We start from the raw sequence: 57,671 nt of genomic DNA on the forward strand, positions 1-57,671 counted from the left end.
GATTTTATACTCCGAGTTCAGGTTAACGCCGATAAACTGCGGATCGCTGAAATCGGATTCCCAACGTGTATCCTGTTTCCCGTCGACCGCGTAGGAGCCTGGGTTTTTCGCTTTATCCGATGTAAAGGTCGGTTTGTTCAGCGCTAGATTTACCGTTGAGTTCGTGATGATGACCTGCTGTACGCTCGTATCCGGGTATCCGGCGGATTGAACGGTAATGGTGTAGCTGCCTTCTACCGGGAATACAGAGCTGTTCAAGGTAATTTTGCCGCCTTGCACACGATATTGATTGGCATCAATGGCTGCTCCATTGACAAGAACGGAGCTGATGGACTCGCGCCATTTCAGATGGTCGGCAAACGTAATGTCGATTGGTTGTCCAATCGTGGTTTGCGTAGTATCTGCCGCAAGCTGCGGAGGTGTGTTGCCATCCAAATCCGTCACTTTCATCGGATCTACTTTCACAAGTGATTTCGGTCCAACTTTTGCGGAACCAGTCACGCCGGCCGCATTGTGGAATGTCACCGTAACCGCTTCGTTCTTCGGATTCCAGATCATTGCGGAGTAAACCGAATCTTTCTTGTAGACGGTAGCTCCTGTCCAGCCGGTTGCCCAAATGTCTTTGGTGCGCGTTCCGAGAGTTGCCATGCTGTGAACGAACCAGTACGTGTTGAAAATCTCATTTTTTTGCGTATTCTCGGTCGTAAATTTATTAATTACCGTTTGCGGCTCGCTTAAGGATTCAATAGGCCAAACGATGTGCTGCCATGCGTTCTCAGGTCCTTTGTTATCCTTTACAAGACCATTATACAGGTCTGCAGCTTTCTTAGGATCGAACCCATAGCTTGTCAGGTATTCGCCAGTCGGTAACCAGTGAATCCCGTAAATGTTGACAGGGTCGCCGCTGAAGAACGTACCAAAGTTGTACGCGCTGCCGTACACTTGACCAACGGATTTGTGCGCAAACCCAGGCAGCCAGTTGTCGTTGTCATAGTTGAACCAATATTGTTCTACAGCTTTCAATTCTGTCGTGAAGCCGTAGATGGAGATATCACGGAACTTTTTGTCACCGGACATCAGGCTCCACATGTATTCGCCAACCCAGCCGAACAATGACTCGCCCGCTGCTTCCTGATTGTTCCCGTTGTTGTTATCCCCGTAACCGCCAGCCCATGAATGGCCCTCATACGGATCGAAGTTGCGCAGGAACGGATACATCGGATCGCTTTTCGACGGATTCGCGTAGTCACGGATCAGGTGCTCAACCATCTCGCCGTAATTGTTTTTGAAGTCTTGATCATACGTGGCAAGTACAGCAGAAGCGAAGACATAATAACCATAGGTAAAATGATGGTCAGTAAGGCCTGTATTAGCGCCGAATTCGCTGTTTTTGTAATACATAGTACCCCAAGTTGGGTCGTAGTACATGAAGTAATCCGGCTCCCCCTTGGTGTAGGTGTACCAGTCTGTCAAGATCGTTCTGAGGCGCTCCAAGAACACATTTTTGTACGCTTGGTCTCCGATCTGATCGGCGATCAAGACGCCCATTGCCAGCGGATGAAGCACTTTGCCTTGCCAATAAGCATCACCTGACATGATGTTCTTCGATGTTGATTCGTCCAGATAGCTTAGCTGTTTAAGCAGCGTTTCCCGTGAGTAAGTAGGATCTCCCGGCTCTGTAAATTGAGGCACGATGCCGTTAAAACGGTCAACCGTCGTAAACGAATTGCCCTCATGAAGCTTCAATGTGCCGCGAATGGACTCATAAGAAAGCGAAGTCAGCGGAGAAGACGTTTGCTTCCATTGATGCGGGAGCAGGGCTATCAACGTCGTTGGCTCCATGTCCGTACGCTTCTGATCGATCTCGACGTCGAAGCGGGTTGTGACTTCGGAGGTGTTCTCGTCGAAGCCCGGAGTTACGGTCGTATTTTTAATGAAGGCATAGCCGTGTTTATAAAAATAGTTCAAATCGCTGGCAGCCGGCATAGAGGCTAGAGACAGGTAGTTCTGTCCGCTGCCGAGTCGAACTTTGATCTTGTTGCCGACTTTCATAAAGACGGAGCCTTGCGGTGCGAACAAGCCGTAGTGGCGAGTCACGGGTTTGGATTGCGGTGAGCCATCCACGTTGTTAACGGTAAAACCGATGTGGTCTGCCGTCAACGTAGCGCCTTCGCCCAGGAGAACCGAATTGCCGTTGTCGTCATAGAAGCTTGTGGAAACCGGGAAGTTCAACTCCGGTGTCGTTGGATCGCTGAATTCCGAATACAGGTACGGCGAGCCTTTGACGAACGTCGTTTTCATTTTCTCCGTGTCGTTGTCGCTTAGCTGAACGGTCGCAGACCAGTCGCCATAGCCGTCAACTTTGTTCTTGATGTGCGATGGCGAGATATTGCCTGCGTTCAGGTAGAAGTCAGGTGCGCCATCGGCTGCTTGCGAGTTGCCTGTGTCATTCACCCAACCCGCACCCGGGTTCAGGATACCGAGACCCATCGTCGTGTATTTGGATTTGAGCGGAAGCGTGATAAGGCTGTCACTCAAATTTTTAATAAGAACGGACTGCCACCAATCATTAGAAGGAATCGGACCCTTCACGTCATCTGTTTTATTAACAGGAGGACGGGGCTGCGGCATATTGATATCGCTGCTCAAATAGCTGCCTTTACCTACTTCAACGGTCGATGCGGTAGGAAGGGAAGGAATGGTATAAGCCGGTTTCGGATCGCCATCCACATAATCGTACACGCTGAAATTGAACAAAGAGTAGCCGTAGCTCGTCGTGCGGGAGATCCCCTTCATACGAACATAACGTCCACTGGCATAAACCTGCGTATCCATCCAACCGTCTTGACCATTAATTTCACGGTAAATCGTTGTCCAGTTCTGGGCATCGTCCGATACTTGCAAATCATAGATACGACCGGCGGCATTTTCCCAGTTCAAGCGGATGCGGCCGATGTCATGTTTGCTGCCAAGATCAACATAAATCCACTCGTCGCTCGTGTTCGCAGAGGACCATCGTGTTGTCGCATTGCCATCCACAGCATATTCAGGCAATAAAAGAGGCTTATCTTTGTCAGGTGCAGCTGTTGAAGAAGCCGTTACCGGTTTATTCAATGCAACATCTTCGCCAAGTACGACAGGGAGCGGATTGCTGCCGCCTGTACCGTATACTTCAAATTCATAGAGGGAAACGCCGTAGCCTCCGCTGCGCTCAAGCGACAGCATGCGGACGTAACGTCCTTCGCCAGATAAGGCGATGGTGTCAACGTCACCGTCTCCTTTGGTATCTGTGTAGATGTCTTTCCAGTTCGTTTCGTCGTCAGATACTTGGATCTTGTACGACTTCGAATAGGCATTTTCCCAGCGGAGGACGGCTTTGTCGATCTTGGCTTTGGAGCCAAGGTCTACATAGATCCACTGCTCGCCGGCGCTGAACGCACTTCCCCAACGGGAGTCGGTATTGCCGTCAAACGCTTTGTCCGGCGTCAGGCCACCTTCGGTTGACGAGGCGTAGGCTGCACCCTCATAAGTCAGAAGGTGGGACGTTTCGCCTGCATTCGCAGCCGATGCTGGTGCAGGCATACCGCTCCAGGACCCAAGAAGCACAGAAAGAGCAAGCGCTGATGATGCTGTTTGGGTCAATTTCTTGCGTATTCTTTTCTTGGGTGAACTCATTCCTTCATATTCCTCCTTTTTTCGCCCGATAGGGCTTGCTAACTTGAATGTTGTGAACTGACAAAAAGAAACAACATTCTTCATTATTTTGGAAATTTTATTTCCAACGCGATTATATATTCTGTCGAATCCTGTTTACAATAAGCGGAAATTCCTAGTCATTTTTTGGAATTAGGCCTGTATGCCTACATGAAAAAAATGAATCCAGGTCATTTTTTGTCCGCCGGTCGAATAAATTATGGTTCGTCTATCATGATGTCAGGTTTAGACTCAATTAGGAAGCGCTCATGTAAGTTTATTCATTTAAAAATTTAATTGGTCATCGGGACCTAAGCGTATATGACAAACGTAATAGGTCTTAAATTGCTGTCTTAATAAAATATTTACAATTGATCCTGGGTTAAAAAAGAATTTTGTTTACTCCATTAGAATTAGGCAGCAGGAAGGAACGCAAGGCTATACATATTTACATATTATTCAAAGTGAGATAACACTTACTTGATTTTGTCTTGTTACGATGACCATATAAATAAGTCAAATTATTTTACTAATTACTAGCTTCGCTAATAAATGAGAGGAGGAACCACCGCATTGTCACTAAAATCATGGAAAACCAATGTTGCCGGTTATTTGCTTCTGGCGCCATCCCTGCTGGTTATTGCTATTTTCGTCCTTATTCCTGTCCTCTATAGCGCAGGTTTGAGTTTGTACTCATGGGACATGCTGCGCCCGACGCCAACCTTTGTTGGCGTAGATAATTACCAGAGGTTGTTTACCAACGAAGAGTTTTATCATTCTTTGAAGATCACCTTTCTTTTTGCAGCTATGACGGTACCGTTATCGATGTTGATCGCATTGATTTTTGCGCTGCTGCTTGATCAGGGTTCCAAAAAGCTGATGATCACGTACCGATCGATGTTTTTCGCTCCCATGGTTACTTCCACCGTCGCAATCTCGGTCGTTTGGATGTTCATTTTCCATCCGGATTATGGCCTGGCGAACGCGATAATAGAAAGTTTCGGTTTCAAACCGCTCCGTTGGCTCAATGATACGAACACATCCCTGATGTCACTAGCGATCATGTCGATTTGGAAGACGCTGGGTTACAATGTCATTATTTTGTTAGCCGGTTTGCAGAACACGGATTCCAGCGTGCTGGAGGCAGCGAAAGTAGATGGCGCAAATAAGTGGCAAGTAGTTACGAGAATCCGCATACCACTGTTGACTCCATCGCTCTTTTTGCTATTAATTCTGCTAACGATCGAGCAATTCCAGACATTTACTCAAGTCAACGTCATGACAAAAGGCGGTCCTGCCAAGAGTACGGAGTTAGTGGTGGTGCAGCTTTATCACTATGCCTTTGAGCTGTTCCAGATGGGGTACGCTTCGGCGATTTCGATGGTCATTTTTGCGATTGTTTTGCTGCTTGTTGTCCTGCAAATGATCGTGGTCGGCCGAAAGGTACACTATCAATAAAATCCGTCATTTTAGAAAGGTATGAGGCAAGATGCGTATATCCAAGCCGGTTACAGTCGGACAGAAAGCAACACTGAAACCCGTTGGTGGGGAAATGAGGACGGCAAAACGCGCTGAAAGATTCCGTTCGCTAAGCAAACTGCCGATGGACCTATGGTTGAAGCATGCAGTACTGCTGGCAGGTGGATTATTTATGATGCTGCCCTTCATCTGGATGTTTCTATCTTCTGTCAAATCAACGGAAGAAATTTTCTCGGGGAGTTTATTCGCTTTGCCGAAGATATGGCACTGGGAGCATTATGGGCAAGCCTGGAAAAAGGCTCCGTTCGACCGGTTTTTTATGAACAGTTTGGTGATGTCTGCCGGCATTGTAGTGGGTCAACTGATGACCAGCGCGATGGCAGCTTATGTCTTCTCCTGGGTTCCAATCCGCGGAAGAAAACTGTTGTTTCTTCTGGTTGTCTCTTCAACGATCGTCCCGTTCGAATCTACGATGATTCCATCCTATTTGGTCATTAAAGAACTGGGTTGGATCAATAGCTATGCCGGACTCATCGTCCCAAGCACAGCAAGCGTGTTCGGGATATTTTTACTAAGGCAGTTTTTTCTGACCATTCCCAAAGATTTGATGGATGCTTCACGGATCGACGGGTGCGGGCACTTTCGAACCTTGATACAGATCGTTATTCCGATGTCCAAAACGGTGCTGGCAACACTCAGTCTCTTTGCTTTTCTGCATGCTTGGAACAGTTATCTGTGGCCTTTACTCATCACGAATACGGCGAATATGCGAACCGTTCAAGTAGGGCTGCGTTATATGATCGATGCGGAACAGGGAACGGATTGGCCTAGTCTGATGGCGGCATCGACGTTTATCATCCTGCCAGTGCTGCTATTCTTCCTGGTTAGCCAAAAATATTTTGTCAGGGGGGTGATGAACGCCGGTGTGAAATAAAAATAAGCCTTGCAAGAGGATGACGATAAACCAAATTTATATAAAAAAACAAGATAGGTGGAGGAACCACTTTATGAAAAAAACGATGATTGTCTTGCTTTCGTTATCTATGTTGGGGTTGACGGCGTGTGGAGCAGCTAACCAACCAGTTGAGAATGCTGACGCAGGGAAAACAGCGGATAAACCAAGTCAAACGACCCAAGCCGAACAAAAACCGGTTACACTGAGTGTATGGACAACGAATAAAGACTTGCTTGCCGATCAGGTCAAATCTTTTGAAGCGAAGTATCCTGCGATTAAAATTAAAGCTGAATTCATGGGCGGATATGATGAAATGGCTCAAAAAGTCATGGCTGCTGTTGTATCCAACACCCTGCCCAATGTGGTTCAGCTTGGCCAACGGCATGGTATTCCGCAAATGGCTGACAGCGGGAAGCTGATTCCGATTGAACAGTTCATGAGCGAGCAGGAGAAAACGGACGTATATCCCGCTTTTTGGGATCGATTCCGATATAAGGACAAGCTTTGGACCATCCCGTACAACAGCAGTACACCCATGCTCTACTACAACAAAACGCTGTTCGACCAAGCCGGTCTGAAGGCGCCAAATACATGGGATGAGCTGGTAAAAGCAGCGCAAACGCTGACCAAAGACACAAACGGTGACGGCAAAGTTGATGTATGGGGCTTTAATACGGCGGCTGATTCGCCTTGGTATGTTCAACCGATGACGTGGAATCGCGGTGGAAGTATCGTGGATAAGGCAGGAAAAGTTACGGTAAACAGCAAGGAAGCGGTGGAGGCCTTGAAATCGTTCCAGGACTTGGTTCATGTGCAAAAAGCAATGGCGCCGAACCAGCATAACACGGCAGAGCAGGATTTCAGTTCTGGTAAATTAGCTATGATTTATAAATCCGGTTCTGCCTTGGCGGGCACACAAAAAGAAGTGGGTCAAAAGTTTGAAATCGGTGTAGCTTACCTTCCGATGATCAAAGACCGTAACGTGCCGATTGGCGGAAACAGTTTGGGGATTTTCAAGTCAGATCCAGATATGGAAAAAGCGTCCTGGACGTTCGTTTCCTATTTGACGAATACGGAGAATGCGGCAGCGACCAGCATCTCGACGGGTTATGCACCGATTAAAAAATCGGCCACAGAAACAGATGCATTCAAGAAAAAAATGAGCGAAGATCCGAACTTTAAAATCATCATGGATCAAAATCAATTCCTGCGGGGGCAAGGCATCCATCCGGCGGATTCCCTGATTTGGTCGGGATTGGTTACAGCGCTTGAAACCGTTGAAGGAGATGCCAAGGCTGATCCGCAAAAAGTGCTCGACAAGCTGCAAGCCGACGTAGACAGCTTTATGAAAAGCTATAAATAATAAAGGAGTGTTCACAATGTTCATGAATTTAGCCCACCGAGGTGCTTCGGAATATGCGCCTGAAAATACACTAGCTGCTTTCTATAAGGGGCTTGAGCAAGGTGCGAACGGGATTGAGACCGATTTGAAGCTATCGAAAGACGGCGTCGTTATTTTATTTCACGATAATGAGTTGGACCGTACGACGAACGGTCATGGTCTTCCGTCGTCCTATACGTGGAAGGAGCTTCAGGAGTTGGATGCCGGCTCTTGGTTCTCCCCGGCTTACGCGGGAGAGAGGCTCGTCTCTTTTGAGCAATTTCTTCATTATTTTGGTAGAAAAGAGGCTTTGTTTGCCTTAGAATTAAAGGATCCTAACATCGAGCTGCCAGTTCTGGAGCTGATTAGAAAGTACGATGTGCAGCTTCAATCGACGATTACCTCTTTTCGATATGAGAATTTGCAAGCCGCAAGAGCTGTAGACCCATCGATCCGACTCGGACATTTAATCCGAAAAATTGATGAGGAGGCTATTGCACGTTTAAAAGAAATTGGCGCTGTGCAAATTTGCCCTTGCGCGGATGGACTTGAGCAAGAGGATGTGCGGCTTGCGAAGTCAAATGGTTTTGAAGTCAGAGCGTGGGGTGCTTTTACCCCTGAGTTGATGAAACATGCTCTACAATGCGGCGTTGACGGCATGACCATCAACTTCCCGGACAAGTTAACAGCAGCAATCTGCAGCGCATCGCCCAACAATTAGAGCAGCATGGAGGAATCGGCTTGAAAGAAGATTACAACAGTTTTCGTTGGATGAAACTTCAAAATAAGAAGAAGGTGCTTGAGCTCCTCCATCAGGAGAGGCTGATTTCACGCATTGACATTGCGCGAAGGGCTAATCTGCAGAAGATGACCGTTACGAATATTGTGAATGAACTGCTTGCCGAGGAACTTGTCATAGAAGAAGATGTTTTAGCTATTTCCGGGGTCGGGCGCAAGCCCGTCCTTCTTCGTTTAAATCGAGAAAATCTTTATGCTGTCGGTATTGAGGTGACGAAGAGTTATATCATTGGTTTGGTGATGAGCTATAACCGGGAGATCGTTTATCAAGAGAAGGTATATCTCGTGGGCACATCGACCAGTGATGTTACTCCTTGCCAAGGGGAAGCCTTAACGAAACGTCTTGAGAAGCTGATTGACGGACTGCTGGAGCGGGTCCCGGCTTCTGTTCGCAATCTGGGAATTTGTGTGGGTATACAGGGCATCATTGATTCGCAAAAAGGGGAGGTCATTCATTCCCCTTATCTTGGTTGGTTTCAGTTCGGGATTAAGGAGCATCTTTCGAAGCGGTATGCGGTTCCTGTGTATGTTGACAATAATGTGCGCGCTTTTGCCAGGGGAGAAGTATGGATGAGAACGGAAAAGCAGCTGCGGCATGCCCTGTGCATTTATTTGGATGAAGGCATCGGCTCCGCATTGGTGATGAATAGCGAGATCTATACTGGTAATCGTTATTATGCAGGCGAAATTGGACATATGAAGATTGGCTGGGGCGGCCCCTTATGTTTTTGCGGACAGCGGGGATGTCTGGAAGCCTATGTTTCCGTCCAAAGGATTAGGGAGGAGCTCGGTTGGCCCGTAGGAACTTTCACCGAAATCATGCAGCTGCTGGAAGAAGGTCATCCGCGAGCGAAGATGTTATTCGAGCAGGTGGGTCGACACCTCGGGTTCATGCTAGGCAATACGCTTAATTTGCTTAATCCTACGGTGATCATTCTTGGTGGAGAGCTTGTTAAGGCAGCGGATTGGTTTAAACAATCCATGCTTAAAGCAATTGAAGAAATAACGATCCGTCCAACTCGCGATACGCCAATTATTTATAGTGATTATAATCAAAATAATTGCAGCATGGGAGCCGCCGCGCTCGTTTTTTACCAGTGGATATTTCATTGTGGGTGAAGTAATGAACTAGCAAATGTTCGAATAAGTTTCTACTAGGCTTCAATTTTAAAAAGGAGTGATAGAATGGAAACGTTCGACATTGTTATTATCGGCAGTGGGCACAATGCTTTAATTACGGCTGCTTACTTAACTCGCGCTGGTCGCAGCGTACTAGTTTTAGAGAAAAACGATCGCCCGGGCGGCTTTGTGCGGACCGAGGAACTCACCCTGCCAGGATTCAAACATGATGTGTATGCGGCGGCGCATCCTCTTTTTACGACAGGGCCCGCTTATGCTGAGCTGAGGGAGGATTTGGAAGCTCGCGGCTTACGTTATGTGAATACGGACTTGCCGACTGGGGTTTCTATGGAGGATGGGCGCACGGCAGTATTCTCACGCTCCTTCGAGGAGCTTATTGCGGAGGCGGAGCGTCTGGCTCCTGGAGACGGTGCTGCTCTGGCCGGCATCTTCGAACAGTTAAACCCCCACGTCAACGATGTGTTCGGGTTATTCAGCATGGATCTTTCAAGCCAGGAAGCTGCCCCTATCCTGAAACGGTTGCTCCATGATGACAATAGCTCAGGCTATTCGGCATTTGCCGGGCAGTTGTTCGGGACAGCCCGACAGGCGGTGAATTCGCTGAAATCTCCAGTGATGCGCGCAATGCTGGCGTCCTGGGTTACCCATCTGGGCCGCACGCCGGATGAAGTCGGAAGCGGCATTTGGGTTCCGCTCACGGCCATGGCATTGATGGGCGGCGGTATGCCAACGCCGTCGGGCGGCAGCGAACAATTAGTTCAGGCGTTGGTACAGCTGATCAAGGATCAAGGCGGAGAGATTCTAACGGACACGCTGGCCGAGCGTATCGTAGTGGAGAATGGCCGAGCTGTGGGTGTGCGAACCGCGGAAGGCAAGACATACATAGCGAAGCAAGCGGTCGTGGCATCGACCACGCCGGATCAATTATATCTCTCGCTGCTGGCTGAGAGTGACAGCCCTTCGGCGCTGCGCAGCCAAGCGAAGCAGTTTCGGTATGGCCGCGGCTGCGTACAGATTCATCTGGCCCTTAACGAGCCTCCGCGTTGGCCGGATGCCCGCTTTGATCGTGTAGGACAGCCTCATCTTACGGATGGCCTGGATGGATTTACGTTAGCGATTGCCCAGGGGATGGCTGATCTGCTTCCGGCGAAACCAACTTTTACTGTCGATTGTTCCACGAATCTCGACCCTGCACGCGCGCCTGCAGGTAAAGCGATCATGCGGATTCAAGTGCTTGAAGTGCCAACTCGACCACGGGGAGATGCCGCCGGACTGATCGATGTTGGAGATGGCCTATGGACACAGGATCTCACGGAGCGTTTTACAGAACGAGTATTGCAGGTTGTGAGCAAACATATTCCGAATATACCGAGCGCGATCATTGGCAAATATGTTGTAACGCCGGATGTTATCGCCCGATTCAATCCGAACGCCGGGCCGGGAGATCCATACGGTGGCGCGCACGATCTGGCGCAAAGCTACCTGTTCCGTCCTTTGCCAGGACAGCCAAGCCACCAGACGGTTATTCCGAATGTGTATATGCTTGGTGCAGCGACATGGCCTGGCCATGGGGTGAATGGCGGCTCGGGTTATATCGTAGCTCAGCAGCTTTTGTCGCGATTATAAGTTTACATAGAAAGGAGCTGCCTGATGGCAGCTCCTTTGTGTTGGATATTTTATGGAGGAAAGTTCCCTTATTTGTGTTTACGTTCGGTCAAGAAATACAGGAATGCGATGAAAGTCAGTGCCACCCCAATACATGCACTCGATACCCAACCGCCATGCGCGTAAGTTAATCCACCTAAAAATGAGCCCACCGCTCCGCCGATGAAGAAAATCGCCATGAATAATCCATTGAATCTTCCTCTGGCTTCATTCCCTAACGAAAAAATAATTCTCTGGCTGGCTACGAGATTGCCGGAAACCGCCATATCAAGCGTAACCGCGACGACGAAAAGCAGGATGAGCGAAAAAAGTGAACCGTTGTGAAACAAGGCAATAAGCAGAAAGGACAAGATCGCAGTTACGATTGCGCCTATGGTGATCGCCTTGGTGAGACCTTTGTCCGCCAGTCTACCGGCGATAGGAGCAGCGATAGCTCCCGCCACGCCAACGAGGGCGAATAAAGCGATGCCTTGTTGGGACATACCATATTCATCCGCCAATCGGAGAGGTACGGTCGTCCAAAAGAGGCTGAACGATCCGAACAGACAGGCTTGATAAAAGGCGCGTCGTCTCAAGATCGGGTTCTTTTTGAACAGTTCTATCAAAGAGGCCACGAGCTGCATATACGTTAAGGTGCTTTCGGGCTTCCTTTTTGGCAGTACTTTAGCTAGTGAAAAAGCTAAAAGAGCCATGACGGCGGCGGATAGCACGAAAATGGTGCGCCACCCCCAAATGCCGGCGATCAGGCTGGAAATCGGCCTTGCGAGCATGATGCCGAGTAAAAGGCCGCTCATGACGTTTCCGACGACTCGGCCGCGCTGCTGGTCACTAGATAAATATGCAGCTAGGGGTACGAGAATTTGCGCAACTACGGAACCCGATCCGATCAGCAAGGCGGCTGTCAGGAACAAGGCGGAATTCGAGGAAACCGCGGCCAGGATCAAGGCAAGGACCACGATGGCAAGAGATGTCACGATTAGTCGGCGATTCTCTATTTTATCGCTCAGCGGAACGATGAAAAGCAAGCCGGCTACATAGCCGATTTGGGTTAAAGTTACGATCAACCCGGCTGCTCCTGAAGGTAGACCGAGAGCTGTGCTGATGGGACCCACAAGGGTTTGGGAATAATAAAGGTTGGCTACAATAAGGCCGCATGCCGCTGCCAGAACAACCATCATTGTTGTGGAGATCTCGTTTTGCGGTTTTGAAATGGACTTGCTCATAGGAAATGTTCCCCCTCTACAACAATGAATTTGCATTAAGTGAACGTTTCGTCTACTTAATAGGTATCACTATATACTGAACGAAGCGTTTTGTAAATACGCTAATTTTCATATATACTGATGGCAAAGGATAGAAAGGGGTCAGTTGAATGGCTCAAAAAGGTCGCCCGAGAGATGTTAAGCTTCAACATGTGATATTGACTGTAGCTTATGAGCTGCTATTGGAAGGTGGTTTTGAAGAAGTAACCATCGATAAAATTGCTGAAAAAGCAGGCGTGAGCAAAGCGACCATCTATAAATGGTGGCCCAATAAAGCCGCAGTCGTGGCTGAAGGTTTTTTTGAAGCTGCGGCCAGCCGCCTGCCTGTCCCGGATACAGGCTCAGTTCTGAAAGACGTTATGCAACATGCCGTAAATTTATCTTTGTTCATGGAAAGCAAAGAAGGAAGAGTGATCTCGGAATTAATCGGCCAAGGACAGATGGACTCTGCATTGATCCAGGTTTTCCGGGAATACTATGTGAAGCCTCGTCGCACAGAGTCCGCTATGATTCTGAGAAGAGGGATTGACCGCGATGAGTTAGGTAAAGAGCTGGATGTAGAGTCCAGCATCGATCTGATCTATGGTCCCTTGTTTTACCGCTTGTTAGTTAGCGGGGAACCGTTAACCGAGGATAAAGTGAAGCGAATGATTTATACCGTTTTTCATGGATTAATTTCCACGGGCAAAACAGAGATAAATATATTGGATTTATAGATGAGAATGTCACTGTAGCGGTAGTGAAAGTGCTCCGACAGGACATTAGAGAAGCTACAGGACGCTAGGTTCCCCTATTTTGCTGATTAAGCTTGACGGAGTTTTATCCGTCAGGCTTTTTTGCCTACTTTATTGCCCGTATCAATGCTCGCTTTCGGAGTAACTGGAGATTCTATTGTTAAAAATTGTGCGGAGTGGGACTTGAGTGGAATAACGGGAGATTGTGCAGGTAATTTAGTAGATTCGCCTCATTTTTGATGAAACATGAACAATTAGCTGATTAATTTCCATATACTGAAATAAAAGTGGGTGGGAATGAACAAATTAGCAGCACTTTTTCCCGTTAACATTAAGGGAAGGGTGGTGAGTGACGGGGTGGGGCATAAGGATGGGGCTGAGGTGATATCAACGGCCTGGTCTGAGCACTATTGCGGCCTTTCGTTGTTTGGCGGGAACTACAGGCCGCTATTTTGCCGAAAAGGCACACTCTCCACGTGAAGAGGAACTACGGTCCGCTATTTCGCTGATTTCAGGTGTGTAACGCGCTATCGCGGATAAATAAGAGTCTCTAGTTCCGCTCAGAGAGGATATAGCTCTTTTTTCGCGAAATAGAGGCCTCTCGTTCCCTTAAGAGTGCTAAAACCATGTATCCAGAGTATCAAGGGGGCGTGGAGGTGGGGGCAAAACTTTCGATGTACGTGCAAACTAAACAGGAGTGTCAGGAAGAACCTTCCTGAAAGTTTTTATATGGAGGTTTATAAACTTCGTGCTTTTATGCGAACGGTGGCGAGCGATGTGACATTTTCTGCATTGAAAAAATAGTTGAAAAAATGTATACGCTTTAAATTTTAAGTGTGATAGTTTACATAACATAGGAGAAATAAAATTTCATAAAAGTATTTACAAACTGAAATAAAATTCATTATAATGAGAAATATAAGTCAGCTTTATTAACATAAAATTGAGATATCGAAAAAACGATTGAGGATGTTGCCTATGTTAAAAGGTGGATTAGTGAGCATAGAAGCTGCTATGGCAAGCTTGACGCCGAGTGAGCGCAAAGTTGCACAGTATATTTTGGAACATCCGCAAGAGGTAGTTAGCCTTTCGGTACAGAAATTGGCGGAGTTCGCCAGTGTTAGTGAAGCGACAATTATACGGCTTTCGCGTTCGCTTCATTTTAAAGGGTTCCAGGAACTTAAGATGCGAGTCGCCGGGGATTTGTCGCAGACGTCATTACCGACAGAAGCGTATCAGGAAATTAATGCGAACAGCTCAGTAGGGGAACTCATTAAATCAGTCACAACAAATAATATTGTTTCGATTCAAGATACATTAACCGTTCTTTCACCGGAAAGTGTAGAGAAAGCCATACAAACGCTAAGCGCTGCGAGGAAAATTGGCGTGTTCGGCGTAGGTGCCTCAGGGGTCATTGCGGAGGATTTCAAGCAAAAGCTTTCCCGGATTAACCGCTGGTGCGAAATTGGTACAGGGTTCGATGCGCAAGCTACCATTGCGGCTAACTTGCTTCCGGGTGATGTGGTTTTTGGTATTTCCTACACGGGTCAAACGGAAGACATGATTCGTTCGCTCGCTGTAGCTAAGAAAAACGGCGCAGTCGTCATTACGTTGACGAGATTCGGAGCTAATCCGGTAGCAGAGCTTGCCGATATTCAGCTGTTCATTAGTACTTTGGAGAAAAGCATTCGCAGCGGGGCGATGGCATCAAGAATTGCTCAACTGAATGTTATAGATATTTTGTATGTAGGCATTGCTGGTTGCCATTACGAGGAAAGTGTGAAATCACTGGATATGACTCGGCAAGCAGTTAGTGTGGGGAAACGTATTGGATAACGTGGACAAGCTATTGCGTCCTATTTTGCATGAAGCGGTTTGGTCCTCTTGTAGTTTTGGAGGTTAAACATAGATATGAAAAATTAAAGGGAGGCTTTTTTATGAAACGTTTATTCAGTGGGGCAGTTTTAACGATGGTCGCAGCATCCTCCATGCTTGTAGCATGCAGCAGTAACACCGCAACGCCAAGTGCAACTTCCGGTACAGCAAGTACTGCACCAACAACAGCAGCGCCACAGGATAAAGTAAAGCTGACAATGGGTAGCTGGCGTACAGAAGATACAGAAGCTTACGCAAAAATCATTGCAGAGTTCAAAAAGAAAAACCCGAATATTGATATCGAGTTTAAACCGACCAAGAATACAGAATATAACACAGCTCTGAATACAGCGCTACAAAGCGGGAACGGTCCTGATATTATTCATCTTCGTCCTTATGCGGCAGGCGCTGCATTGGCGGATGCGGGCTACTTGGAGCCCTTGACGAATGTTAAAGGCATGGATGTATTCTCGAAAGACACTTTGCTCGCAGCTACGGGCTCTGACGGTAAAGTATACGGAGTTCCAACTGTTTTTAGCTCAACGCAAGTGTTCTATAACAAGAAAATCTTTCAAAAATACAATCTTCAAGAACCTAAGACATGGGATGAGCTTGTAAAAACAGCGGATACATTGAAGAAAAATAAAGTAACGCCATTCGCGTTTGGTTCCAAAGAAGGTTGGATTCTTTCGCTGACAGAAGGAACGCTTGGGCCGTCTGTTTACGGAACGGATTTCATGAAGAAAATTCTTAGCGGTGCTGCGAACTTCAAAAGTCCGGAGTATGTAGCTTCCATCAAAATGATGAAAGATTTAACCCCTTATTTCCCGGATAACTATGTAGGAATCGGCATGGACGACATGAGAAATATGTTTGTTACGGAGCAAGCAGCCATGATGGTTATGGGAGATTGGGAGTATGCCGTTATGAAGAAAACGAACCCTGATCTACAAATGGATGTATTCCCGGTTCCGCCAGTGAAGTCAGATGGCAAGCAAACGGTAACGACTTGGGTAGACGGTTCATTCTCCGTCAATGCCAAATCCGCTCATAAACAGGAAGCTCTGAAGTTCATGGAGTTTTTGACTTCCAAAGAATTCGGTACGCTAGCTGTGAATGAATTGCAAAAACCAAGCACAATTCCAGGTGTAGCGGCAAATGATCCATTGGTAGCTAAGATTGCCAAAAATGCCGATACGATCTCCACGCCGTATGCTGCAGTCGTTTACTTTAATGCAGGTAACCCGACGACGAAAGCTACATTAGAGAACTCCATCCAAGGGATGTATTTGAACAAATTGACACCAGAGCAAGTAACAGAGGAAGTTCAAAAGAGTGCAGATTCCTGGTTTAAACCAAAGAAATAAGTAAAGTAAAGGTGTGGGGGACATGAATAACTTGGCCAAAACGTCCGGGTGGAAAAAGGGAGCAGTTCATCTGTTCCCGGTCCCTGCCCTTGCAGTGTATATACTGTTCGTTATTTACCCGATTCTATCTGCGTTTGGTTACAGCTTCTTTGATTGGAAAGGCCTCGTTCGTGGAGAATTCGTTGGTGTAGGCAATTTTGTGAGCTTATTTACGAAGGAACCGTTTAATCATCTGTTTTGGAACGCCTTCGGTCATAATCTTTATTATTTTGCGGTAGAGATGGCTGTGCAAAACGTACTTGCATTTGTACTTGCTTATCTGGTTTATAGTAAAGTTAAAGGTTCTAATTTCTTGAAAATGGCCTATTTCCTACCGAGATTGCTGTCTGTCATCGTGGTGGGTTTCTTGTGGAAGCTCATGTTGAACCCGAATAATGGTGTCGTGAATGTTATGCTCAAAAAGATCGGCCTTGTTTCATGGGCCAAGCCTTGGCTGGGAGATCCGGCTACGGCGCTAACCTCGATTACAATCGTCAATAGTTGGTTTGGCGTCGGTTTCTCGATGCTAATCTTCCTTGCCGGTTTACATGCAATCTCTACGGAAGTTATTGAAGCGGCTAGAATGGATGGCGTTAAGGGTTTTCGCTTAATCCGCTCGATGATCCTTCCTATGATGAGTCAGTCACTAATCATTATTACGGTTTTCACGTTTATCCATGCTTTCGAAGCCTTCGAGTTGATTTATGCGATGGAAGGCTCGCAAGGTGAGCCTTATAACTCGACGGACACGTTGGCTGTATTCTTTTATCGCATTGCATTCGGTGGCTCATCCGGAGGAGATTCGGTTGCGCTTGGTCTTGGCTCCGCATTGGCTGTCGTATTATTTTTCATTATTGCAACGATTTCCGCTTTGTTCCTGTACTTCACCAGGAACCAGTCGGCTCAGCATTAAGACAGGAGGCGGACCATGAAAACCAACAAATCAGTTCGGGGACTCCAATATGTTGCGGCGTATTTGGGGGCACTGGTCAGTTTGTATCCGATTTTTCTGATGCTGACCTCCTCGTTGAAAACAAATATTCAAATTTTGAAAAATCCGATGTCACTGCCAACGTCCATATCGTTTGCGGCCTACAGTAAATTAGTGCATCAAATACCGTTTTTCAGTTATTTCTGGAATAGTCTTGTAGTGAGTGTTGTGTCTGTGGTTCTCATTTTGCTATTTGGTGTTATGGCTTCCTTCTATATTGCCAGATATCCGTTCCGTTGGAATGGAGCCTTGTTCTTCTTCTTTCTCTTGGGCATGATGATACCTATCAAACTCGGGATCGTACCTTTGTTTCTTCTAATGAAGAAACTCTCGATGCTAAATAGCATTTGGTCGTTGGTTAGCGTGTATACGGCGATCGGATTGCCGCTAGCTATTCTAATCTTAACGGGCTTCTTCAGAACGCTGCCGAAGGAATTGGAAGAAGCAGCGCGCATTGATGGTTCGTCTGATTTTGGTGTGATGTGGCATGTTTTACTTCCTTTAATTCGGCCAGCACTCGGGACGGTCATGATTATGAATTTCATCATGGCATGGAATGATTTCTTCTTCCCGCTAATTTTCATACAAGATGATGCGAAAAAGACAATTCCGGTTGGTATGCTATCCTTGTTCGGGCAGTACTCGACAGACTTAAGTATGCTGTTCGCTGGACTAACCCTGGCCTCTGTGCCGATGATGGTTATTTTCTTCTTAGCTTCCAAACAGTTTATGGAAGGCATGACGGCGGGAGCGGTGAAATAAGTAATTTCGCTTTGAAAAAATGACAAAAGAACCTCCACATCCACGATACTAGTGGAAATGGAGGTTTTTTTGCTTACGTCGATGATTAGCTGTTCACGACGGGGCCGGCTGTTACGATATCCTGCAGACGCTCCTGCAGATTGTCAGTGCACACACCGCCATGGAATGCGATGATTGCGTGAAGCTCCAGCTCTTGGAGCTTCGCAATGGATGCCAGTGCCGTTTCCTGATCCGGAGTATAGGCCGGGTTATAGGATTGCAGAACACCGTCTTTCGCTGTTAGAGCGTCGCCTGCGATCAGGGTTTTGCTCGGGATATGATAATAAGAGGTATGATCTGGTGTGTGACCTGGCGTATAGACGACACGAATTCCGCCGACAAACGGTAAAATATCGCCATCTTTAAGAGCTACGTCGACCTTGACGGGCGGGGCGAGCTTTTTGCTCTTAACGAGCGGGATCTCCCCGGCCAGATAAGGCACGGCCGTTTCGTGGGCCAGCACTTGAACCTGGTCTCCGAAAGCTTCCACCAGCGCCGGCAGGCTGCCGATATGATCCATGTCTTGGTGGGTTATAATAATTTTGGTCAACTTCTCGAAAGGAATGGATAATTCCTCGAATGCGGCACGAATCAGCTCCAGTTGGCCGGGAATGCCGGTATCAATGAGAATGACATCTTGATCGTCCCACAGGATGGTCGGGATGAAGGAGTTGCTGTTGTTTGCTACGCTTAGCTGAATAGTTGTAATGCCTGAGCCCAATTGAACCAATTCGAACACCGCCTAATTAAAATTGAATACTCTCTTATTATTCCTCTATTGCTGTAGAAAAACAAGTTCTGCGTAAAGGGATAAAAGAGAGTAGGCGAAAGAGGGGACTAGACGTCCCCTCCCTGTTTGTTTGGTTTATTTGGATAACAAACGGTACAGCACTTGCGCTGCTTCAGCTCGCGTTGCAAAACCTTGAGGCTCGAATTGGCCTTCGGAGCGGCCTTGTACCAACCCTAGAGCTGCGGCTGCTTTTACATCAGCTAAGACCCATTGTCCGATGGCCGCTTCGTCCGAGAAAGAAGGCGCTGCTGCCGGATCAGTTTTACCGTGCAAAAGCCTGTAAGACCGCATCAGTATAGCCGTCATTTCTTCGCGTGAGACCAGAGAGTTCGGCTCGAACTTATCGGTTTCTCTGCCATTCACGATACCGGCTTGCACCGCAGAAGCAACCTCAGGGGCGAACCAGTCGGATGGTTGCACGTCCTGGAATGAAGTGGATGAATTGGCTGTCTTCAATTGCAGTGCTCTTGCCATAAGCGCCGTGAATTGTGCGCGTGTGACCTTACTCTCGGGTTCAAAGGTTTGTTCGCTTGTGCCGCTAATGACAAGTTTAGAGGCTAGTTCTTGAATGACATCCGCCGCCCAGTGAGAGGAAGGAACATCTGCGAAAGATTTGGATACTTCCAGAACGGTGTATTTGCTGAAATGAGAGATGTCGGAACTTAACTCACCACTTAAGTAAGTTCCTCCTATGCGCTCCAACCCTCCATTATCGGAGATGTAATATACGCTGCTGAGCTTCGGATTTGCAGCTGAATCAAGATTGAATCGAATTTGAATAGGTTGTTCGAAACTGGTAAGGCTCAAGGTTTGACCTGCTTTGGTCGTTACATAAAGCTTAATGTTGTAGATCAAACTGCCTAGCTTCACGCTCGCTCCTAGTTGATTCTTAGCTTGATTCAACACGCCCTCGCCAACTGTTGATTCGGTAAGTGGTTCGATGGCTAGTGTAATTTTACTGTCAGAGCGTTCCTGCTCATTAACAAGATTGTTCAGCTGGGTGAACACTTTCGCTGGCAATTCCAGCTTAATCTTCTCCGCTTGAATCTCAAGCTTCTTATCGCCTAACAATTCGGAGGTATTAGAAGGCAAAAGAATCTGCTGAGCATTTGTTGGCAGCGAGATGGCAATCTTCTCTGCTAGTATGGTCTGGAGTTGCTCCGGTTTCACGGAAACAACATTCGACTCTGCAGGGGTTGAGGGCGTCGGATAGCTTCCTAATGTCGGCCTTTCTCGGCTATCTACCAGGACGGTCGCCTTGGCATTCGGCGTAAGCAGCTTCTCTTCCTTGAGGGAGCTGGTGCTGATCTTAACTTGTTTCAGTGTTAGATCTACAGTTCCGGAACCTACTGTCCTGAAGGTTAAGGTACCGAGTTTGGCCGACCCGTTCAAACCGGTTAATGACCCTGTTTTCGTATAGACAAGCTGTGCGTGTGTACCGCCGTCCTGAACAATCTTGATTGGAAGTACGAAGCCGTTCAGGTCGGTAAATTTTTGCGAAGTATCCAACTGAAGGATGGACTCGTCATAATACAGGTTAAGCTCATAGGCGAAAAGGTCATCTAAGGAATCGCCTTGGATGTCTACCTTTAACGATTGATTTTGCAGCAAGGAATTTGTTGAAGTTGTTACAGAAAACACAGGATCGACAACGGCTGCCGCAACCTGCGGAAGCCAAAGTCCAACAGCTAAACATAAGGATAAAGATAACCCAAGCAGCATACGTACCATATCTAGGTCCCGACCTTTCATTGAAAATTGCTTACGGTGTTAATACGAGCTTGGACTCCTCCTCGGTTGTTAGGGCGGGGGTGGACGCCGGCATCGTACGAAGGTGGGTCGCCTGTTCGAAGGAGTACGCCAGTTTAATCAAAGTTCCTTCATCGTACTCTCTACCCAGGAGTTCAATTCCGAATGGAACTTGGTTGTTGTAGCCTGCCGGGAAGCTGATGGCTGGGAAGCCGGAGTATGCGCTTAACCGGTTCGCATTCCCTGATGTAGTTGCATACAAGACGGCATCTAACGAATTTTCGCCTAATACTTGAGTTAGCGACTGTTGTGTGAGTTTCGTACGCTCCCAAAGATCTTTATAGTAGTTCAGCGTTTCCAAGGTCGTCACGTTATCGCGTTGAATCATCGAGCTTTTTTGGCTTTGTAAAATATCGTTGGATGCAATAATTTCCGTCAGTGTCTTGTAGGGGGCATTCGCACCAAGTGTAGCCAAGTAATCATTTAAATCAAACTTAAATTCCGTACCGCTCAAGCTGGCGTAGCCGAGGATTTTGGATTGGTTCGGGATGGTTACATCAATAACGGTTGCGCCAAGCTGTTTCATCTTGTCGACTGCCGCATTGAAAGCGGCGTCGTTGCCTGTTGACAGTGAACGTATAACGCCGATTCTAGCTCCCTTTAAACCGTCCTTATCCAAATAATCGGTATAGCTCTTAGGGATATTACCAGTTGATAAAGCGGTAACCAGGTCTTTCGGGTCATATCCGCTTACAACATCAAGCGCAATCGCAGCATCCGCAACGGACCGAGCCATCGGACCGCCGACATCCTGAGAGTGGGCGAGAGGAATGATGCCTTCACGGCTCGTCAACCCGATCGTAGGACGAATACCTACGAGTGCGTTGCGTGAGGACGGAATTCGAATGGAGCCGCCTGTATCTGTTCCGAGGCCGATTGTGCCGAAGTTTGCTGCAAGTGCCGCACCGGTACCGCCGCTTGATCCGCCAGGATTCGTGGTCAGATCATAAGGGTTTTTGGTCTGTCCGCCAAGCGAACTGAGTGTTGTCGTTCCGAAGGCGAATTCATGGAGGTTAGATTTCGCGAGTATAATTGCGCCCGCATTCTTCAGCTTCTTGATCATAAACGCATCGGTCGAGGTGTTGTTTGTTTTTAGACAAATACATCCGGCCGTCGTTGGCATGCCGATTGTATTGAAGTTGTCCTTCACAATAACGGGAATACCGTGAAGGGGTCCTCTAGGCCCTTTCTCGCTGCGCTCCTTGTCTAGAGCTGCTGCTTCTTCGAGTGCCTTCGGATTGACGTTAAGAATGGCCTTGATTTCAGGACCTTTTTGATCATATGTATCGATACGCGCCAAATATTTCGTGACAAGCTGGACGGCTGTCAGTTTACCGGCATTCATCGCATTTTGTATATCCATTACCGATGCTTCCATTAGTTCAAATTGCTTTGTATCATACAATACTTTTTTGCCTAATAGGCCTAGATCGGTCAGATCGATCGATCCGTTTTGGTTGAAATCGGCACCAGCCACCGTGGACCATGAAGCGTGAGTAGATGTAATACCGTAATAAGGAGCAAGCCAAGCCAAATCGCCGATATCAAGTGCGCCATTACCGTTTAAGTCTCCGGTAACTTGGTTTGTTTGCAGGCTGAGACTGCCAAAACGCGTTGCTTGGATTACGCCGGTATCTGCAAGGCCAAGCTCAGCGCTCACTTTAATATCCTGTACGCCGCCATTTGCTTTTGCTTTGAATTTAAGGCGGATCAGTGTTTTGTTATTAACAGCTGACTCGCTAATGCTGGCAGCGACGACTGTTGCCTTGCCTAGCTCTGCATTCTGTCCGACGATCGTGGTTGAACTGTCTACGGCTTGTACGTCGATGAAGTCAACTCGGGCGGGATTAAACTCGATGATAAACTTCTGGGCGGTCACTTTCCCGGTAACACCGGTTAACGCTACATCAACATCGAATAACGCTCCGCTAATGGTAGTTGAAGGACCTGTCAGAAGGACGGATTCTGAACCCGGTGGTAAAACGACAACATTGGGAGCTGTTTGATATACCGTCTCTGTTACTGTAGACGAGCTGTTAGGTGAATCGACGCTGGAGATAGAGGTTTCTGCGGCAGCGCTTAGTGCTCCTATAGGCAACGTAGCTGCAATAAGGGCCGTGGAAAGGACCTTCGAAATAGAGCTTCTGGATAATAAGGATTTCATGAAGACGCCTCCAATAACAATTACGAATTTATCTAACGTGGATATTACTAAGAAAATGCTAGGTTGATAGAAATGATGAAAATGATGAATTAAGCTGAGACCAATAACTTGAGAGGAGTAATAAAGTGAATGTTATGTCAGATAATATCACCTCGTTTTGTCTATTTTCACTTATGGACATCATTCTATTACATCATTTGTTAATCGACAAGGTAGATTCTTCCAAGAAAGCGCATGCAAATATTTTAAAATTTTTAGAGTTGTAACGCTAAAAACATAGATAAACTAGTAAATAATCTCGTAAAATAACGTAAATATGATATGTATGCGTTTTTATGACTATGTTATGTATTTGATAAATAATATAACATTAAATACGATTGGGTTGTGTTTAAGCGTTTAAATTAAAAAAATACCTAACATGGAGGTTTTCTTACGTGACATTTATTCATGAAAGTAAACTCAGCAAAAAGGTCCTCATCCCGTTCCTTGTCTTGGCTCTCTTTAGTATGATGTTGGTATTTATGAATCCGACCTCTGCGAGTGCGGCTGCGGCGATTCCTCCGTTATCCGACAGCAGAAATCCCCAACTGCCTAACGTTATTGTAATCGCAACCGGTGGGACGCTTGCAGGTAAAGCAACGGATGCAACGAGTTTTCAAACTTATCAAGCAGGGACATATCTGATGTCTGACTTGGTAAGCCAATTGCCGAATAAAGATAAAATCGCGAATGTGAACACCTATCAATTTGGAAATAAAGGGTCAGGTAGTTATTCAATAGGCGACTTGTACGATCTATCACTTGCCGTTGATCAAGCTTTGGAGGTCTATGATGGTGTTGTTGTGACTTCCGGGACCGACACGATGGAAGAAATCGCGTATTTTCTTGACCTCACGGTTAGAAGTGAAAAACCGGTTGTCGTCACTGGAGCCATGAGACCTTGGGACGTTATCGGAACAGACGGTCCTGCGAACTTGTACAACGCTATTAAGCTTGCAGGCAGTGGAAAAACGAAATCGTTTGGTACTGTCCTTATGTTGAACGACACTATTCAAGCGGCGAGGGAAGTGACTAAAACGAACGCTCACCGTATGGATACTTTTGAGACGCCAATCCTTGGCGCACTTGGTTATATCGATGAGACGAATATTAGTATCTATCGTGCTACGGCTAGAGCGCTGAAAGCAGGCGAAGCGGATTGGGCGACGCCATTTGACTTGAAGACGATTACGAAGGACAAGCTCCCTGCCGTAGAGATTGCGTATGCTTATCAAGATGCTGGAGGCGGCGCGATTAATGGTCTGGTGGCCGATGGCGTCAAAGGGATTGTGACGGCAGGAACAGGTGCGGGCGGCATTTCATCGAAGATGAGCGCAGCGCGCAGCAATGCGATCAAACAAGGTGTTATTTTCGTCACCACAACACGGACAGGTTCAGGTACCATGTATCCTAGCTCAAGCAACGGCATCATTGCCGGGGATAGCTTGAACGCACAGCATGCTCGAATTATGCTTCTACTTTCAATGGCTTTTTCCAACGATTTTAACGTGATTAAAGGTTGGTTTGGCACTTATGGTACGCAAGATGTGAAAGAGGCATCATAATTCAGCGGGAGGTAAGGTTTAATGAATGATATGTATCATCCAAATCTCAAAAGAAGCCTCATCCCGCTCTATTTCTTGTCTCTGGTGCTCTTGTTGGCTGTTTTGTTCATCCATCCGTCGAATGCAGGTGCGGCGGAACCTTCGGGAACAGCCTTTCCGATTCCTCCGCTATCCGACAACAGAGACCCTCAACTGCCTAACGTTGTTGTGATCGCGACCGGTGGTACGTTGGCGGGTAAAGCAAGAGATGCAACGAGTTTTCAAACTTATCAAGCAGGAACGTACCTGATGTCCGATCTTGTAAACCAATTGCCGAACAAAAACAAAATTGCCAATGTGAACACGTATCAATTCGGCAATAAAGGTTCAGGCAGTTATTCGATGGGGGATTTGTACGACCTATCCCTTGCGGTAGACCAAGCGCTAGAAGTTTATGACGGTGTGGTCGTTACTACTGGCACGGATACTATGGAGGAAATCGCTTATTTTCTTGACCTCACGGTAAGAAGCGAAAAGCCTGTCGTTGTCACTGGCGCCATGAGACCTTGGGACGTCATCGGTACAGATGGTCCGGCGAATTTGTACAATGCAATTAAACTTGCAGGCAGCGGTAAAACGAAATCGTTCGGCACCGTGGTCATGCTGAATGACATTATTCAAGCGGCAAGGGATGTAACCAAGACGAACGCGCAGCGCATGGATACGTTTGAAACGCCAATTCTAGGTGCACTTGGTTATATTGATGAGACCAACATTCGTATTTATCGCACCACTGCGAAACGGTTTAAAGCAGGTCGGGCGGATTGGGCAACCCCTTTCGATCTGAAGAAAATTACGAAGGATAAACTTCCGGCGGTCGAGATCGTTTATGGCTACCAAGACAGTTCAGCCGGTGCGATTAAGGGATTTGTCGCGGAGGGGGCGAAGGGGATCGTGACCGCTGGCACAGGCGCGGGCGGTATTTCGTCGAAGATGAGCACGGCGCGCAGTAATGCGATTAAACAAGGTGTTATTTTCGTCACGACAACAAGAACAGGCTCGGGCACGATGTACCCAAGCGGTGGTAATGGTATTATCGCTGGAGACAGCTTGAATCCGCAGCATGCCAGAATCATGCTTCTGTTGTCCATGGCTTTTTCCAATGATTTTAATACGATCAAGAACTGGTTTGGAACTGTCGGGACGCAGGCCATTCAACTCAAGACACAAGCACCTGATATTGAGGCTCCGGTATGGCCGCAGGGCAGCGCCCTTCAGGTTACGAATATCGGACGGAATAGCTTGACTCTAACTTGGCCGGAAGCGTCGGATGATATTGGCGTGAAGCAATACCGAATCTATGAGACGGGAAGCGGCACCGTGGTCGGAAACGTCTACGCTTCAGTGACTAATGGCGTGTATGCTTCGGTTACTAACTCTGTCTATTCCTCAGTTACAGGAAGTGTCTATTATTCCTTTAACCTCAGTACGCTAACAGCGGGTACGACCTATACATTTAGTGTTACAGCGGTAGACGCTGCAGGTAATGAGAGCATCGGGCTTAGAAAGACGATTCAGACTAACTCACCAAGAAGTTCGTCAGATTCAACAGGCTCGTCAAACTCGGGTTCAGGTTCTCCTGTTGTGCCTGCCAAGCTGGATGTGACGGTTCCAGCAGGTGGTACGCGCAGTGTAAGTTGGAAGGATGCCATTTGGATTACCATACCTGAGGGAGCGACGAGTCAAGAGCTTCATCTAACAGCTGAGTCATTGCAAAATGTCGATGGGTTAGTTAGCGATAGTCATAAGCTGCTTAGTTCCGTTTTTGAGATTTTGAAAAACTTCACGCAGAACTTCGGCAAGCCGGTAAGCATTTCGTTCTTGTTTGATCCTGCCAAATTAGGTCAAGATCAGCAGCCATCTGTTTTTTATTACGATGAAACGAAAAAAACATGGATTGAAATTGGCGGCACCGTAATGGATAACAAAATAACTGTGGAAGTAAATCACTTTACGAAGTTTGCTGTATTTGCTGTGGACAAACCGAAGAGTCCTGGAAGTGTGGAAATTTCCTTCTCGGATATAGCTGGACACTGGGCGGAGCTGGACATCAAGCAAGCTGTAACGCAGAAAATCATTAGTGGCTATGCGGATGGAACGTTCAAACCAGACAATTCGGTTACGAGGGCCGAGTTTACAGTCATGCTGATGAACGCGCTAAAGGTGGACAAAAAGGGCAATGCGCTTATGTTTGCAGATCAGCAGCAGATTCCTGTGTGGGCTGAAACGGCGGTAACTCAAGCGGTAGATTTGGGAATCATTCATGGCTATGAGGATCAGACTTTCCGGCCGGACGGCTTGATATCTCGTGCAGAAATGGCAGTCATGATATCGGCGGCTTTGGGTACGACGCCGGCAACGCAAGCGGCGACTAGCTTTGCCGATGACGAAGAAATCCCGGCGTGGGCGAAAGGCCATGTAGAGAGTACTCGTGCACTGGGCATTATTGACGGACGCAGCGGTAATAATTTTGAACCGGCTGATACAGCTACACGGGCGGAAGCGGTTAAGGTGCTCATGAAAATGATGCAGCGGAAATAAGAGGATTAATAAGAATAAGCGATTGAAAGCCACCTCTCGGGGTGGCTTTTAATCATATGAGTTCGACGATTTTCAGCGGGAGGGAACTATAGTCCCCTATTTCGCTGAAAAGGCACACTTTCGGCCTAAGAGGGGAACTACAGTCCGCTAATGTGCTGTTTCACCTGAAAACCGGGTGATGGAGGTGAAATAAGACCCTTCAGTTCCTCTCGGAGAGCGAATAGCTCGGTTTCCTTAAAATAGTGAACTCCAGTTCCCTTAAGTGGAGCTTCAGCGGAGTTCACTGCTATATTTTCGCAGCGGGTCAGGCGGAAGTTTGTTATTCCACAACAACGGCACGCTGAGCTGCCTTTGACCTCGGCTTACGAGTTCTCTCGATCCATATCGTGAAAACGAGGAGAGCGAGAAGACCTAAGCAAACGAAGAGCGGAAACCAGCTTTTTGCAAATCGACCCGCTTCCATCATCACCAGCATCGCAATCGTTGGCAGCAGAGGCTCGCCGTAGGCTTTCCACCAGTTAAGCGCAAACTTTTCATAATAATAAAATCCGATCATCGTCAGAGCAGACACAGCCCAGCCTCCGGTATAAATCCAAACGGCAAGCACGGGGCTGCTGGCGGCAACCATAGGGACAAAAATGACAACGAAAATCCCGGCGGCAATCATAACCCAGAAGGTAGATTTCGTCTTGCCGATACCTGCCATAATACTTCCGCCTAGACGACCGACAGAAGAGAAGAGGACACCTAAAGCCATAAGACGAATATAGGTAGCGGAATCACCTGTTGAATAGTCCGAACCAAATAAAAATCCATTGATTTGACTCGGGTATAAACAAATGATTGCGGTCAACGGATAAAGCAAAATGTTATTATAGCGGATACAACTCGTACCGCGATGCTTGCTCTCCTCGACATCCTGTGCTTTCTCTGCGACAAAGGGGAGTGTGACGATCATGAACGCCCATGTGATGATTCCAATAAAGCCAGTAATTCGGAAACCGTTTGCTAAATAACCTACAGCCAATACAGAACTTGAACCTACCATCATGACGAGGAAAGGCTGTTGAAAAGCTTTTGCGATATTGCCGGCCCAGGTTGGCAGTCCGTATGCCAGCATGTTTTTGACCTCCTGAATCGGAAGAGCACCGAACCATAAAGGTTTATGCACACGTTCAACTTTGATGCAAATAATAAAGGCAGTCAGGAATGCTCCTACGCCCATCCAAAGTGAAATGTTTTCTAGTAAGCTCAAACTGCCACGTGGCAAAAGCACGCCAAGCACCGTGCCGGTGGTGGACAGCGCCGTCGTAATCACCATAAAGAAAGCTTGCGTTCCGAAATCGCGGTTCCCGGAGAAGGAAGCAACGCCGATGTTTAAAATGGAGTTGAAAATAAACATGATCGAACTCAGCAGTAAAGCGCCTCGAAGTTCTGGCAAATGGTAGTAGTTCGCCAGAAGTGGAGCTAGTGCTAAAAGCATCAATCCGATAATCAAGCTAAAAAGGATACTCCCGGTTAAGGCGACACGGAAATTGTTTTGAACCGCTTCCAGTGGTTTGCGCGAAAACGCATAGATTAAGGAAGAGTTGAAGCCGAAATTGAGGAATAGGGCTATCATCCCGAAAATTTGCAGCAACAGGTTGACCTCGCCAAACCGATCCGGGTCGCCTAACTCCCTGGCGAGTACGATACTCCCCACGGTTTGCAGCATTTGATTAATAAAAAGCCCGAGACCGATGATAGACACATTTCGAAGTAAAAAACGTTGTGTATCGGATAAATTGAATCGCTGTGTTCGCATGGGGACTTCCCCTTTTCCATGGATTAGGTCGGACGCTTAAGTTATCCAAAGCGTATCAAACACCTCCGTGTATGACAAACCAAGGATTTGGAGGAAAACGGAGAAAAATAAAGATATTCATTGCTTATGTGGGGTTGTTAATTCCTGTAAGAGAAATATGTGGGAAAATCCAATTATTCATCTTGACACACCTATATCCATGAAATACTATGTAATAAACATTAATAAACAATTTATTTATATTAATGAACATTATTGTTCATCAATGAGCAAAAGGAGGAGGTGACGTCTATTGTTATCACATGATTCGATTTGGCACATTTCCGATATGTCCCTTACTTTTCGCATGATTTTATCTGTGGTGCTTGGGGGGCTTATAGGTCTGGAGAGGGAATGGAGCAATCATGCAGCTGGACTGCGCACTCATATTCTTGTATGTGTCGGTTCAACAACCATCATGCTTTTGTCTATTTACGGGTTTAATGATTTCATTATTGAACCCAATGTCAGGGTTGATCCTGCTCGTTTGGCTGCACAGGTGATAAGTGGGATTGGCTTTCTTGGCGCGGGAGCAATCATGCGCACAGGCGCGACAGTTTCCGGCCTGACTACGGCGGCCTCGATTTGGGTAGTAGCCGCAATCGGACTGTCGGTAGGGGCTGGATTTTATTATGTATCTATTTTGGCTGCCATTCTTGTATTGTTTTGTCTGTTTGTATTGAATCATTGGGAGAAGTACCTCCTACGGAAACGTCGACAAAAAGAATATATTCTCTGTGTATCGAGTAATCCTGAAAGTTTAAATCTTGTTTTTAATAAGTTGACGGAACTCAAAATACACATTCGGACTATGCAGATGATTCCGCGCATGGAAAGGGCTGAAACCAATAGTTACAACGGTGAGGTTTCATTAGGCATTTCAATTAAAGTGCAAAACGATAAGTCGTTGACGGATATTTTGAAAACGATTATCTCCCTTCCAGACGTTCTGGGTGTAGAGCCGAGTGCTCAGCATGAACATTCTGGTGGAAGTAGTCGCGAACATGTAGTTAAATCCTTGCACTCTTAGGGGAGCGCAGTAATTCATATCGTAGTAAAGAAAGCATAGAAGCAGTGGCTCTTCCTATTTGGATGGTAGCGGCCAGGCGGCTATGCTTATTTGTCTTGTTTAACATAAATTAAATATAATCAAGCATTTTTTTGTTAATATTCACGGAAAATTCGTGTTGACGAAAGCGAAATTGAGAATGTATACTCGAAATAAGCAATAACGAGCATTAATAAACATTTTATTGCAAAAATTATGAGTGGAAAGGAGAAGAAGGGGGTTATGCTGTAATTCGGCATAGAATGGAAGCAGCATATGCGAGTCTGAGTGGATTTATTTAAATGTAGTTTACAATCGCAGAAGTCATTAGACAGAAATGGGAGGAATCATATATGGAACAGGCAAAATTCGTACAAAACCGTATTCAATCGCGTGCATATCGATTAGTAAAGCCTCATGAGGTAATCGAGACCGTCCTTGAAAAACAAATGCAAGCTTGGGATGTTGTCGTGGAACCGACCCTGGGCAGTGTGTGTCATGCGGATTTACGCTATTTTAGTGGGCAACGGCGAGCAGAAGCGTTGGAGAAAAAGCTTCCTATGGCACTTATTCATGAAGGGATTGGCATCGTAAAGTCAAGTGGTACACCGGCAGTCAAAACGGGTCAACGAGTTGTTATTGTGCCGAACATTCAAGGATATATGCTGGATGGAACAGATCCGATGAACTGTTGTGAGTCTTGCAGAAGCGGCAAGGGAGTCAATTATTGCACACGAGGGCGTTTTTTGGGAAGCGGAACCGACGGCATTGCTCAGAGCAGATTGGTATTTCCAGCAGCGAGCGCCATCCCCATTCCAGATGAAGTACCGGATGAAATTGCTGTACTGGCAGAGCTCAGCTCCGTTTCCTATCAAGCTCTCCATCATGTTGCGGATTCACTTAAGAGTGCACAGGTAGTTGTATTCGGAGATGGTCCGGTCGGATATTTGGCGGCTGCCATGCTTCATCATGTTTATGGCGTAAGTCAAGATCGACTCACTGTATTCGGTGCTGTTCCAGAGAAGTTGGCACAATTTGAATTTGCCACCCGCAAGTTAGTGCAGGATTATGATTTCTCCAAAGGTGAAAGGTATGATGTCGCTTTGGAATGTACGGGTGGCAAGTTCTCAGAAAGTGCGATAAATCAAGCCATTGAGGTGTTAAATCCAGGCGGACATCTTATTCTGATGGGAGTAACGGAAGATCGGGTGCCCATTAATACGAGGGACGTTCTTGAAAAAGGAATCACGATGAGAGGAAGCAGTCGTAGTTCTATTCATGATTTTATACCTGTGTTGGAGGCTATGAGAGACGTGCAATGCCAGGAAACGTTAAGGAAGCTGCTTCCGGATGAGCGGACTCAGATTCAATCCGCCCAAGATTTCGCTCATGTTATGGAATTTGCTGAATCCAACAGAGGATGGAAGAAGATTCTATTAAATTTCAAATGGTGATGTTTCGGTAATGACAAAAATAATGAATTGAAGTAAACTTATCTAAGCAAAAAGAAAGCGTTTACCAAGGGAAATAAACATTAATAAGCATCTACATCTTGTATATCATTGGAAGGAGGATTCATTTGAACAAACAGAGACTTTGGGGCAAGTTTCGCCCGTATATCATGATTGCGCCTGCCATGGCCGGTATCCTTGTTTTTGTCATTTACCCTATTCTATACCTGATTTACTTAAGCTTCTTTAAATATAACATGCTGAATAAGGCGAAGAGCAGGTTCATTGGACTGGATAATTTTATTGAAATCTTCACGAGAGAAGACTTTTACAAATCACTATGGAATACGTGCTTGTACACGATTGGAGTTGTCGTTCTGACCTTGGCATTATCCTTAATTATAGCCGTTTGGCTAAGCAACAACAGCAAATTCAATTCCTTGATACAAGTCGGCATCTTTACTCCCCATATTATTTCAATCGTATCGATTGCGCTCGTATGGCTTTGGATGATGGAACCAAGTGTCGGTTATCTCAATTACATGCTGAAAGCGCTCGGCTTACCACCGTCCCAATGGTTGCAAAGCTCCAGAACGGCTTTGGTTTCTGTCATTCTCGTTTCGGTATGGCACAGCATTGGCTATTATGCGCTAATTATCATCGCAGCCATCCGAGGGATTTCTAGAGAGATTCTTGAAGCAGCGGCTATTGATAATGCCAGTAAGTTCAGGGTGCTGTTCTCGATAACGATACCCATGATTTCCCCACAGCTATTTTTTATCCTTATCATTATGACGATTGGTTCTTTCAAAGTTTTTGATACGGTGAGAATCATGACGGGAGGCGGTCCCAATAAAGCAACCAACACGCTTGTTTACTACATTTACGAATTCCGTACAACGAATATCGGTTATGCTTCAGCGACAGGCGTAGTATTGATGGCGGCAATCGGGCTGCTGACCGTGCTGTACTTCCGATTACTGTCCAAAAAAGTCCATTATTCTTAATGGCAAACTAGAGGATGAAAAAGGAGAGTACAATTTGCCATGAAGCGAACCGTCAGCTTTATTTTCAAAATCGCGCTTCTACTTGTTTTTATATTTCCGTTTCTGTGGATGATCTCGACGTCATTGCAGTCTTATGATGAGATTATGACGTTCCCGCCGACGATGGTTCCAGCTATGCCGCAGTGGAAGAATTTCACGGATGCTATGGGTACGGGACCATTTTTAACCTATACAAAGAATTCCGTCATCGTGACGATTTCCGTTATCGTTCTGCAAGTGATTGTGATGATCCCAGCTGCTTACGCTTTTGCCAAATACAATTTTTATGGAAAAGGAATCCTATTCGGTATGGTGCTGTTGGCGTTTATGATTCCCGGCCAGGTTACCTTCATTCCTGTTTATTTGATGCTGGCGGATTGGGGGTTAATCAAATCGCTGCTGCCGCAAATTATTCCGTTTATGTCCAATGCATTCGGCATCTTCCTGCTTCGCCAATATTTCATGCAAACTCCGGAAGAAATCATAGAAGCTGCTAGAATTGATAACGCGAGTGAGTTCAGAATCATGTGGAATATCCTTACCCCAATGGCAATGCCTGCCTTGGCGACGGTTGTGCTATTCAGCTTTGTCAGTCATTGGAACGATTATTTCTGGCCGCTGGTTATGACCGATTCGACAGCGGTTCGGCCTCTCACGATAGGTATTTCGATGTTGAAGGAAACGGAGGGGGTGAACAATTGGAATATTCTGATGGCGGCCAATGTGGTGTTGGTCATTCCCATTTTGATTGTGTATGCATTCTGCTCGAAATACATTGTTAAAGCTTTCGTATACTCCGGAATTAAATAAAACAAAATAATCTAATCCTACTCATGGAGGGGTAAATACATGAAGATAAAAGTTGGCAATATGATGGTCACTGCAGTCGTATTAACGGGTTTGCTAGCAGGCTGTTCATCAAATGGAAGCGGCGTTGAAGGATCAACAGCTCCTGCAGCGACATCGGCTGCGACGGCCAAGACCTCTACTGAGCCGGCAAAAGGCAAGGCTACGATTCAATTTTGGCACTCCCTCGGGGGAAAAACCGGTGAGTATATGACTGCGATGATTGACCGATTCAATGCTTCCCATCCTAATATTGAAGTGGTCGGCACGTTTCAAGGTAATTACGATGAAACCGCTACCAAATTGCAGCAGTCGATTGCAGCCAATACCGCCCCTGACGTGACGATGCTTGAACGCGCATATGTCGAGCAGTTCGCAGACGCTGAGGTATTGCAAGATCTTAACTCCTATATGAAAAGCTCGAAACTGAGCGCAGATGACTTCGTTCCTGGTTTGATGGGGCATTCTACGTTTAATAACAAATTGGTATCCTTGCCTTTAAACCGTTCCACGCCGATTTTCTATATCAACAAGGATATGCTGGATGAAAAAGGACTTGCGGTTCCGACAACATGGGACGAACTGAACAAAGTTGCCAACGCGCTTGTGATTAAGGAAGGAAGCGAATACAAGCGTTACGGGCTTACGATGGTTCACGATTCGTGGTATCCAATTGCCTTAATTGCGCAAGCAGGCGGTAAGTTTTTTAATGAGAAAACAACTTCACTTGATTTTATCGATAACGGAATCGGTGACAAAGTATTTAGCTACTTGAAGGATATGCAAAAGTCGGGCGCTTTGTACTACCCACCTTCACAAAACTCCGGCAGCATCGTAAATCAGATGTTCACAGACGGTAAAGTCGGGATGATGTTCCAATCGACAGGTGTCATGGGATCGCTTTCCAACCTTAAATTTAAAATGGTAACCGCATTCATGCCGAAGGATAAAGTGAATGCTGAGCCTACAGGCGGCGCTAATATTGCCATGACTACCGGATCAAAGCAAAAGGACGCAGCGTGGGAGTTCATTAACTGGGTAGAGACTGATCCGCAAGGCGGCTTACAATTCATTATCGATACGGGTTACCTCCCTTTTACCAAGAAAATGGTCGAAACGAAGCAAATTCAGGATCTATGGACGAAAGAGCCAAACCGCAAGGTCGCTTACGATCAGCTTAAATTTGCCGTTGATACAAATAAAAGCGTCGTTTGGCCGGAAGTTATGAAAGAGTTCCATTCCGTTATGCAGGCAATTATGTACGATAGCAAAGATATCAAATCGTCATTGGATGGATTTAAAAAGGAAACGGAACGAATTTTGAAGTCCAAATAAAAATAATTTGGAGGAATGGCGACAATGTCCTTAACTGATAAGAACTTAGGGAGCAAGGCTATTCAATGGCAGGCCCACCAAAACTCGAATTCGGAAGTGCCGGAGAACACGATGGCAGCGATGAATTACGCATGGAGCCTCGGAGGGATACCCGAGATTGATATCCGGCAAACGGCAGATGGCATCATTATCGGTATACATGACGCAACGCCGAAACGAACATTGTCCGTACCCGAAGCGCATCAAGACAAGCTGATTTCTGAACTTACTTTTGATCAGATTCAGCAATGGGATGCAGGTTTGAAATTCGGAGAGCGGTTCCTCAATGAGAAAGTTCCTTCACTTAAGGAGATATTGGCTGTTTTGTCCGAGCATTCAGACCGTCAGCTCTATCTGGACTTCAAACAGGTAGATTTGGAAGTGTTGGCTGCGCTGATTCAAGAATACGGCGTAGCCGGGCAAATTATATTTGCCCACAATAATCATGAGAATTGTAAAACAGTTAAGCGGTTAGTCCCCGAGGTTAGAACCATGCTGTGGATTCCTGCACGTTTCCCGGAAACAGCGGTGGAAACATTCACACATATTCGTCAAACCGGGTTTAACTCCCTTGATATTGTTCAGCTTCACCTGCCGGATGCCGAGGAAAAGCAGTCGTGGCGTTACAAACTGCAGAAAACTTTTATTCAAGAGGCTCTTCAGTATTTGGGAGAAGCGGGGATGGAATTGGAAGTGCTGCCGTACAAATTTGATCAGGAAGACTTGTTCGAGTTGCTTAACATGGGAATTCGGCGATATGCAGTTGACGAGCCAAGTGTATTTGTTGAGCTATTGAGTCGCTATTTTGATTAGGAAAGTGAGGTCAAATTCGATGAGAGTTAAAAGGTGTATGGTTTGGATTGCAGGAATCGTGCTTACTTGTGCGCTTGGGTCATCCATGCCTACGGCGAGTGCAAAGCAGCCTTCATGGCATTCAAAAGTGTTTGATTTGTCAGATCAACCGACGGAGCTCGTCCGTGATAAAGCGTTACAAAATGGCACTGTTCTGCAATCATTTGCCTTTGACAACGTGAATAAGCATATCTATACCGTGCAGTTGATGGCAGGCGGGCTTACGCTTCCGGGAGAACCGGCTGCCGTTAGCGGGGCTAATCGCAATTTGAACGGTGATTTAGCTTTAACGCAGCTGGATCTTGAGGGAAACAAGGTAGGTTACATGTACTTGAAAGGATTCGGTCATGGTGTTCAGATCGGAGTTGAAACGGAAGACGGAATTCCTTATATTTGGTCGGAGACCGACTCTGTAGCAGAGGGAAAAGATGGTTGGGGAACCGTCATTACAAGATTCAAGTTTGAGAATGGAAAAATTTTAACTCCCGAGTCGCCAGAGCTTCAGAAACACAAGCTTATCGAAGGGGCGGATCGTACAACGGTAAATATTGACGCAGCTAACGAGCTGTTAACTATGCGATATCGGAAAAACGGTGTTTTCCACTTTGGCGTGTATGAACTGGAGAGTGTTAAGCAGCACCGGTATGACGCTATAGCGGATGTTGTACAGCCAAGTGTAGGAACATTTCAAGGCTTTGCCTCTTACGGGCAATACCTCTATTTGCTGGAGGGGAGCTCTTACGGCACAAGCGGTTCGATTGAACCTATAGGCAATACGTACATTACCACTGTGGATTTCGATACAGGAGAAGTAGTCGACAAGCAGCTAATTACGGCGGGGAGTTCTTTATCTTTTAGAGAACCGGAAGGCTTAGCTGTACGAATTCCCGATGTCAAACACCCGCAGAAAGCGGAGCTGGGCGTAGGCTTTGCCTCGGATTTCACTCCTTTGCGGTTAGCCAATGTTTATACTTACAATCGTTTACGACCCGTGGAGGCTATTAAAAATCACAATAAATAGATTTTACTTGGCAGAATAAACAGCATATAATAATATAAAAAGCAGAAATGAGCGAATATACTCTTATCTGAGCATAATATTAGCAAAGTTTGCACATAAGAGGGGTGCTTCGTGTTAGCGGCAGAACGAAAATTTAGGATAGTTGAATATGTAAAAATACATCGTGTGGCAACAATCGCCGAATTAGCCCAGGAATTCAACGTTCATGAAGCTACCATTCGGAGGGACCTGGAGGAAATTGAACAAAAGGGACTTGCGAAGAGGACACACGGTGGGGTGACAATCGACCAATGGACGAATAATGAGCCTTCGTTTAATGAACGAGTTGTCCAACAGTTCGATCAGAAGGACAGGATTGGCAAGATGGCCGCTAGCATGGTGGAAGACGGGGAACACATCATTATTGACTCCGGAACTACAACGCTGCATATTGCCAAAAACTTGGTTCAACGATCAAACATTACAGTAGTCACCAATGACATGAATATTGCTACAGAGCTGCGTGATGCGCCAGGCATCAAAGTCATTGTAACTGGTGGAGATCTTTATCCTTCCAGCTACATGTTAAACGGAATGTTCACGGATCATGTTCTAGGTTCACTCCATGTTCAGAAAGCTTTTATCGGGATTCCTGTTATTCATCCCAAGTACGGTCTCATGCATCCGGAGGCTCAACTGGTTCCCACCAAAAAAGGCATGATAAATGCGGCTGAAAAGATAATCGTCGTAGCGGATGATAGCAAAATAGGTAAGGTATCGCTGCATACCGTAGCTCCTTGCACATCCATTAATACACTGATTACAGGCAGCAATGTATCGGAAAATGTGGTTCGCCAATTCCGCGACAGCGGAATGGATGTTATCATGGTGTGATCGATGAGTGCAGATGACAACAAAGTTCAACAAAGGATACCCTTGGGGGTGTCCTTTTTATATGTTTTGGGGATTTACGAATGTGATTGGTTTTGTGTTAAAGTGAATATATCAAACTGTTAGACCTTTTTATATGAAAGAGAACTGGGTCCTTCCTGCCACAAGGAGTTAAAAGGGAGCAAATTCATGAAACTGGTCTGTTTTGGAGACAGTATAACTTCAAGGACTGAAGGTTACGCCCGCCCGCTATTAACCATCAAACTCGCCTCTAAACTTGGCGAAGAATGGGAAATCATGAACGCCGGCGTGCCTGGCAATAATACATTTGATGCAATTGAGAGAATTCAAAGCGATGTTTTACCTCATAACCCGGATCTCGTAACGGTACTATTCGGCGCAAATGATGCTGCACATCATAAGAGGGTTCAATTGCTAGATTATAAGAGGAATTTGACTGACATTGTTACTATTCTTTCTCCTGCCAAAGTCATCCTTATTAGCCCCGCACCCGTAGATGAGAAGTTGCAGCATGCTCGAACAAATCTCGTGCTTAAGGAATACGCCGAGGCCGTTAGAGAAGTGAGTGAAGCAACGGGAAGTCAGTTTATCGACTTTTTCTCAAAAATGATGGGGTTTCACCATCTATCCGAACTATTAAAAGGCCAAAGAAACGATGGTCTTCATTTCGGTGAACTAGGATATGAGTATTTATCCGATGAAATAAAAAAGGAAGTGTTCATCTATGAACGTAGAAACGGTCATGCAAGAACTTGAAGTTCTAGGTAAGGAACGAACCAAGAAAATTTACGTCTCCAACGGTGCGCACGAGCCACTATTTGGTGTAGCTACCGGTGAAATGAAGCCCATTGCCAAGAAAATTAAGCTCAATCAACCTTTGGCTGAGGAGCTTTACAATACTGGCAACTACGACGCGATGTATTTTGCCGGCGTTATTGCTGATCCAAAGGCAATGACGGAAGTGGATTTTGACCGTTGGATAGATGGGGCTTATTTTTATATGCTTTCTGATTATGTGGTTGCTGTAACTTTGGCAGAAACAGAAATCGCCCAGCAGGTTGCCGATAAATGGATCCTTAGCGGTGAAGAGTTGAAAATGTCGGCAGGCTGGAGTTGTTACTGCTGGCTCTTGGGTAACCGACGGGACAGCGAATTTGATGAAAGTAAACTTGCCGAAATGCTCGAAAGGGTAAAAAATACGATTCATGATGCGCCCGAACGAACGAAATATGCGATGAATAATTTCATCTACACAGTAGGAGTATCGTACTTACCGCTTCATGATAAGGCTGTTGAGACCGCAAAGGCCGTTGGTCCGGTTGAAGTCCAACGCAATAAGAGCCTGATCGCTTCCGAGCGTATTCAAAAGGAAGTGGAAAAAGGGAGAATCGGTTTCAAACGCAAATATGTAAGGTGTTAAATTTCATTGTCGGAATTTGTAGATTTGTGTTAGGATGAACATCAGGTTCTTTATATGAGACTTGGATAAGGATAGAAGAATAGGAGATCATTTTTATTATGACCAGCAAGAACAAACAGCATGCGTTTAGATTAGCATTGCTGCTCGGTTTATTTTCGACACTCGGGCCTTTTACTATTGATATGTATTTACCCGCGTTCCCGGAAATTGTAAAGCAATTTGGTACAACGGCTTCCCTTGTACAACTCAGTTTGACCGCTTGTTTACTCGGTCTGGGCATCGGCCAACTCGTGATGGGTTCTCTGAGTGATGTCTATGGCAGACGCAACCCGCTGCTTATCTCGATGGCCTTTTACGTCGTCGCTTCATTAGCTTGTGCGTTCTCCCCTAATATCGGAGTGTTGATTGCATTCCGTTTCGTGCAGGGTTTCTCCGCATCCGCGGGTATTGTTATTTCCCGGGCAATCGCGCGCGATCTGTACAGTGGTCACGAACTCACCAAGTTTTTCTCCCTGCTGCTGCTTGTTGGTAATTTAGGTCCTCTAGTAGCACCGGTTACGGGCAGTGGAATTTTATCTTTCACGACGTGGATCGGCGTATTTATCGCACTCGCGATATTAGGATTGTACCTATTGACGATGACAAAATGGAAACTACAAGAGACTTTGCCATCCGATCGCCGCAGGCCTAGCAATTTTATGGAACAGTTAAAGAACTACGGATCGCTCCTGCGGGATCGCCAGTTTGTTGGCTACATGCTGGCACAGGGCATTATGATCGCGGGTGTGTTCGCTTACGTGTCGGGTACGCCTTTTATCTATCAAAATATTTACGGCGCTTCGCCGACGGTATTCGCTCTTTTGTTCGGATCGAACGGCATTAGCTTAATCATCGGCTCCCAAGTGGTGGGGCGGATGTCGCATCGCGTCTCCGAACAAGCTTTTCTGTTGTTTGGGCTGTGGCTGGCCTTTTTTGCCAGCATAACAGTCTTAGTGGTAGCCATTGTTCATGGACCGCTTTTCGCCTTGGTGATTCCGTTGTTTTTCTTCGTGGCGGCAATCGGTATTACGTCAACGGCAGCTTTCCCACTTGCTATGGAGAGCCAAAGTCAGAATGCGGGCAGCGCTGCTGCATTGCTTGGTGTCATCCCCTTTTTGCTCGGGGCTGTTGTCTCTCCGTTGGTGGGTATCGCGGGTGAAAATACCGCTGTGCCGCTAGGCGTCATTATTTTGTTGACGAGCGCCGCTGCAATGTTCGCTTACTTCTTTCTCGTAAGAAGAGGATCACGCGGAGTCGCTTAACGATCATTAACCCAAAAAACCTCTAGAAGCACTTAACAGTGCAGTCTAGAGGTTTTTTTGCGTTGCCGACTTTATTTCTCCCACAGCTCGATCAGTCGACCTTCCGGATCTTCGATCCAAGCAAACTTGCCATAGTCACCGACCTCTTTGTTCTTGGCTAGAGGTACACCGATTTGTTCAAGATGCTTAATCACTTCGTCCAAATCATAGACTTGGAAGTTTAACATGACTTGCTGTTCTAGTGGAAAATAGCTGTTATCCTCGGTAAACAAAGAAAAGATCGTTTCATTGCCGGATTGAGGTTGTATGATCGTCCCGTTCCAATCTCCGATTTCAATCTTAAGTACATCATTGTACCATTTTTTTATTATCTCGAGATTTTTAGTTCTCCAAAAAATGCCTCCGAAACCTTTGATCATCGTATCTAACTCCTGTCTATCATCATTTTTTTGCTATCTGATTACAGTAGATATTCGAGATGTACATGTAAGTTCCTTTTTCCCGTGGGGTTGCCCAGAAGGTTAATAACAGTATTGTTATCTAAAGAGCAGGAGCTAATGCTTGAAATTATCGGAGAGGACAGCCTTTGCACCTTTCAGGATATTTTCAGTTAACTTTCATATGCCTATCAGCCCAACTTAAGTCTCATTTCAGGTTCGCGTCCTATACTTCAACTATCAACATTAATTCTATCAACCAGCACTCGAAAGGTGGTAATCACATGAATGAAGATATGAAAGATAATATGAAAGATATGAATGAGATGAACGATACTATGAAAGATATGATCGAAGTTACGGGTATAAAGGTTGAAAACAAATCGGGGAATCCCAAATTTAAATCCATGTTTGCAGCTTTTATGGCCGGTGCGGTCGTTATTGGCGGATTGATGTTCACATCGGATAAGCTGAATTTGTTTGGATATGAGGCTGTGTCCACACCATCAAGCGTCGCTGCAGCCGCTAATTCGGCAGCCGCCAATGTCCAGACGGCGTCATTATCGCCAACAGGGACGAATAGCGTATCAGCCATTGCAAAATCCGCGAGTCCAGCTATTGTCAAAATTGAGACGAAAGTAAAACAAACGAATACGGGACAAAATAGAAGAAACCCATTCCAACAGGGCACTCAAAGTGGTGATACCATTGAAAATGGGATTGGATCGGGCTTTATTTTTGACTCGAGCGGGTATATTTTAACTAACGAGCATGTTATTGACGGCGCGGACGAAATTAGCGTCTACGTGCAAGGCTACGATACGCCTTTTACGGCAAAACTTCTAGGAAGCAGTTATGATCTAGACTTGGCAGTGCTTCAAATTCAAGGAGACAAAGCCTTTCCTGCATTGAAAATAGGCAGCTCCGACAATACGGAAGTAGGCGATTGGCTAGTTGCGATTGGCAATCCGTATGACTTTGATTACTCTGTAACGACAGGTGTTCTAAGCGCCAAAGAGCGTGAGATTAGCATTGATGATACCCAAGGAACTAGAAACTACAAGCATTTACTACAAACGGATACAGCGATCAATCCAGGGAACTCTGGCGGTCCGCTTTTAAATTTGAATGGGGAAGTTATCGGTATTAATACGGCAGTGAACTCTGAAGCGCAAGGCATCGGTTTTGCAATTCCCTCAAGCACATTCAGTTCAGTTGTGGATAAGCTGAAAAATAACGAAACGATCCCCAAAGAGCCAGCACCTTACATCGGAGTAGCACTGCAAAATATTACGGATGATATGCTGTCAGATTTGAAAATCAACAGCACAAAAGGTGCCGTTGTAGCCGAAGTAGAGCATGGTACGCCTGCATTTGAGGCAGGTATTCGACAGTACGACGTTATTTTGAGTGTAAATGGTAAAGCATCATCAAGCACAGAGGACATTACCAAAGCAGTGCAAGCCGCGTCTGTAGGCGATGAACTGAAGGTAACCATTTCTCGCGACGGGGAAACGAAGGATGTTACTGTTAAAGTTGGTGATAAAAACACTGCAACTAACTATCAAAGTTAATAAAATGGAGACCCTCAGCATCCGCTGAGGGTTTCTATGTGCGTTTACCAAGGAATAGAAAACCTGTGGCGCGTACTTTTCCAATTCAACGTACCTGTGAAGACGAGTGCCGCGAAATAGAGAAGCAAGGAACAGACGATAGAAGTAGTTACGCACCAAATCTGCGGCATGCCATGACTCATCACATATTGATAGATCCAGTGTCCGGATATCGCCATCATCATCATACTGATCCCAACTTTGACATAGGGCCTAATGTTCCAATAGAACCCGATGGAGTTGGAGATGGAAAAGAAGTTCAACACCGTCTGCATCACAATACCGATACCGATGCCATAAGCTACACCGATAATGCCCAATTGGCTGCCTAAAATGTAGATCGTGACAGCCTTGAATGCGGTGGCTATTACATAATTCCACAGCGTTGCTTGTGCGCGGCCGAGTCCGAGCAGAATCGCATGAAGCGGGGCATCGAAATAATGCAGGAAAAACATTGGCGCCAGTATTTTCAGGAGCAATCCTGCTTCAGGTGCATGGTAGACAAGTGTCGTTAGCGGAGTCGCCCACTCGTACAGGATCACGGTTGCCGGTGCGCCGATCAAAAGCCCCAAGTTCAAAGCCTGGTTCATTCGCTCATGGATAAGTAGACTGTTCTTGTTCGCCGCTGCCTCGCCAATCGCAGGAATGAGCGCGGTCGACAAGGATTGCGTGATAAAGCTTGGCATGAACAGCAGCGGAAACGCATAGCCGGCCAGCATGCCGAATTGCTTGGTGGCAAGTGCCGTACCGACGCCGGCGAGCGCTAGGCTCGTTGTGATAAGAAGCGGCTGGAAGGTGCTGTACAACGAGTGAATAATGCCGTGACCAGTGGTTGGCAGTCCGATCTGAAGCAGCTCGCCGAGTGTGCTTCTTCCTTGTTTCAAGTGGTTTGCCCAAGTTTCGCCCGACATCCTGGATTCGCCGAACAGCTTGTAGCTTGTCACGAGGAAGAGGAGACTGACCGCTTCGCTGATGACAGAGGCAGCCATTGCTCCTGCGGCGGCATAAGCGACGCCGTAAGGCAGCAGCAGGTGGACCAGCGCTAGCACGCAGGCGATTTGAACCGTATGCTCCAGCACATCGGAGGCTGCAATAGTTTTCATCCGCTGCATGCCGCGGAAATATCCCTTTAATACGGCGGAGACGGCTACAATCGGCGCGATCGGCGTAATGGCGAGCATTGCGTAATAAGCACGTTGGTCGCTTAGGAGAATGGAAGCGATCCATTCAGATCCAAGCAGCGTTATGGTCGTGAGCGCTACGCTCAAGAAGCCTGTGACAGCAAGTGAGACATGCAGAATGCGTCTTACTTTCATTCGTTCGCCGCGGGCGGAGGCCTCTGCGACCAACTTCGAAATGGCTACCGGCAATCCCAACTCCGTAATCGTAATGACGAGTGGGACGAGCGGATGGGCCATCATCAAGATGCCGATTCCCTCTGCGCCCAGTACGCGCGCGATATACATACCGCTGATAAAACCGAGAATACGGTTGATGAAAGCGGCGACAGACAATACGAGCGTACCTCTCATGAACGAATGCCCATGTTGTGACATGACTTGTGTCCTCCTGTTTATCGAATATTTAAATGTATTCAAAAATTGGAAAAGCATGCGAACAAGCCGGGTTTGATGTTATTTTTGCGGATGGATGGGCCTTGTGGCGTGAAATTTGCTCTGCGAGGAAGGGCATTTGTCATGGGTATAGCTGAAGTGGAATACGTTTAGTAAAGATGATAATACAATCGGGAGGCTGAGCGTATGGCTGTATCCTATATGGATTTCACTTCTCCAAACGTCCAATATTTCTACGATCTGAAGAACAATCGTACATTCACCAAGGATGCGAATAACTTCATTAATACGTTGGGTATTCAGCAGTTGAATACGCTGGGCAACGTCTCACTGCTCGACATCTATTTATCCATAGGGAATGTGGTCGAGCCGCATGTTCATCAGAACGCATCTGAACTAGTCTATTGCATTCGGGGCGCAGCGGTCGTCTCCATCTTGAATCCTTTCACCAAAATGGTGCTTAACTTCAACATTACTCCCGGTCAAGTAGCTAATATTCCTCAAGGGTGGTTTCACTGGGAAATGGCTACCGAAGACGATACGCATCTGCTCGCGATCTTCGATGCGCCGGTACCGGAATTCATCGCGGTCTCCGACTTCCTCAGACTGGCGCCGAGAAACATGCTCGCTCATACGTACTGTTTGGATCAAGCGCAGATCACGCAGGCGTTAGCTCCAATCAAGAGCACAGTCACAATAGGGCCACCTGTCGATTGCTCGCATCAACGTCAGGCGCGGCCTGATACTTACCCACCGCAAGCGGAGCCGCATCCGCAAGCTTCTTATACGGGATATGTGTCGCGGCCATCACCTTTCCCGGGCATCGGCAACGGTTATAATCGGTAGGGTTGGCTGGTCTTATACGCAAATAAAGAATCGCAATTCATTAATTGCGGTTCTTTGGGTTATTCAGGGAACTAGAGGGCGCTATTTCGAAGAAAATGCACAATTTCCATTATTAGGGGAACTACGTTCCTCTATTTTGTCAATTTTGCTGTGAAATCGGTCTTTTGAAGAGAAATAAGAGCCTGTAGTTCTGCCTAAATAGGAAACAACTCATTTTCTATAAAATAAGGGACTCCAGTTCCATTACGAGGTTTGAGGTGATGGCAATTGAGGCGGTGGCAATAGATGTTATCACGCTCACATATTAATTGACAGAATTTATTTTTTTAGGGAGTATAAAGGTAAGACGGAAAAGATTGAAAGGTGACTCAATGACAAATATAGAAAACGACTTAGCCGTAAAACTGGATAACACGACAGAAATCATGGCACCCACAGAGGAAAAAGTGAAGCCTTATGGATTTGGTGGCTGGCTTTATTTGGTAGCGATAGGCCTCCTATTAACTTTCGGGAGCTCCTTCTACTATTTGATGGATACGATACTCCCTGTTTACCAAAATGGACGTTTGTCCCAATTGTATGAGGAAAACTGGAAATACGCTTTTATTATCATTTATGAGACGGCCATGAATTTATTTTATGTGATTTTTCCAGTCATCATCGGTTATTGCATATTGAAAAAAAAGAAACGATTGAAATATTTGGCGATATATTTTTACTTGATCAATTTTGCTGCGAATGTTGGCTATTATTTTATTTCAAACACCATTGAAGAAATGGCGACTTACGAACTAATGGGGGAACAAGGCAGAAATATTGTTAAATCATTCGTTACTTGTTTAATCTGGATCCCCTATTTTATCAACTCAAAAAGAGTGAAAAATACATATACGAATTAAAAAGAAAAAGGCAGCCTATCTAACCAGATCGGCTGCCTTCAGTCCTCTTACCATTTTATCCCTCTAATGAGTCGAATGATCTCTTCTTGCTCCTCACCGCTAATCAGCCATGTCCGGATTTCGTTGATGATTTTATCCAAATTCGTGTACCCTTTCGCCAGTCCGTTTAATCTTGCTGCCAATGTTGCGTTGGTCAGTTCTTCCTCGGTTGGAAAAAGAGTTCTCAACTTGTCGATGGCATCGGGATACCGTTTCAAATAATATTTCTGATGTCTGTCCTCAGCTGGGTAAAAGCCTTTAAAAGGAGCAACCTCGGTGTCCGGCATGCCCTTTCCTTGTTCCTCGCTGTTCGCCATGACTTTGTTGACTACGCTCATCTGATTAGGGTCGCGATACAACACTATGGATCTGTACTGCCGGCCTTTGTAATCATTTATATTTACTGGATTATGGTTGCTCCAGAACACATGCAGGATGGCTTCCAAACTCACGATGCTGGAATCAAAGTCCATTTCGACGGTCTCGGAGTGGTCTCCAAGCTGCCGGTAAGTAGGGTTCTCTACCGTTCCTCCAGCAAAACCCACACGTGTTCTCGTGATACCGGCCAGCTGCCCGAACAAAGCATCCGGACTCCAGAAGCACCCCATCCCCAGGGTTACCGTTTGGTTGTTGCTGTTATTCATCGCGCTCACCTCCATATGTTGTGACAAAGCTACTGCGACTGGACTTGTTCCGTACCGCTTCTCGCTCTAAGAAACATGCGAAGGGACAATAGAAGCATCAGTACGCTGATGATCACGCACCCGATAATCAAACTGTGAAAGTGCGCGGTTGTGATTTGAGTGCTAAAAACTGTTCCGAGCAAGCTCGAAGATAATATGGTTCCCATAAAACGCGAAGTCATGAACATGCCCGAGGCAATGCCGGTCTCTGCTGTTGTAACATAAGAATACAGGGCGGTTTGCAGCCCGAGATTCTGAAACCCGTTGCTGATGCCAAGTACAGATAAGCAGATAAAAATCCAAACCGCAGTGGAGCTATCGTGAATCGTTAACAACAGGGAGGTTCCAGCCACAACGAATAACGTACCGACGAGCAGTGGAGTTCGCGAACCGGAACGGTCAATCCACCTGCCCACAAGGGGGGTAACGAGGATGCCGAAGCCTGAAATGGAAAGCATGATTAATCCCACTTCTTGCCCATTGTAATGCCGCACCTGCTGCAAATACGAAGGGATACCAAACATAATTGAGTAAAACACAATGTTGACTAAAATGAATTGCAAATAAACGAAGCAAACATCGACATTCCGCTTAAGAAACAGGACATCGATAAACGGCTGCTTTCGCTTGGATTCATACCAGTAAAAGCCTGCGCTGAGCACTAGACTAAGCAGGAGCAGCAGCCAGTTGACACCGGATTTGAACGATAGGAAAAAGAACAGCCAGCTAAAGATCAGCGCGGTAAAAAAGACGATGCCAGTTATGTCCAAAGAACCTGCACCTGCCTGCTTCCGGGGTGTATCCTTAGGCATCATTCGGAGAGCGAGTACGAATGACACGACGATAAACGGAAAATTAATGAGAAAAATAGACGGCCAGTCGCTATATTGGATCAAAAATCCTCCGAGCGATGGACCTAGTGCCGCTGAGGTGGAGGAGAACACCGACATGACACTTAGCGCTCTCGCTTGATTCGTCGTAATGACCGAGCGGATGATGCCCATGCCATTTGGGAATAGGGCGGAGCTGCCGATCGCTTGAATGACACGAAACGTCATCAGCCAGCCAAAGCTCGTTGAAAGCGGCGCCAGCATGGAGGAAACGGTGATGAGGGCGAGTCCGAGCATGAAGATTTTTTTACGGCCGAATAAATCGCCGACCTTCCCCATGACAGGCTGTGCGACCGCACTAGCGACATAGTAGGTTGCAATAAGCCATGAAATCGAGGCATACGTGACATGAAACTCTTCCTGCAGCCTGGAAAAAGCGACGGAAATCATGGTCGTGTTCAAAGGGTTGAGCAACGTCCCCAAAGCTACAGCTGTAATGAGCCATAGATGGCCGGTTTTGTTTGATTTGGCGGTATCTGACAAGAAGATGAACTCCTTTCAATGGTTCTGCAATCTAACATAAGTATTTTTTAATTGCCAATTTATGTTTAAAAGGAGATATACGCTTGAGCATGATTGTATAAGTAGGCCCGATCCAAGATATATTTTTGACCCTTGTGCGGTTGTGAGACTGATTCCGTTTGTTCAATTAGATCCTGTAAGGCGGACTCCATCAATTCTTTTCTCACGGGTCCCCACGCCTCTTGTTTTAGCAGCGTATAGTTCATACTTTCGGTCAAAGTCAGCCCTTTTATCCGCTGAAAAAGAGCAACCCACGTAGTCAAATCGCACTTCAGGCTTCTAGAAGGGATTGCAAATTCCTTGAAGCCAACAGCCCCCGCATTAGTGGAGATAGCAAGAAGTCCATAGATATGTTCGACTCCGTTTGCAAGTTGCAGCTCATCGATGAGCTCGTGGTCATACCGAAAACATTCTATTCGGGTAATCTTGACTGTTGAATGCAGCAAAGCGATTTGAAGGGGAGGGCGATCCTGGTAAAATTGGGCGGTTTCCATAGTCGTAATTCTTTCATTCATTGTGATTGACATCTTGTCACATCCTTAAACAAGTGTAATGGCTCGAAAAAGCAAAAATGACCTTCTCTGGAAACAGAGAAAGGTCATAGGAATTCAAAGTCATCGCCTCGCTCTTATCTCCCAGATTCGCTTACCTAATACAGCGTCTCCGCAAGAATTAGCACCGTGCATTCCTTTGTGATCAAAGGTTTGTCGGTTGCCGGGTATCATCGGGCTAGTCCCTCCACCTACTCTTGATAAGAAAAATCAACCTATTCGATTACGTTCAATATTACTACAAAGCACTCTGTTGTCAAGGGTAAAATTATGGTTACATATTTACAAAATTTATAAATGAAAAGGTAAACCAAATTAATACAAGCAAATTATCATGATTATGAGTGTCATCAAATTTTAGTGAGAGAAGGAGTGATCTTATGAAGCTAGTTGTAATGGGAGATTTGCATTATCACGAAATTAATGAAACAATTCCAGGTTGGTTAGAAGCACGGAATGAATTCTATGAAACTCTGCTGGGACGATTTTTAGAATTGGAAGGTGATGCTCATATTTCTCTGGGGGATTTGACAAATTACGGGCATTCCTCGGAGCTTCGTGATGTGTATGCGTTGCTGCGAGAAAGTGATAGAACGTTCTACCACGCTTTGGGCAACCATGATCTGTATGCTCAAACGAGAAGGGAAGTACTCGAAATAACGGGACAACATCGCTATCACGCTGTAGAAAATGAGAAAGCCGTGCTTGTCTTCCTAGATACAGCAAAAGAAATGGATTTTGAGGATTGGGGAGGCTCGGTTGACGAAGAGCAATTGACATGGTTTGAAGATGTCATAACGGCATCGGGGACGAAACCCGTCTTAGTTTTTGCTCATCATCCGATACATAACACGACAACCAATTCCGATAAAGATAAAGGCTCCATTCACCCAAGCATCGATATGTGGAAGATCTTAAGCAAGAAAGAAGGCGTAGGGATCTATTTTAACGGGCATACGCACATTGATTCTATTGTTAAGCAAAATAATTGGACGTTTGTTCAACTATCTGCTTGTCTCGATCAGCATGGATTACGGATTGTGGACGTTGAACAAGATGAAATTCGTATTTCAGCTATTGATTTTACGGATGCAGCCCTGACAGGGAATGTTGAGATGTTATACAACAATATGAAACATTTTAGACATAATGCTAGCGCACGCGGGACAGATTCAGAACGGGAGTGCATCGTCTCTTTGCGAATAGAAGCGGAACAACGATAGTTCCTGATCAAGGGAGGTCTTGATGGATGAAAAAGCTTAAGCATGACGAAGGCGGAATGTTTTTTGAAAGATTAAGCACGCACCGCATGGTGGCTTCCATCAAGGAGCCAAAACAAATCGAAATTGCCTTATCTCTTAAACACCAATTAAGCGGTGTATTCCTCTTAACCGGTCATATCGGCGTCATTAAAGGCTATGTAGATTTGTTCAATAAGCACCAGCTGCCTGTCTTTCTGCACTTGGAGAAAATAGGAGGCTTAAGTACCGACGCTTATGGTATGGACTATTTGGCCAAAGTGATTAAACCAACGGGCATTATTACGACGAAAACGAATGTTGTAAAAACAGCGAAAAAAATGGGCTTGCTTGCCATTCAACGCTTTTTCCTAGTCGATACGGAAGGCGTGGAGAACATATTCAAAAGTCTTGCTCAAGTGGAGCCAGACATCATTGAGGTCATGCCGGCACGAATTCCGCAGATGATCGGAGAAATCAAGAAGTTCACGACCCTTCCCATTATTACAGGCGGTTTGGTGTACGAACGAAGCCAGGTCATGGATGGATTTAAACACGGAGCAACGGCAGTATCTGCTTCCAAAACAGATTTATGGCGAGAGATCTATGCGACCGAAGAAAACATCATTCGGAATATTGGTTGATGGAATAATTTTCATAATATTAATAACCACTTAACACTCATTTAATACTGGGCGATTATGATGAAGCCAGACAAGTAAATAGATGTAGGTTGGAGTAGTGGAGAAGCCTGATTAGCGGCCGACTTGAAGTCGGCGGTTGATTTAGGCTTCTTTCTTTTTAGGTTCATACTAAAAAATTGGGAGGAACTACAAATGTTTAAGAAAAAATTAGTATCGATTCTTGCGGTAAGTTCAATCATCATGCTTTCAGCATGCGGAACAGGTGGTGCGGGAGACAAGGCTGTTTCGGGTTCTGCCAATACGGCTTCCTCTCCACAAGGCAAAATCGTCATTAAATATTGGACAGCTAACGGTGGGAAAATTGAAGAAGCCAAACAAAACCTTGTGAAGAAGTTTAATGAGTCACAGAACAAAATTGAAGTTCAGCAAGCCAACCAAGGCAACTATGATGATCTTCATGCGAAAGTGCAAGCGGCATTCGCTGCTGGGAACGCACCTGCCGTTTTTGACCTCGAGATTGCCTCTACCGGGATTTTCGCCCGCTCAGGCATGCTTGTAGATTTGACTCCTCTTGCAGCAAGGGATGAGGCGCAAGTCAATATTAAGGATTTTAACCCTGGTCTTATGGGGAATGCGTATATTGATGGCAAGCTGTATGGGATTCCATTTATGAGAAGCACCCCGATCTTTTACAAAAATGTCACGATGCTAAAAGATGCCGGTTTGGACCCTGCCGGTCCGAAAAACTGGAAGGAATTAGAGGAATATTCCCGCGTGCTGAAAGCAAAAGGGAAGACTCCGATGACGATGGCCGTTGGTGTTTGGGAATATGAGGCGCTCGTTGCACAAAGCGGTGGTAAGGTACTAAGCGAGGACGGGAAAAAAGCTACTTTTAACTCTCCTGAAGGCGTTGCACCTGTAGAGTTTTGGAAGAAGATGTCCGATGACGGCTTGATCAAATTTACGGTAGGAAAGACGGCAGGTGCTGACGCGGAGAAAGACTGGACCAACCAAATTTCCGCTTTTAAAATCGGATCTACGGCAGGCGTTTCAGCAAGCTTAGAGGTTGCGAAAGGAAATAACTTCGTAATGGCAACCGACTTTATGCCTGCTAATAAATCTTATGGAGTTCCAACAGGCGGATGCCAATTGGCCATCACGTCCAAGCAGAATGACGCTGAAAAAGAAGCAACTTGGGAGTTTGTGAAGTTCATGACATCCAAAGAAAACACAATCTATCAGCATAAATATGTAGGCTACCTGCCTAACCGTCTATCTGCTTTGCAAAGTGAAGAGCTGCAAAACTACTATAAAGAGTTCCCGCAATACAAAGTAGCTTCCGATCAATTACAATATGCTGTCCTTCGTCCGAACGCAAATGCTTACGCTGAAGTTTCGAAAACGATCATCGATGCTATGACGAAAGCCATCCTTGAAAAAGATGTCAAACCGCAAGATGCCATGAACGAGGCTGCGGAAAAAGCGAATAAATTGTTGAGCAAGTAATCAGGGTAAGGAGATGAACGTATGGCAAAGATCCAACTAGTCAATATCGGCAAAAAGTATAAAGACGATACGATTATCAGCGGTCTGAATCTGACGATCAAAGATGGGTCATTTACCGTGCTTGTCGGCCCATCCGGCTGCGGCAAATCAACAACCTTGCGCATGATTGCAGGACTTGAAAAACAGACCGAAGGACAAATATGGATTGGTGACAAATGTGTAAACGATACACAGCCTGGACTTAGGGATGTCGCCATGGTTTTCCAAAACTATGCGTTATACCCAACCATGACCGTACGTGAAAATATCGAGTTCGGGCTTAAGAACAGAAAAGTACCCAAAATGGAGCGGGAAACGTTAATTCGCGATATCTGTGAAATCGTTGCGTTAACGCCTCATCTGGATAAAAAGCCGCAAAACTTATCCGGGGGACAGCGTCAGAGGGTTGCCTTAGCCCGGGCGATGGTCAAGAAGCCCAAAGTATTTATTTTGGATGAGCCGCTCTCCAATCTGGACGCTAAGCTGCGCAACCAGATGAGAACAGAGTTGATTCAGCTTCATAAAAGGCTGGGCAGCACATTTGTTTATGTTACCCATGATCAAGTGGAAGCAATGTCGATGGGCGATGAGATCGTTGTTATGAATAAAGGAGTTATTCAGCAGTCGGACTCGCCTTTAAAGCTTTATAATGATCCGGTAAATGTTTTCACAGCGCAGTTTATCGGTACCCCTGCGATGAATGTTTTTGATTATGGCCATGTACAAGGGTTAAAGGTAGAGGCAGCTTCGGAGATCGGGTATATCGGCTTCCGGGCTGAACATGTGCTCATGTCTCCGAAAGATCGCACAGACGGGTTTGTCATGGAAGGTGAAATTATTACCAGAGAAAGCCTGGGAGCGGAAAATATTTATCAGATCGATTCACACATGGGGACGTTTTTCGTAAAAACCTTCCTTACCGCTTTGGAAACGAATGATCATATTAACGTATTGATTCCTTATGATCAGCTTTACTATTTTGACTTACAGGGCCAAAGAATTCGCGACATTTCCAGACATGTACAACGTGAGAAAATCCTTGTTGCTGGCGGCGGTGTTTAATATGACCATATGGGGAAAACTGCGTCCGTATGCCATGGTGGCTCCGGCCATTACCGTGTTTTCGTTGTTTTTTATCTATCCGATTCTTTATATGATGTACCTGAGTATGTATGATTGGAATTTTATTAGCCCTAACAAGAACTATGTCGGGATGCAGAACTTTACGGATCTCTTAACGGAAAAAGAATTTATACAAGTAATAAACAACACATCCATCTATACCGTTTTAACGGTTACGTTCATCATTGGACTTTCCTTAATTTTAGCGCTTTGGCTGAATAAAACGGGTGTGTTTCAAAGTTTTGTGCAAGGAGCGATCTTCAGTCCGCATATCGTTTCTTGGGTATCCATTTCCATGATTTGGGCTTGGGTGATGGACCCGCAATATGGTTTATTAAACTGGTTTATCGGTTTGTTCGGCTTTGCTAAGCTCGCCTGGCTCTCCTCGCAAAAGACATCGCTGATTTCGTTAGTTATCGTCGCCGTCTGGAAGGGGCTTGGCTACAATACCTTGGTATTTATCGCCGGTTTGCAAAGCATTCCGAAGGACATCTACGAAGCGGCAGCACTGGATCGGTCGAAGCCTTGGACGACTTTTTACAAGTTGATACTTCCGATGCTTTCGCCTACAATCTTTTTCCTGGTGATCATTAATATGATTGGATCCTTTCAGGTTTTTGAGACGATCGCGATCATGACGCAAGGTGGACCGGTTAACACAACGAATACCCTTGTTTATTACATATACGAATACGGTTTCCGGTTCTTTAAAATTGGTTACGCCTCTGCGGCGGGAGTCATCCTGCTGTTCATTGTCGGCGTGTTAACCATCATCTACTTTAAACTGATGTCCAAACGCGTACATTATCAATAAAAGGAAGTGATTCCACTGAAAGCTGAACAGATCATGGATGCGGATCGTACGTTGTTATATGTAAACAGTAAAGAAGAAATTGCATCAAAAATACTACAATATGTAACCCGTGCAATTAGCGTGATTGGCATGATTGGGCTCGTCCTCATTTTTGCAATGCCCTTCATATGGATGCTCTCTACGTCCCTTAAAACGCTGCCGGAAACGATGATTTTCCCGCCGAATTGGATTCCAAAACAGTTCATTTGGAGCAATTATGCCAAAGCGTGGGGATCAGGCCCGTTCTTACACTATATTTCGAACAGTATCATAATCTCGATCAGTATTCTCGTTTTGCAGATGCTTACGATTATTCCAGCGGCTTATGCCTTTGCTCGTTATAAGTTTAAAGCGTCGGGAATTTTGTTCGGCATGGTGATGGTGACCTTAATGATCCCATCTCAATTAATTTTCTTGCCGGTTTATTTACAGTTGAGTGCTTGGAAGCTCCTGAATACGCATCTTGCGCTTATTCTTCCCTTTGCGTCCAGCGCCTTCGGCATTTTCCTCTTGCGGCAATCGTTTAAACAAGTGCAGGAAGAATTAATTGAAGCAGCGCGGCTTGATAGCGCCAAAGAGTGGCAAATTATTGTGAAATTAATGGTGCCTATGGCGAAGCCGGTGCTGGCGACCTTTGCTTTGTTCAGCTTTATTGCGCATTGGAACGATTATTTCTGGCCGCTTGTTATGACGACAGATGATGTTGCGAGAACGCTGCCTTTAGGGATTGCCAAGATCCGGGAAGAAGAAGGGGTCGCGAATTGGAACGTGCTTATGGCCGGGAATATGATTCTGGTAACGCCAATTCTCATTGCTTTCTTTTTTGCACAAAGACATATTATTCGAGCTTTCGTGTATACCGGGGTAAAATAATCCGTTGAAAATTAAATAGGATGGAGAAGGAGGTGTGATCAACTGGGATCATGCCTTTTTCTTTTGAAATTGATAAGCGTGTGATTTTTATCACATACATCTCTTTTGCTGAAAGCTACAATAAAAGCATAAAAGAAAAAGGAGATGGTTCGGATGATGAAGTGGCTCAGAGAGAATAAGTACGCAGCAATGTTATTGACACTCGTTCGGTTGTATGTGGGGTGGGCATGGATCGTAGCCGGATGGCACAAAATAACCGGCGAAAAGGCATTTGACGCTACAGGCTACTTGAAAGGTGCCATTGCTAAGCCGGTTCTTGAGACAGGTACAACGGATTTGGTCTATGGCAACTTTGTAGCTTTCTTAAAAAACTTCGCGCTTCCACACGTTGGCATCTTTAATGTAGTCATTCCTTGGGGCGAATTATTGGTCGGTTTGGGGCTTCTGTTGGGGGCTCTGACAACAACAGCGGTCTTCTTCGGATTAATCATGAACTTCATGTATATGTTCGCAGGAACAGTTAGCACGAATCCCTGGTTAGTGCTGCTTGGTTTCATTGTCTTGGCAGCTGGTGCCAACGCGGGGAAATTTGGGGTAGATCACTTGATCTTACCGTATTTGCACAAATGGTTCGATAAGATCGTTAACAGATTTCATCTAACATTTAAGCTTAGATAACATGAGGGTAGAATCAAATGAACGAATTCAGCAAAGCGCCTGTTCTTCCACTCATAAATGGAGAGAAGATCAGGTGCTTTCGTATAAAAAACTTGGGAGGGATCAGGCATGGAGGTTAATGTGGAGAGTCGCCATATCGGACTCGCTTCTTCGAATCCGGCCAAACTTGCTTATGCAACGGACCGTTTGGCCGATGAACATGAACAATTGCGAAGACAATTACGGAGTCTCGAAGCGAGTGCCAAAGAAGTGAGCTGGATAGATAATACGGCGGAAGGCATGCACATTCTTCAGGATTTAAGACTTAAGGCAGCACATTTCGAGGAGGAACTGGAGTGGCACGCCGCGTGGGAAGAGCAGGAGTTGTACCCTTTCCTGATCAACTACTTTCATAGTCAGCAAGCGCCTACGATCATGCCATCCTTTTGGGTCCTGGAAAAAGATCATCAATTAGGTGTTTCATTTCTTCAATCGTTCAAGGAGGCCGTCGTCGATATAACGCCTATTTTCAATAAAAAGCAGTTAACCGAAACGGCCTCGTACCTCTTGCAGGCGTGCTTGATATTAAATGATCATCTCACCATGGAAGAACAGTTTGTTTTGCCTTTAACGGATAGGGTGCTAATGGATCTGGAATCCTTCTTTTCATAGGAGAAATGTGACGAGGAGATAGGGGCTATTACATTCTGCAAATTTCTAACGGACAGTTTTCACAATGACAAATATTTCGCAGATAGTTTGCATTTTTAATAACAATTTGACCATTGCGATAGGTAATCGCATCTTCTTTTCTCATTTCGCTTAACATTCGGTTGACACCTTCGCGTGTAGAACCAATCATATCCGCCATTTCTGCGTTGCTAAGTTTATAATCGATCAAGGTATGCTCGCCTGAAGGTACTCCATAGGAGTTACCAAGTCTTATTAATAAAGAACAAAGCGCCCCGGGCTTCCCATACATCATTAAATCCCGAAATTTGGCTTCGGTCATCCGGTGCATGAGCCCCATCCATTTCATGAATTCAATAGCCAGATCACTGTGCTGCTGCAGAAGTTCCTCAAGGTCTTTGCGCATAATGACCCCAACTTTGCAGTCAGCGGTAACTTCGGCACTGAAGTTTTGCACCGAATTCTGAAAGGGGTCTATTTGCCCGAATAAGTCACCCGTTTGATACAAATGCAGGATGAGGCTTTTGCCTGCTTCTGACGTTTTGGTGATGCGAACTCCGCCTTGGAAGACGTAGAACAATCGGTCTGCCAGTTCACCTTCCCAGAACAGATACTCACCTTTTTTGGCCAGCTTCATCTGCATAGCGTTTTTCAATCCATTCAAATTAGTCTCAGAGAAAAATTTCATCATAGTGGTTCAGCTCCTCCACGGTTCTTGGCTATCTTAATGATAGTCCTTTTTAACACTTTTGTTTATCAGGAGTTTCACTGATTTATGAACTCATTTCCTGATACCGAAATCAGGGTTTTCCCTGACAGACAAGAAGGATGGAACCGCCTACAATGGAAGTAGAAAGGATTTCGTTCGGATTCATAAAGATTGGAAGTGGTAAAATGGCAGCAGGTCAAGTGAACATCATGGATGATTTAACACGACTTCGAGATATGACGTCAAGCGATTTCATCGCGTTGGCTCCTTTCGTCGATCAACCAGCGCGTAGGCGTTGGATGTACATATTGGGAAACAAGAATGATCGCTGTCAGCAAATGGTGATAAAAATGGGGGAAGGCCTGGCGGGCACAGCCTTGCGTCTAGGCAGATGGGTTAAATTCGACGCTGCCAATCCGAGAGCAGTTCAAGAAAGGCGCGAATGCCCCGTCATGCTTGCCGAGCAATTGCAGACTGCTGCCGCATTCCCGCTCATAACAAGTCCTTCTACTGGGATGAAGGGACTACTTTTTATCGGAAGACGGACGGATCGTGGCTACGAAGAAAACGAAATAAAAGCAATTCTGGCAAACCTCGAAAGGTTAGCAACCTATATAGAGGGACCTTGGAAGGCAGCCTCAAAATGAATGGCATTTCTGGATGGGGCTTTTTTTGCTATGATGGGAACAGGAAGCTTAAACCGCGGAGTAGCCGCTAAAAGGGGGAAGGGAATGCTAAAGATTCTGGTTGTGGATGACCATGCTATCGTAAGATCGGGGCTTGTTATGCTGCTAAACGGCAAGCATGACATGGAAGTGGTCGGCGAAGCCGCCGCTGGTGAAGAAGGTATTCAGGCTGCCCAGATGCTTACGCCGGATGTCGTGTTAATGGATCTAAGCATGCCTCCAGGTATGGACGGACTTACTGCGACTGAAAAATTAAAGCAATTAATTCCAGACATGGCAATTTTAATTCTTACGATGCATGATGACGATGAGTATTTGTTCAGGGCCATACACGTTGGTGCGTCCGGTTATATTTTGAAAAGCGCCCCTCATGAAGA

50 protein-coding genes and 1 riboswitch (2 of these 51 cut by a window edge) are annotated in these 57,671 nt (G+C 45.9%); of the genes, 38 read left to right on the forward strand and 12 right to left on the reverse strand.

The genetic code is table 11. The features are described from left to right. Positions 1-3,675, reverse strand: partial view of a galactose-binding domain-containing protein gene (locus ACUN27_RS10565; RefSeq protein WP_445558853.1) — the 5' portion only. The gene continues 2,286 nt to the left of window position 1, outside the view; 3,675 of the gene's 5,961 nt are visible here — the first part of the coding sequence; its start codon is at positions 3,673-3,675; its stop codon lies beyond the left edge, outside the window. 591 nt (positions 3,676-4,266) lie between these two features. On the opposite strand from ACUN27_RS10565, the gene ACUN27_RS10570 reads away from it, so the two are divergent. From ACUN27_RS10570 to ACUN27_RS10595, 6 genes are all read left to right on the forward strand, one after another. After that, positions 4,267-5,151 carry a carbohydrate ABC transporter permease gene (locus ACUN27_RS10570; RefSeq protein WP_326062395.1) on the forward strand — a complete coding sequence of 295 codons (885 nt, stop codon included), beginning with the start codon at positions 4,267-4,269 and terminating at the stop codon, positions 5,149-5,151. 31 nt (positions 5,152-5,182) lie between these two features. Next, positions 5,183-6,106, forward strand: a complete 924-nt coding sequence (locus tag ACUN27_RS10575) for a carbohydrate ABC transporter permease (protein ID WP_315955471.1) — start codon at positions 5,183-5,185, stop codon at positions 6,104-6,106. Between the two features lie 73 nt (positions 6,107-6,179). Continuing rightward, a complete protein-coding gene (locus ACUN27_RS10580) occupies positions 6,180-7,490 on the forward strand; it encodes an ABC transporter substrate-binding protein (protein ID WP_445558854.1) in 1,311 nt (436 codons plus the stop codon). A 16-nt stretch (positions 7,491-7,506) separates the two neighbouring features. Then, positions 7,507-8,229, forward strand: coding sequence for a glycerophosphodiester phosphodiesterase (locus ACUN27_RS10585; RefSeq protein WP_445558855.1), 723 nt, complete (start codon positions 7,507-7,509; stop codon positions 8,227-8,229). A 50-nt stretch (positions 8,230-8,279) separates the two neighbouring features. Further along, positions 8,280-9,425, forward strand: a complete 1,146-nt coding sequence (locus ACUN27_RS10590; RefSeq protein WP_445558856.1) for an ROK family transcriptional regulator — start codon at positions 8,280-8,282, stop codon at positions 9,423-9,425. 66 nt (positions 9,426-9,491) lie between these two features. After that, complete coding sequence (locus ACUN27_RS10595; protein ID WP_315955467.1) at positions 9,492-11,072, forward strand: phytoene desaturase family protein; 1,581 nt, start codon at positions 9,492-9,494, stop codon at positions 11,070-11,072. Positions 11,073-11,140: 68 nt separating this feature from the next. On the opposite strand, the gene ACUN27_RS10600 is transcribed toward ACUN27_RS10595, so the two are convergent. After that, positions 11,141-12,334 (reverse strand): MFS transporter, encoded by a 1,194-nt coding sequence (locus ACUN27_RS10600; RefSeq protein ID WP_315955466.1) that lies wholly within the window; start codon positions 12,332-12,334, stop codon positions 11,141-11,143. Positions 12,335-12,483: 149 nt separating this feature from the next. Between ACUN27_RS10600 and ACUN27_RS10605 the strand changes: the two genes are divergently transcribed. The 5 genes from ACUN27_RS10605 (at position 12,484) to ACUN27_RS10625 (ending at position 18,141) form a co-directional block, all read left to right on the forward strand. Further along, positions 12,484-13,089: a TetR/AcrR family transcriptional regulator gene (locus ACUN27_RS10605; protein ID WP_315955465.1), complete on the forward strand. Its 606-nt coding sequence runs from the start codon at positions 12,484-12,486 to the stop codon at positions 13,087-13,089. A 987-nt stretch (positions 13,090-14,076) separates the two neighbouring features. Then, a complete protein-coding gene (locus ACUN27_RS10610; RefSeq protein WP_315955464.1) occupies positions 14,077-14,943 on the forward strand; it encodes a MurR/RpiR family transcriptional regulator in 867 nt (288 codons plus the stop codon). 101 nt (positions 14,944-15,044) lie between these two features. Then, positions 15,045-16,349 (forward strand): ABC transporter substrate-binding protein, encoded by a 1,305-nt coding sequence (locus ACUN27_RS10615; RefSeq protein ID WP_315955463.1) that lies wholly within the window; start codon positions 15,045-15,047, stop codon positions 16,347-16,349. A gap of 22 nt (positions 16,350-16,371) precedes the next feature. Next, complete coding sequence (locus tag ACUN27_RS10620; protein ID WP_315955462.1) at positions 16,372-17,301, forward strand: carbohydrate ABC transporter permease; 930 nt, start codon at positions 16,372-16,374, stop codon at positions 17,299-17,301. 15 nt (positions 17,302-17,316) lie between these two features. Continuing rightward, positions 17,317-18,141: a carbohydrate ABC transporter permease gene (locus ACUN27_RS10625; protein ID WP_445558857.1), complete on the forward strand. Its 825-nt coding sequence runs from the start codon at positions 17,317-17,319 to the stop codon at positions 18,139-18,141. An 85-nt stretch (positions 18,142-18,226) separates the two neighbouring features. Here ACUN27_RS10625 and ACUN27_RS10630 read toward each other — a convergent pair whose 3' ends face one another. The 3 genes from ACUN27_RS10630 to ACUN27_RS10640 form a co-directional block, all read right to left on the reverse strand. Then, entirely contained in the window at positions 18,227-18,910 is a 684-nt protein-coding gene (locus ACUN27_RS10630) for an MBL fold metallo-hydrolase (RefSeq protein ID WP_315955460.1), read from the reverse strand. Between the two features lie 135 nt (positions 18,911-19,045). After that, on the reverse strand, positions 19,046-20,722 hold the full coding sequence (locus tag ACUN27_RS10635; RefSeq protein ID WP_445558858.1) for an S-layer homology domain-containing protein: 1,677 nt from the start codon (positions 20,720-20,722) through the stop codon (positions 19,046-19,048). A gap of 10 nt (positions 20,723-20,732) precedes the next feature. Continuing rightward, positions 20,733-22,943, reverse strand: coding sequence for an amidase family protein (locus tag ACUN27_RS10640; protein WP_445558859.1), 2,211 nt, complete (start codon positions 22,941-22,943; stop codon positions 20,733-20,735). Between the two features lie 437 nt (positions 22,944-23,380). Between ACUN27_RS10640 and ACUN27_RS10645 the strand changes: the two genes are divergently transcribed. Beyond that, a complete protein-coding gene (locus tag ACUN27_RS10645; protein ID WP_315955457.1) occupies positions 23,381-24,550 on the forward strand; it encodes an asparaginase in 1,170 nt (389 codons plus the stop codon). A 21-nt stretch (positions 24,551-24,571) separates the two neighbouring features. Then, entirely contained in the window at positions 24,572-27,130 is a 2,559-nt protein-coding gene (locus ACUN27_RS10650; RefSeq protein ID WP_445558860.1) for an asparaginase domain-containing protein, read from the forward strand. A 319-nt stretch (positions 27,131-27,449) separates the two neighbouring features. Here ACUN27_RS10650 and ACUN27_RS10655 read toward each other — a convergent pair whose 3' ends face one another. Continuing rightward, positions 27,450-28,934: an oligosaccharide flippase family protein gene (locus ACUN27_RS10655; protein ID WP_445558861.1), complete on the reverse strand. Its 1,485-nt coding sequence runs from the start codon at positions 28,932-28,934 to the stop codon at positions 27,450-27,452. 328 nt (positions 28,935-29,262) lie between these two features. Here ACUN27_RS10655 and ACUN27_RS10660 point away from each other — a divergent pair, with 328 nt between their 5' ends. The 11 genes from ACUN27_RS10660 to ACUN27_RS10710 all read left to right on the forward strand — a co-directional run bounded on the left by ACUN27_RS10660 (position 29,263) and on the right by ACUN27_RS10710 (position 40,223). Beyond that, the gene (locus ACUN27_RS10660) at positions 29,263-30,003 is read left to right on the forward strand and encodes an MgtC/SapB family protein (protein WP_445560615.1); all 741 of its coding nucleotides are present in this window, start codon (positions 29,263-29,265) and stop codon (positions 30,001-30,003) included. Positions 30,004-30,374: 371 nt separating this feature from the next. Continuing rightward, positions 30,375-31,475 carry an alcohol dehydrogenase catalytic domain-containing protein gene (locus ACUN27_RS10665; RefSeq protein WP_326062000.1) on the forward strand — a complete coding sequence of 367 codons (1,101 nt, stop codon included), beginning with the start codon at positions 30,375-30,377 and terminating at the stop codon, positions 31,473-31,475. A gap of 125 nt (positions 31,476-31,600) precedes the next feature. Further along, positions 31,601-32,479: a carbohydrate ABC transporter permease gene (locus ACUN27_RS10670; RefSeq protein WP_315955453.1), complete on the forward strand. Its 879-nt coding sequence runs from the start codon at positions 31,601-31,603 to the stop codon at positions 32,477-32,479. 39 nt (positions 32,480-32,518) lie between these two features. Continuing rightward, positions 32,519-33,328, forward strand: a complete 810-nt coding sequence (locus ACUN27_RS10675; protein WP_315955452.1) for a carbohydrate ABC transporter permease — start codon at positions 32,519-32,521, stop codon at positions 33,326-33,328. Between the two features lie 39 nt (positions 33,329-33,367). Then, positions 33,368-34,699, forward strand: a complete 1,332-nt coding sequence (locus ACUN27_RS10680) for an ABC transporter substrate-binding protein (protein WP_445558862.1) — start codon at positions 33,368-33,370, stop codon at positions 34,697-34,699. Positions 34,700-34,723: 24 nt separating this feature from the next. Further along, a complete protein-coding gene (locus tag ACUN27_RS10685) occupies positions 34,724-35,551 on the forward strand; it encodes a glycerophosphodiester phosphodiesterase (RefSeq protein WP_315955450.1) in 828 nt (275 codons plus the stop codon). A 19-nt stretch (positions 35,552-35,570) separates the two neighbouring features. Next, on the forward strand, positions 35,571-36,611 hold the full coding sequence (locus ACUN27_RS10690; protein ID WP_315955449.1) for a phage baseplate protein: 1,041 nt from the start codon (positions 35,571-35,573) through the stop codon (positions 36,609-36,611). A 111-nt stretch (positions 36,612-36,722) separates the two neighbouring features. Beyond that, positions 36,723-37,484 (forward strand): DeoR/GlpR family DNA-binding transcription regulator, encoded by a 762-nt coding sequence (locus ACUN27_RS10695; protein WP_315955448.1) that lies wholly within the window; start codon positions 36,723-36,725, stop codon positions 37,482-37,484. A gap of 186 nt (positions 37,485-37,670) precedes the next feature. Beyond that, entirely contained in the window at positions 37,671-38,258 is a 588-nt protein-coding gene (locus tag ACUN27_RS10700) for a GDSL-type esterase/lipase family protein (protein ID WP_315955447.1), read from the forward strand. Further along, positions 38,227-38,922 carry a DNA alkylation repair protein gene (locus ACUN27_RS10705; protein ID WP_445558863.1) on the forward strand — a complete coding sequence of 232 codons (696 nt, stop codon included), beginning with the start codon at positions 38,227-38,229 and terminating at the stop codon, positions 38,920-38,922. Before ACUN27_RS10700 ends, ACUN27_RS10705 begins: the two co-directional genes overlap by 32 nt. Positions 38,923-39,020: 98 nt before the next feature. Then, positions 39,021-40,223 (forward strand): multidrug effflux MFS transporter, encoded by a 1,203-nt coding sequence (locus tag ACUN27_RS10710; protein ID WP_445558864.1) that lies wholly within the window; start codon positions 39,021-39,023, stop codon positions 40,221-40,223. Positions 40,224-40,294: 71 nt separating this feature from the next. Here ACUN27_RS10710 and ACUN27_RS10715 read toward each other — a convergent pair whose 3' ends face one another. Continuing rightward, positions 40,295-40,642: a VOC family protein gene (locus tag ACUN27_RS10715; RefSeq protein WP_445558865.1), complete on the reverse strand. Its 348-nt coding sequence runs from the start codon at positions 40,640-40,642 to the stop codon at positions 40,295-40,297. Between the two features lie 302 nt (positions 40,643-40,944). Between ACUN27_RS10715 and ACUN27_RS10720 the strand changes: the two genes are divergently transcribed. After that, complete coding sequence (locus ACUN27_RS10720) at positions 40,945-42,234, forward strand: S1C family serine protease (RefSeq protein WP_326062004.1); 1,290 nt, start codon at positions 40,945-40,947, stop codon at positions 42,232-42,234. A gap of 44 nt (positions 42,235-42,278) precedes the next feature. Here the strand turns inward: ACUN27_RS10720 and spoVB are convergent, their stop codons facing one another. Next, a complete protein-coding gene (gene spoVB / locus ACUN27_RS10725) occupies positions 42,279-43,829 on the reverse strand; it encodes a stage V sporulation protein B (protein WP_445558866.1) in 1,551 nt (516 codons plus the stop codon). Between the two features lie 204 nt (positions 43,830-44,033). On the opposite strand from spoVB, the gene ACUN27_RS10730 reads away from it, so the two are divergent. Continuing rightward, positions 44,034-44,693: a cupin domain-containing protein gene (locus ACUN27_RS10730; RefSeq protein ID WP_326062005.1), complete on the forward strand. Its 660-nt coding sequence runs from the start codon at positions 44,034-44,036 to the stop codon at positions 44,691-44,693. 371 nt (positions 44,694-45,064) lie between these two features. Beyond that, positions 45,065-45,592, forward strand: a complete 528-nt coding sequence (locus ACUN27_RS10735; RefSeq protein ID WP_315955439.1) for a DUF2569 domain-containing protein — start codon at positions 45,065-45,067, stop codon at positions 45,590-45,592. A 47-nt stretch (positions 45,593-45,639) separates the two neighbouring features. Here ACUN27_RS10735 and ACUN27_RS10740 read toward each other — a convergent pair whose 3' ends face one another. The 3 genes from ACUN27_RS10740 to ACUN27_RS10750 form a co-directional block, all read right to left on the reverse strand. Continuing rightward, positions 45,640-46,275: a peptide-methionine (S)-S-oxide reductase MsrA gene (locus tag ACUN27_RS10740; RefSeq protein WP_315955438.1), complete on the reverse strand. Its 636-nt coding sequence runs from the start codon at positions 46,273-46,275 to the stop codon at positions 45,640-45,642. 29 nt (positions 46,276-46,304) lie between these two features. Then, positions 46,305-47,687, reverse strand: a complete 1,383-nt coding sequence (locus tag ACUN27_RS10745) for an MFS transporter (RefSeq protein ID WP_315955437.1) — start codon at positions 47,685-47,687, stop codon at positions 46,305-46,307. A 65-nt stretch (positions 47,688-47,752) separates the two neighbouring features. Continuing rightward, on the reverse strand, positions 47,753-48,253 hold the full coding sequence (locus ACUN27_RS10750) for a hypothetical protein (RefSeq protein WP_315955436.1): 501 nt from the start codon (positions 48,251-48,253) through the stop codon (positions 47,753-47,755). A gap of 98 nt (positions 48,254-48,351) precedes the next feature. Further along, positions 48,352-48,484: riboswitch (SAM riboswitch) on the reverse strand. A 173-nt stretch (positions 48,485-48,657) separates the two neighbouring features. Here ACUN27_RS10750 and ACUN27_RS10755 point away from each other — a divergent pair. From ACUN27_RS10755 to ACUN27_RS10795, 9 genes are all read left to right on the forward strand, one after another. Continuing rightward, complete coding sequence (locus ACUN27_RS10755; protein WP_445558867.1) at positions 48,658-49,500, forward strand: metallophosphoesterase family protein; 843 nt, start codon at positions 48,658-48,660, stop codon at positions 49,498-49,500. Between the two features lie 26 nt (positions 49,501-49,526). Further along, positions 49,527-50,159, forward strand: a complete 633-nt coding sequence (locus ACUN27_RS10760) for a glycerol-3-phosphate responsive antiterminator (RefSeq protein ID WP_315955434.1) — start codon at positions 49,527-49,529, stop codon at positions 50,157-50,159. 192 nt (positions 50,160-50,351) lie between these two features. After that, positions 50,352-51,665, forward strand: a complete 1,314-nt coding sequence (locus ACUN27_RS10765; RefSeq protein WP_315955433.1) for an ABC transporter substrate-binding protein — start codon at positions 50,352-50,354, stop codon at positions 51,663-51,665. A 21-nt stretch (positions 51,666-51,686) separates the two neighbouring features. After that, positions 51,687-52,766, forward strand: a complete 1,080-nt coding sequence (locus ACUN27_RS10770) for an ABC transporter ATP-binding protein (RefSeq protein WP_315955432.1) — start codon at positions 51,687-51,689, stop codon at positions 52,764-52,766. A 1-nt stretch (position 52,767) separates the two neighbouring features. Beyond that, positions 52,768-53,640: a carbohydrate ABC transporter permease gene (locus ACUN27_RS10775; RefSeq protein WP_326062009.1), complete on the forward strand. Its 873-nt coding sequence runs from the start codon at positions 52,768-52,770 to the stop codon at positions 53,638-53,640. A gap of 129 nt (positions 53,641-53,769) precedes the next feature. Then, entirely contained in the window at positions 53,770-54,552 is a 783-nt protein-coding gene (locus ACUN27_RS10780; protein WP_315955504.1) for a carbohydrate ABC transporter permease, read from the forward strand. 50 nt (positions 54,553-54,602) lie between these two features. Beyond that, entirely contained in the window at positions 54,603-54,731 is a 129-nt protein-coding gene (locus ACUN27_RS10785) for a hypothetical protein (protein WP_315955430.1), read from the forward strand. Next, positions 54,706-55,230 (forward strand): DoxX family membrane protein, encoded by a 525-nt coding sequence (locus tag ACUN27_RS10790; RefSeq protein WP_326062010.1) that lies wholly within the window; start codon positions 54,706-54,708, stop codon positions 55,228-55,230. Before ACUN27_RS10785 ends, ACUN27_RS10790 begins: the two co-directional genes overlap by 26 nt. 108 nt (positions 55,231-55,338) lie before the next feature. Next, entirely contained in the window at positions 55,339-55,881 is a 543-nt protein-coding gene (locus ACUN27_RS10795; RefSeq protein WP_445558868.1) for a hemerythrin domain-containing protein, read from the forward strand. Positions 55,882-55,909: 28 nt separating this feature from the next. On the opposite strand, the gene ACUN27_RS10800 is transcribed toward ACUN27_RS10795, so the two are convergent. After that, positions 55,910-56,590: a Crp/Fnr family transcriptional regulator gene (locus tag ACUN27_RS10800; RefSeq protein ID WP_418936924.1), complete on the reverse strand. Its 681-nt coding sequence runs from the start codon at positions 56,588-56,590 to the stop codon at positions 55,910-55,912. A gap of 152 nt (positions 56,591-56,742) precedes the next feature. Between ACUN27_RS10800 and ACUN27_RS10805 the strand changes: the two genes are divergently transcribed. Together ACUN27_RS10805 and ACUN27_RS10810 are read left to right on the forward strand one after the other, a co-directional pair. Next, positions 56,743-57,255 carry a GAF domain-containing protein gene (locus tag ACUN27_RS10805; RefSeq protein ID WP_315955427.1) on the forward strand — a complete coding sequence of 171 codons (513 nt, stop codon included), beginning with the start codon at positions 56,743-56,745 and terminating at the stop codon, positions 57,253-57,255. Positions 57,256-57,339: 84 nt separating this feature from the next. Further along, a protein-coding gene (locus tag ACUN27_RS10810) for a response regulator transcription factor (RefSeq protein ID WP_315955426.1) crosses the window boundary here: on the forward strand, positions 57,340-57,671 show its 5' portion. Its footprint extends 322 nt past the window's final position; 332 of the gene's 654 nt are visible here — the first part of the coding sequence; it begins with the start codon at positions 57,340-57,342; the stop codon falls past the right edge of the window.

The organism is Paenibacillus sp. WC2504 (assembly GCF_052682475.1).

Coding starts and splice junctions, on each gene's coding strand:
- ACUN27_RS10575 (WP_315955471.1), top strand. CDS start 5,183: ATGCGTATATCCAAGCCGGTTACAGTCGGACAGAAAGCAACACTGAAA.
- ACUN27_RS10580 (WP_445558854.1), top strand. CDS start 6,180: ATGAAAAAAACGATGATTGTCTTGCTTTCGTTATCTATGTTGGGGTTG.
- ACUN27_RS10585 (WP_445558855.1), top strand. CDS start 7,507: ATGTTCATGAATTTAGCCCACCGAGGTGCTTCGGAATATGCGCCTGAA.
- ACUN27_RS10590 (WP_445558856.1), top strand. CDS start 8,280: ATGAAACTTCAAAATAAGAAGAAGGTGCTTGAGCTCCTCCATCAGGAG.
- ACUN27_RS10595 (WP_315955467.1), top strand. CDS start 9,492: ATGGAAACGTTCGACATTGTTATTATCGGCAGTGGGCACAATGCTTTA.
- ACUN27_RS10600 (WP_315955466.1), bottom strand. CDS start 12,334: ATGAGCAAGTCCATTTCAAAACCGCAAAACGAGATCTCCACAACAATG.
- ACUN27_RS10605 (WP_315955465.1), top strand. CDS start 12,484: ATGGCTCAAAAAGGTCGCCCGAGAGATGTTAAGCTTCAACATGTGATA.
- ACUN27_RS10610 (WP_315955464.1), top strand. CDS start 14,077: ATGTTGCCTATGTTAAAAGGTGGATTAGTGAGCATAGAAGCTGCTATG.
- ACUN27_RS10615 (WP_315955463.1), top strand. CDS start 15,045: ATGAAACGTTTATTCAGTGGGGCAGTTTTAACGATGGTCGCAGCATCC.
- ACUN27_RS10620 (WP_315955462.1), top strand. CDS start 16,372: ATGAATAACTTGGCCAAAACGTCCGGGTGGAAAAAGGGAGCAGTTCAT.
- ACUN27_RS10625 (WP_445558857.1), top strand. CDS start 17,317: ATGAAAACCAACAAATCAGTTCGGGGACTCCAATATGTTGCGGCGTAT.
- ACUN27_RS10635 (WP_445558858.1), bottom strand. CDS start 20,722: ATGAAAGGTCGGGACCTAGATATGGTACGTATGCTGCTTGGGTTATCT.
- ACUN27_RS10640 (WP_445558859.1), bottom strand. CDS start 22,943: ATGAAATCCTTATTATCCAGAAGCTCTATTTCGAAGGTCCTTTCCACG.
- ACUN27_RS10650 (WP_445558860.1), top strand. CDS start 24,572: ATGAATGATATGTATCATCCAAATCTCAAAAGAAGCCTCATCCCGCTC.
- ACUN27_RS10655 (WP_445558861.1), bottom strand. CDS start 28,934: ATGCGAACACAGCGATTCAATTTATCCGATACACAACGTTTTTTACTT.
- ACUN27_RS10660 (WP_445560615.1), top strand. CDS start 29,263: ATGTCCCTTACTTTTCGCATGATTTTATCTGTGGTGCTTGGGGGGCTT.
- ACUN27_RS10665 (WP_326062000.1), top strand. CDS start 30,375: ATGGAACAGGCAAAATTCGTACAAAACCGTATTCAATCGCGTGCATAT.
- ACUN27_RS10675 (WP_315955452.1), top strand. CDS start 32,519: ATGAAGCGAACCGTCAGCTTTATTTTCAAAATCGCGCTTCTACTTGTT.
- ACUN27_RS10680 (WP_445558862.1), top strand. CDS start 33,368: ATGAAGATAAAAGTTGGCAATATGATGGTCACTGCAGTCGTATTAACG.
- ACUN27_RS10685 (WP_315955450.1), top strand. CDS start 34,724: ATGTCCTTAACTGATAAGAACTTAGGGAGCAAGGCTATTCAATGGCAG.
- ACUN27_RS10690 (WP_315955449.1), top strand. CDS start 35,571: ATGAGAGTTAAAAGGTGTATGGTTTGGATTGCAGGAATCGTGCTTACT.
- ACUN27_RS10700 (WP_315955447.1), top strand. CDS start 37,671: ATGAAACTGGTCTGTTTTGGAGACAGTATAACTTCAAGGACTGAAGGT.
- ACUN27_RS10705 (WP_445558863.1), top strand. CDS start 38,227: ATGAACGTAGAAACGGTCATGCAAGAACTTGAAGTTCTAGGTAAGGAA.
- ACUN27_RS10710 (WP_445558864.1), top strand. CDS start 39,021: ATGACCAGCAAGAACAAACAGCATGCGTTTAGATTAGCATTGCTGCTC.
- ACUN27_RS10715 (WP_445558865.1), bottom strand. CDS start 40,642: ATGATCAAAGGTTTCGGAGGCATTTTTTGGAGAACTAAAAATCTCGAG.
- ACUN27_RS10720 (WP_326062004.1), top strand. CDS start 40,945: ATGAATGAAGATATGAAAGATAATATGAAAGATATGAATGAGATGAAC.
- spoVB (WP_445558866.1), bottom strand. CDS start 43,829: ATGTCACAACATGGGCATTCGTTCATGAGAGGTACGCTCGTATTGTCT.
- ACUN27_RS10730 (WP_326062005.1), top strand. CDS start 44,034: ATGGCTGTATCCTATATGGATTTCACTTCTCCAAACGTCCAATATTTC.
- ACUN27_RS10735 (WP_315955439.1), top strand. CDS start 45,065: ATGACAAATATAGAAAACGACTTAGCCGTAAAACTGGATAACACGACA.
- ACUN27_RS10740 (WP_315955438.1), bottom strand. CDS start 46,275: ATGAATAACAGCAACAACCAAACGGTAACCCTGGGGATGGGGTGCTTC.
- ACUN27_RS10750 (WP_315955436.1), bottom strand. CDS start 48,253: ATGTCAATCACAATGAATGAAAGAATTACGACTATGGAAACCGCCCAA.
- ACUN27_RS10755 (WP_445558867.1), top strand. CDS start 48,658: ATGAAGCTAGTTGTAATGGGAGATTTGCATTATCACGAAATTAATGAA.
- ACUN27_RS10760 (WP_315955434.1), top strand. CDS start 49,527: ATGAAAAAGCTTAAGCATGACGAAGGCGGAATGTTTTTTGAAAGATTA.
- ACUN27_RS10765 (WP_315955433.1), top strand. CDS start 50,352: ATGTTTAAGAAAAAATTAGTATCGATTCTTGCGGTAAGTTCAATCATC.
- ACUN27_RS10770 (WP_315955432.1), top strand. CDS start 51,687: ATGGCAAAGATCCAACTAGTCAATATCGGCAAAAAGTATAAAGACGAT.
- ACUN27_RS10775 (WP_326062009.1), top strand. CDS start 52,768: ATGACCATATGGGGAAAACTGCGTCCGTATGCCATGGTGGCTCCGGCC.
- ACUN27_RS10780 (WP_315955504.1), top strand. CDS start 53,770: ATGATTGGGCTCGTCCTCATTTTTGCAATGCCCTTCATATGGATGCTC.
- ACUN27_RS10785 (WP_315955430.1), top strand. CDS start 54,603: ATGCCTTTTTCTTTTGAAATTGATAAGCGTGTGATTTTTATCACATAC.
- ACUN27_RS10790 (WP_326062010.1), top strand. CDS start 54,706: ATGATGAAGTGGCTCAGAGAGAATAAGTACGCAGCAATGTTATTGACA.
- ACUN27_RS10795 (WP_445558868.1), top strand. CDS start 55,339: ATGGAGGTTAATGTGGAGAGTCGCCATATCGGACTCGCTTCTTCGAAT.
- ACUN27_RS10800 (WP_418936924.1), bottom strand. CDS start 56,590: ATGATGAAATTTTTCTCTGAGACTAATTTGAATGGATTGAAAAACGCT.
- ACUN27_RS10805 (WP_315955427.1), top strand. CDS start 56,743: ATGGAAGTAGAAAGGATTTCGTTCGGATTCATAAAGATTGGAAGTGGT.